This is a genomic window from Bacteroides sp. MSSM.1001136sp1_RTP21357st2_D2_RTP21359_211015, assembly GCF_040913205.1.
GTDB lineage: Bacteria > Bacteroidota > Bacteroidia > Bacteroidales > Bacteroidaceae > Bacteroides > Bacteroides ovatus.
Genome location: NZ_JBDFVF010000035.1, coordinates 1 through 57671, shown reverse-complemented (window position 1 = coordinate 57671; position 57671 = coordinate 1). Strand labels below are relative to the sequence as shown.

Annotated in this window: 38 protein-coding genes and 2 pseudogenes (1 of these 40 running past the window's edge); 20 read left to right on the top strand and 20 right to left on the bottom strand. The window is 42.1% G+C overall.

What is annotated here, in order from left to right:
- Positions 1–1205: the 5' portion of a nucleoside recognition domain-containing protein gene (locus AB5217_RS19845; RefSeq protein WP_032846997.1), read on the bottom strand. Its footprint begins 28 nt before the window's first position; only the first 1205 of its 1233 coding nucleotides appear in the window; it begins with the start codon at positions 1203–1205; its stop codon lies beyond the left edge, outside the window.
- Between the two features lie 126 nt (positions 1206–1331).
- Between AB5217_RS19845 and ruvB the strand changes: the two genes are divergently transcribed.
- The 5 genes from ruvB to AB5217_RS19820 all read left to right on the top strand — a co-directional run bounded on the left by ruvB (position 1332) and on the right by AB5217_RS19820 (position 8248).
- Positions 1332–2363: a Holliday junction branch migration DNA helicase RuvB gene (gene ruvB, locus AB5217_RS19840; RefSeq protein ID WP_004298040.1), complete on the top strand. Its 1032-nt coding sequence runs from the start codon at positions 1332–1334 to the stop codon at positions 2361–2363.
- 62 nt (positions 2364–2425) lie between these two features.
- Positions 2426–3202, top strand: coding sequence for a dienelactone hydrolase family protein (locus AB5217_RS19835; protein ID WP_004298042.1), 777 nt, complete (start codon positions 2426–2428; stop codon positions 3200–3202).
- Between the two features lie 30 nt (positions 3203–3232).
- On the top strand, positions 3233–4729 hold the full coding sequence (locus AB5217_RS19830; protein ID WP_117512371.1) for a polysaccharide biosynthesis C-terminal domain-containing protein: 1497 nt from the start codon (positions 3233–3235) through the stop codon (positions 4727–4729).
- 2 nt (positions 4730–4731) lie between these two features.
- A complete protein-coding gene (locus AB5217_RS19825; protein WP_004298044.1) occupies positions 4732–6087 on the top strand; it encodes a TIGR00341 family protein in 1356 nt (451 codons plus the stop codon).
- A gap of 19 nt (positions 6088–6106) precedes the next feature.
- A complete protein-coding gene (locus AB5217_RS19820) occupies positions 6107–8248 on the top strand; it encodes a S46 family peptidase (protein ID WP_004298045.1) in 2142 nt (713 codons plus the stop codon).
- 28 nt (positions 8249–8276) lie between these two features.
- Here AB5217_RS19820 and AB5217_RS19815 read toward each other — a convergent pair whose 3' ends face one another.
- On the bottom strand, positions 8277–9143 hold the full coding sequence (locus AB5217_RS19815) for a DMT family transporter (RefSeq protein WP_195647483.1): 867 nt from the start codon (positions 9141–9143) through the stop codon (positions 8277–8279).
- A 143-nt stretch (positions 9144–9286) separates the two neighbouring features.
- Between AB5217_RS19815 and AB5217_RS19810 the strand changes: the two are divergent.
- Positions 9287–11945: pseudogene (locus AB5217_RS19810) on the top strand (glycoside hydrolase family 78 protein).
- On the opposite strand, the gene AB5217_RS19805 reads toward AB5217_RS19810, so the two are convergent.
- From AB5217_RS19805 to AB5217_RS19765, 9 genes are all read right to left on the bottom strand, one after another.
- Positions 11939–12145 carry a sugar-binding domain-containing protein gene (locus AB5217_RS19805; protein ID WP_032846991.1) on the bottom strand — a complete coding sequence of 69 codons (207 nt, stop codon included), beginning with the start codon at positions 12143–12145 and terminating at the stop codon, positions 11939–11941. The pseudogene AB5217_RS19810 and the gene AB5217_RS19805 sit on opposite strands and share 7 nt — an antisense overlap.
- A 558-nt stretch (positions 12146–12703) precedes the next feature.
- The gene (locus AB5217_RS19800) at positions 12704–14638 is read right to left on the bottom strand and encodes a DEAD/DEAH box helicase (protein WP_004298052.1); all 1935 of its coding nucleotides are present in this window, start codon (positions 14636–14638) and stop codon (positions 12704–12706) included.
- Between the two features lie 115 nt (positions 14639–14753).
- Positions 14754–15821: a tyrosine-protein phosphatase gene (locus AB5217_RS19795; RefSeq protein WP_004322548.1), complete on the bottom strand. Its 1068-nt coding sequence runs from the start codon at positions 15819–15821 to the stop codon at positions 14754–14756.
- 165 nt (positions 15822–15986) lie between these two features.
- Complete coding sequence (locus AB5217_RS19790) at positions 15987–17453, bottom strand: glycoside hydrolase family 125 protein (RefSeq protein ID WP_004324228.1); 1467 nt, start codon at positions 17451–17453, stop codon at positions 15987–15989.
- Positions 17454–17487: 34 nt separating this feature from the next.
- Positions 17488–18651, bottom strand: coding sequence for a glycoside hydrolase family 76 protein (locus AB5217_RS19785; protein ID WP_032842848.1), 1164 nt, complete (start codon positions 18649–18651; stop codon positions 17488–17490).
- A gap of 214 nt (positions 18652–18865) precedes the next feature.
- Positions 18866–20482: a DUF6377 domain-containing protein gene (locus AB5217_RS19780; RefSeq protein ID WP_032842849.1), complete on the bottom strand. Its 1617-nt coding sequence runs from the start codon at positions 20480–20482 to the stop codon at positions 18866–18868.
- 152 nt (positions 20483–20634) lie between these two features.
- Positions 20635–21555 carry a carbohydrate kinase family protein gene (locus AB5217_RS19775; protein ID WP_032842850.1) on the bottom strand — a complete coding sequence of 307 codons (921 nt, stop codon included), beginning with the start codon at positions 21553–21555 and terminating at the stop codon, positions 20635–20637.
- Positions 21543–22148 carry an SIS domain-containing protein gene (locus tag AB5217_RS19770; RefSeq protein ID WP_004298060.1) on the bottom strand — a complete coding sequence of 202 codons (606 nt, stop codon included), beginning with the start codon at positions 22146–22148 and terminating at the stop codon, positions 21543–21545. Before AB5217_RS19770 ends, AB5217_RS19775 begins: the two co-directional genes overlap by 13 nt.
- A gap of 6 nt (positions 22149–22154) precedes the next feature.
- Positions 22155–22688, bottom strand: a complete 534-nt coding sequence (locus AB5217_RS19765; RefSeq protein WP_032842851.1) for a TIGR00730 family Rossman fold protein — start codon at positions 22686–22688, stop codon at positions 22155–22157.
- 105 nt (positions 22689–22793) lie between these two features.
- Between AB5217_RS19765 and AB5217_RS19760 the strand changes: the two genes are divergently transcribed.
- The 3 genes and pseudogenes from AB5217_RS19760 to AB5217_RS19750 all read left to right on the top strand — a co-directional run bounded on the left by AB5217_RS19760 (position 22794) and on the right by AB5217_RS19750 (position 26780).
- Positions 22794–24014, top strand: coding sequence for a M16 family metallopeptidase (locus AB5217_RS19760; protein WP_004298062.1), 1221 nt, complete (start codon positions 22794–22796; stop codon positions 24012–24014).
- Between the two features lie 85 nt (positions 24015–24099).
- A pseudogene (locus tag AB5217_RS19755) lies at positions 24100–25669 on the top strand (ATP-binding protein).
- Between the two features lie 13 nt (positions 25670–25682).
- Complete coding sequence (locus AB5217_RS19750) at positions 25683–26780, top strand: SGNH/GDSL hydrolase family protein (RefSeq protein WP_004324248.1); 1098 nt, start codon at positions 25683–25685, stop codon at positions 26778–26780.
- 106 nt (positions 26781–26886) lie between these two features.
- Here the strand turns inward: AB5217_RS19750 and AB5217_RS19745 are convergent, their stop codons facing one another.
- The 7 genes from AB5217_RS19745 to AB5217_RS19715 all read right to left on the bottom strand — a co-directional run bounded on the left by AB5217_RS19745 (position 26887) and on the right by AB5217_RS19715 (position 37191).
- Complete coding sequence (locus tag AB5217_RS19745; RefSeq protein ID WP_004298066.1) at positions 26887–27786, bottom strand: glycerophosphodiester phosphodiesterase family protein; 900 nt, start codon at positions 27784–27786, stop codon at positions 26887–26889.
- Positions 27787–27852: 66 nt separating this feature from the next.
- Entirely contained in the window at positions 27853–28818 is a 966-nt protein-coding gene (locus tag AB5217_RS19740) for a glycerophosphodiester phosphodiesterase family protein (RefSeq protein ID WP_032844544.1), read from the bottom strand.
- A 70-nt stretch (positions 28819–28888) separates the two neighbouring features.
- Positions 28889–30559 carry a PQQ-binding-like beta-propeller repeat protein gene (locus AB5217_RS19735; RefSeq protein ID WP_224440830.1) on the bottom strand — a complete coding sequence of 557 codons (1671 nt, stop codon included), beginning with the start codon at positions 30557–30559 and terminating at the stop codon, positions 28889–28891.
- 29 nt (positions 30560–30588) lie between these two features.
- Positions 30589–31983, bottom strand: coding sequence for a RagB/SusD family nutrient uptake outer membrane protein (locus tag AB5217_RS19730; protein WP_032844543.1), 1395 nt, complete (start codon positions 31981–31983; stop codon positions 30589–30591).
- A 10-nt stretch (positions 31984–31993) separates the two neighbouring features.
- Positions 31994–35239, bottom strand: a complete 3246-nt coding sequence (locus tag AB5217_RS19725) for a TonB-dependent receptor (protein WP_371260243.1) — start codon at positions 35237–35239, stop codon at positions 31994–31996.
- Between the two features lie 294 nt (positions 35240–35533).
- Positions 35534–36475: a FecR family protein gene (locus tag AB5217_RS19720; protein WP_004311897.1), complete on the bottom strand. Its 942-nt coding sequence runs from the start codon at positions 36473–36475 to the stop codon at positions 35534–35536.
- A 149-nt stretch (positions 36476–36624) separates the two neighbouring features.
- Positions 36625–37191 (bottom strand): RNA polymerase sigma factor, encoded by a 567-nt coding sequence (locus tag AB5217_RS19715; protein ID WP_004298079.1) that lies wholly within the window; start codon positions 37189–37191, stop codon positions 36625–36627.
- Between the two features lie 394 nt (positions 37192–37585).
- Here AB5217_RS19715 and AB5217_RS19710 point away from each other — a divergent pair, with 394 nt between their 5' ends.
- The 4 genes from AB5217_RS19710 to AB5217_RS19695 all read left to right on the top strand — a co-directional run bounded on the left by AB5217_RS19710 (position 37586) and on the right by AB5217_RS19695 (position 42853).
- Positions 37586–38209 (top strand): HU family DNA-binding protein, encoded by a 624-nt coding sequence (locus tag AB5217_RS19710; protein WP_008648950.1) that lies wholly within the window; start codon positions 37586–37588, stop codon positions 38207–38209.
- A 256-nt stretch (positions 38210–38465) separates the two neighbouring features.
- On the top strand, positions 38466–39566 hold the full coding sequence (locus AB5217_RS19705) for an AraC family transcriptional regulator (protein ID WP_032844547.1): 1101 nt from the start codon (positions 38466–38468) through the stop codon (positions 39564–39566).
- 208 nt (positions 39567–39774) lie between these two features.
- On the top strand, positions 39775–41460 hold the full coding sequence (locus tag AB5217_RS19700) for a leucine-rich repeat domain-containing protein (RefSeq protein ID WP_032844542.1): 1686 nt from the start codon (positions 39775–39777) through the stop codon (positions 41458–41460).
- A 508-nt stretch (positions 41461–41968) separates the two neighbouring features.
- Positions 41969–42853, top strand: a complete 885-nt coding sequence (locus AB5217_RS19695) for an NAD(P)-dependent oxidoreductase (RefSeq protein ID WP_032844540.1) — start codon at positions 41969–41971, stop codon at positions 42851–42853.
- On the opposite strand, the gene AB5217_RS19690 is transcribed toward AB5217_RS19695, so the two are convergent.
- Positions 42836–43624, bottom strand: coding sequence for an aspartate dehydrogenase domain-containing protein (locus tag AB5217_RS19690; RefSeq protein WP_032844539.1), 789 nt, complete (start codon positions 43622–43624; stop codon positions 42836–42838). The genes AB5217_RS19695 and AB5217_RS19690 overlap by 18 nt on opposite strands.
- Before the next feature lie 181 nt (positions 43625–43805).
- On the opposite strand from AB5217_RS19690, the gene AB5217_RS19685 reads away from it, so the two are divergent.
- From AB5217_RS19685 to AB5217_RS19655, 7 genes are all read left to right on the top strand, one after another.
- Positions 43806–45449: a DUF6377 domain-containing protein gene (locus tag AB5217_RS19685; RefSeq protein WP_004324256.1), complete on the top strand. Its 1644-nt coding sequence runs from the start codon at positions 43806–43808 to the stop codon at positions 45447–45449.
- Between the two features lie 210 nt (positions 45450–45659).
- Complete coding sequence (locus tag AB5217_RS19680) at positions 45660–48665, top strand: SusC/RagA family TonB-linked outer membrane protein (protein ID WP_004324257.1); 3006 nt, start codon at positions 45660–45662, stop codon at positions 48663–48665.
- On the top strand, positions 48665–50200 hold the full coding sequence (locus AB5217_RS19675) for a RagB/SusD family nutrient uptake outer membrane protein (RefSeq protein WP_080706914.1): 1536 nt from the start codon (positions 48665–48667) through the stop codon (positions 50198–50200). Before AB5217_RS19680 ends, AB5217_RS19675 begins: the two co-directional genes overlap by 1 nt.
- A 30-nt stretch (positions 50201–50230) precedes the next feature.
- A complete protein-coding gene (locus tag AB5217_RS19670) occupies positions 50231–51721 on the top strand; it encodes a glycoside hydrolase family 30 protein (protein WP_004309890.1) in 1491 nt (496 codons plus the stop codon).
- A gap of 22 nt (positions 51722–51743) precedes the next feature.
- Positions 51744–53741 (top strand): DUF5125 domain-containing protein, encoded by a 1998-nt coding sequence (locus AB5217_RS19665; RefSeq protein WP_032844537.1) that lies wholly within the window; start codon positions 51744–51746, stop codon positions 53739–53741.
- 185 nt (positions 53742–53926) lie between these two features.
- Complete coding sequence (locus AB5217_RS19660) at positions 53927–56179, top strand: glycoside hydrolase family 3 C-terminal domain-containing protein (RefSeq protein ID WP_115484367.1); 2253 nt, start codon at positions 53927–53929, stop codon at positions 56177–56179.
- Positions 56180–56391: 212 nt separating this feature from the next.
- Positions 56392–57201 (top strand): Fic family protein, encoded by an 810-nt coding sequence (locus AB5217_RS19655; protein ID WP_032844536.1) that lies wholly within the window; start codon positions 56392–56394, stop codon positions 57199–57201.
- Between the two features lie 182 nt (positions 57202–57383).
- Here AB5217_RS19655 and AB5217_RS19650 read toward each other — a convergent pair.
- A partial coding sequence (locus AB5217_RS19650) for an IS66 family transposase (RefSeq protein ID WP_368117379.1) occupies positions 57384–57671 on the bottom strand: 288 nt, incomplete at its 5' end.

Below are 57671 nucleotides of genomic sequence, written 5' to 3'. Positions count from 1 at the left end.
ATAGCGGCTATGATACCCGAGAAGTCTGCTATCAGACCGCAAGTCACTGCATTACGAGTCTTGGTTATACCCACACTGCCGAAGTAAACGGCCAGAATGTAGAATGTGGTATCTGAAGCTCCGCGTACTACGCAACTCATACGCCCTACAAATGAATCCGGTCCCAGTTCTTTCATCGTATCGATCATCAAGCCGTTGGCACCGCTACCGCTAAGCGATTTCATCAATGCAGTAGGCAGTGCCCCTACAAAGCTCGTGTCAACTCCGCATGAGCCTACTATGTAGCCAATGCCTCCCACTAGAAAATCCATAGCTCCCGAAGTGCGGAACACGGCGATTCCTACAAGGAAAGCAACCAGATAAGGTATGATACGTACAGCTGTCGTAAATCCTTCTTTAGCTCCCTCTACAAACGAATCGTATACATTGATTTTTTTCCTGACTCCCGTCAGAATAAACAGGATAATGACACTGAATAGCAGAATATTCGCTATCAATGTAGAATAAGTACCCATATCCTCTCGTGAAACGCTTAGGAACAGATAAATCAAACCGGAAAAGAAAAGGCAGATAACGCCCATTAAAATGAGAATAGGCTTATTGATTAAGTTTATCTTTTGAGCGATGCTGACTGCTATGACTCCTACTAAAGTTGAAATGAAAGTACTTAGCAGGATAGGGATAAATACATCTGTAGGCTGTGCAGCCCCCATTTGTGCACGATATACCATGATACTGATCGGAATGATGATAAGGCCGGATGTATTAATCACCAAAAACATAATCATCGGATTGGAAGCAGTGTCCTTTTTCGGATTCAGATCCTGTAGCTCTTTCATAGCTTTCAACCCCAGCGGGGTGGCGGCATTGTCGAGACCAAGCATATTGGCGGACATATTCATGAAGATGGAGCCTAACACCGGATGCCCTTTAGGAATGTCTGGAAACAGACGGCAAAGCACCGGACTAAGAAAGCGGGCCAGTGCATTAATCAATCCGCTGTTCTCGCCGATTTTCATGATACTTAACCAAAGGGCCAGTACACCCGTAAGTCCCAGCGATATCTCGAAAGCTGTCTTTGAAGAGTCGAATGTAGCGTTCATGATAGCCGTAAATATCTCCGTATCTCCCAAAACAATCACTTTTATAAGAGCGATGATAAAGGCAATGACGAAGAATCCTATCCAAATGTAATTTAGAACCATAGTTGATAACGTGTATATAGATAGTGCAAAAGTAGTTATTACGTTTCAAATAAACTAAATCTTCGTCTTTCTTATACTGAAAATGAATGTAAATCTCTATCTTTGTCTCCTACTTTCAAGAAATAAATGGAACAGGAAGATTTTAACATACGCGAACATCAGCTTACTTCAAAAGAACGGGATTTCGAGAATGCACTCCGTCCGTTAAGCTTTGAAGACTTTAGCGGGCAGGACAAGGTGGTGGAAAACCTTCGCATTTTTGTGAAGGCGGCACGTCTGCGTGGCGAAGCACTCGACCATGTGCTGTTGCACGGCCCTCCCGGATTAGGAAAAACAACTCTTTCGAATATTATCGCTAACGAATTAGGAGTTGGCTTTAAAGTAACTTCCGGTCCGGTACTTGATAAACCGGGTGACCTGGCAGGTGTATTGACCAGCCTCGAACCGAACGACGTGCTTTTTATTGATGAAATTCATCGGCTGTCGCCTGTGGTGGAGGAATATCTTTATTCGGCGATGGAAGATTACCGCATCGATATTATGATCGATAAGGGACCTTCGGCACGCAGCATCCAGATAGATTTGAATCCTTTCACGCTGGTTGGTGCAACCACACGTAGCGGTCTGCTGACGGCCCCGCTTCGTGCACGTTTCGGTATTAATCTTCATTTGGAGTACTATGATGATGATATTTTGAGCAATATCATTCGTCGTTCTGCGTCCATACTGGATGTGCCTTGTTCGGTACGTGCAGCATCGGAGATCGCTTCCCGTAGCCGCGGAACGCCCCGTATTGCCAATGCCTTGCTTCGTCGGGTACGTGATTTTGCGCAGGTGAAAGGCTCCGGTTCTATCGATACGGAGATCGCCCAGTTTGCATTGGAAGCACTGAATATTGATAAGTACGGCCTGGATGAGATAGACAACAAGATACTTTGCACCATTATAGACAAATTTAAAGGTGGTCCGGTAGGTATCACTACCATTGCCACGGCTTTGGGAGAAGATGCGGGAACCATTGAGGAAGTTTACGAACCTTTCCTGATAAAAGAAGGATTTATGAAGCGTACTCCCCGTGGACGTGAGGTGACCGAACTTGCCTATAAACATTTGGGAAGAAGTCTTTATAACAGTCAGAAAACGCTGTTTAATGACTAACATAAAGCGTCATGTGACAAGTGGTATTAACGGTATAAAAGAACTTTATAAAGCATAGTTGGATGATGAAGCAATGGACTACTTTACTTGTTTTTCTCTTTTTGAGCTTGTCTTTATCGGCTCAACAGGAATATGGGAGGGATATTTTTGTCTCTTCTAAAGGAGACTCTTTACCTTATCGGATGATTCATCCCGAATCGGTAAAGCCAGGTGAAAAGTATCCGCTCGTACTGTTTCTGCATGGAGCCGGCGAACGGGGAAATGATAATGAGAAACAGTTGACTCATGGTGGACAGATGTTTCTTAATCCGGTCAATCAAGAGAAGTATCCCGCTTTCGTTCTAATTCCACAGTGTCCGACAGACGGTTACTGGGCTTATACAGGACGTCCGAAGTCGCTTATCCCTACAGAAATGCCAGTGGGACAAGAGATCAGTCCTATATTGCAAACGCTTAAACAGTTGCTCGACTCTTATCTGGTAATGCCCGAAGTGGACACACAACGGGTTTATATTATCGGTCTTTCAATGGGAGCGATGGGAACGTATGATTTAGTCGTGCGTTATCCGGAGATTTTTGCAGCTGCAGTTCCTATTTGCGGTACAGTCAATCCAAGTCGGCTATCGGTTGCCAAGGATGTGAAATTTCGTATCTTTCACGGAGATGCGGACGATGTAGTTCCGGTGAAAGGTTCTCGCGAAGCGTATAAAGCACTGAAAGCTGCCGGTGCAGATGTGGAATATATTGAATTCCCCGGTTGCAATCATGGGAGCTGGAATCCGGCTTTCAATTATCCCGGATTTATGGATTGGTTGTTCAAACAAAAGAAGAAACGTTGAACCAATCTAAATGATAATTACTAATAAAACATGGCTGGACTAAAATCATTAGCTAAAGATACGGCAATTTATGGGTTGAGTAGTATTGTCGGACGGTTCCTTAACTACATGCTGGTGCCTTTGTACACAGCGGTATTGCCAGCTTCCACCGGAGGTTATGGAGTTGTTTCAAACGTATATGCGTTTACAGCCCTGATGCTTGTACTGCTTACGTTCGGTATGGAAACGGGATTCTTCCGTTTTGCCAACAAATCGGGAGAAGACCCGATGAAAGTATATGCCAACTCCTTGTTATCGGTAGGAGGGGTATCTTTGATTTTTGTTTTCCTTTGCTTGTTATTCCTGCAACCTATTTCCAATTTACTGGATTATGGCGATCATCCGGAGTTTATAGCGATGATGGCTGTTGTGGTAGCTTTAGACTCTTTCCAATGCATTCCTTTTGCCTATTTACGGTATAAAAAGCGGCCTATTAAGTTTGCTGCTATTAAACTGCTCTCTATCGTTGGTGGCATCGGTTTGAATTTATTTTTCCTATTGGTGTGCCCGTGGCTGAATGTACATTGTCCGTCAACGATCTCCTGGTTTTATGATCCGGATTATTTAGTGGGATATATCTTTATTAGCAACCTGATTATTTCGGTTGTCCAGATGTTCTTCTTTATTCCGGAACTGACAGGTTTTGCTTATAAGTTGGACAAGGTATTGCTGAAACGAATGGTCGTATATTCTTTCCCGGTATTAATCTTAGGTTTGGTAGGTATTCTAAATCAGACTGTGGATAAGATGATCTATCCGTTTCTTTTTGAAGACCGGCAGGAAGGGTTGGTGCAATTGGGTATCTATGCAGCAACCAGTAAGATTGCGATGGTGATGGCAATGTTTACGCAAGCTTTCCGTTATGCTTACGAACCGTTTGTCTTTGGCAAAGACCGAGAAGGAGACAACCGGAAGATGTATGCCGCTGCGATGAAGTATTTTCTTATATTTTCCTTGCTGGCTTTCCTTGCTGTCATGTTCTACCTCGACTTGCTGCGTTATCTGGTGGCAAGGGGTTACTGGGAAGGCCTGGGGGTAGTAGCTATTGTAATGCTTGCAGAGATCTGTAAAGGGATCTATTTCAACCTTTCCTTTTGGTATAAACTGACGGATAAGACCTATTGGGGAGCCTACTTCTCGGTGATTGGTTGTGTTATTATTGTCGTATTGAACATCCTGTTTGTGCCGGTTTACGGTTATCTTGCTTCGGCATGGGCTTCTGTTGCGGGCTATGCAGTCATCTTATTGCTATCCTACTGGATAGGACAGAAAGAATACCCGATTCATTATGACTTGAAGAGCCTCGGACTTTATGTTCTGCTGGCAGCGGTACTTTACATTATTGGAGAGCAGGTTCCTATTCCTAATATAGTGCTCCGTCTCGCTTTCCGTACTGTACTCTTATTGCTATTTATAGCCTATATTATCAAAAAGGATTTACCATTGAGTCAGATTCCTGTTATTAATCGATTTATAAAGAAGAAATAACTATGAAGACAGATGAACGTAATAAGTTTGCTATCAAGTCCTTTCTGGGAGAATATCTGGACTTGAGAAAAGATAAGGATAACGAACTGGCCACAGTGGATTCTATCCGTAAGGGGGTAGAGTTCAAAGGTGCCAATTTATGGATCCTGATTTTTGCCATCTTTATGGCATCACTCGGATTGAATGTAAACTCTACCGCCGTAATCATCGGTGCCATGTTGATTTCTCCGTTGATGGGACCTATTATGGGGGTGGGACTGTCTGTCGGACTGAATGACTTTGAATTAATGAAACGCTCTTTGAAGAGCTTTCTCATAACGACCGCTTTCAGTGTGACTACGGCAACAATCTTTTTCCTTCTTGCTCCTATTGCCGGTTCACAGTCAGAGTTGCTGGCACGTACATCGCCCACTATTTATGATGTATTCATCGCTCTTTTTGGTGGTTTGGCAGGTGTCGTGGCTCTCTCTACCAAGGAAAAAGGGAATGTGATTCCGGGTGTTGCCATTGCTACTGCATTGATGCCGCCGCTTTGTACGGCAGGTTACGGGCTGGCTTCCGGTAATCTCATTTATTTCCTGGGTGCTTTTTATCTTTACTTTATCAACTCTGTTTTTATCAGTCTGGCTACTTTCCTCGGTGTTCGTGTGATGCATTTCCAACGGAAAGAGTTTGTGGATAAAACCCGTGAGAAGACCGTACGTAAATACATCGTTCTGATTGTAGTGCTTACCATGTGCCCTGCAGTTTATCTGACATTTGGAATTATAAAGAGCACTTTCTATGAAGCAGCAGCCAATCGTTTTATAAACGATCAGTTGAGCTTTGAGAATACGCAGGTACTTGATAAGAAAATTAGCTATGACCATAAAGAAGTACGGGTTGTTTTGATTGGTCCTGAAGTGCCTGACGCTTCGATATCTATTGCTCGTAGCAAGTTGAAAGAGTATAAGCTGGAAGATACGAAACTGATTGTATTACAGGGGATGAACAATGAGGCGGTAGATGTATCTTCTATCCGTGCCATGGTCATGGAAGACTTCTATAAAAACAGTGAGCAACGGCTTCAACAACAGGCGGTGAAAATTTCCCAACTGGAGACAACACTGGAGCAATACAGAACGTACGATGCTATGAGTCGTACATTAGTACCCGAATTGAAGGTACTTTATCCTTCCATCACAACTCTTTCCATCGCTCACTCGCTCGAAGTGCGGGTCGATTCGATGAAGACGGATACGGTAACATTGGCTGTCCTTAAATTCGCCAGACATCCGTCTGTTGCTGAAAAAGAGAAAATCAGCGAATGGCTGAAAGCCCGCGTAGGAACGAAGAAGTTGAGGCTGATTACAGAATAATGAATCTAAAAATAATAATATGAAGTTCAGACTAACCGTCTTGATAGTCTTTTCTCTCTGTCTGTCGAATGTATTTGCCGATGAGGGAATGTGGTTGTTGGGAAATCTCCGAAAGAATAAACAGACTGACCGGGTAATGAAAGAACTTGGTTTGCAGATGCCTGTGAATAAAATATATGATCCGAAGAAACCATGTCTGGCAGATGCTGTTGTCAGTTTTGGAGGCTTCTGTTCAGGAGTGGTGGTTTCTGAAGACGGTCTGGTGTTTACTAATCATCATTGTGGCTTTAGCAGTATTCAGCAACATTCTTCAGTGGAACATGATTATCTGAAAGATGGCTTCTTTGCACGTAGTCTTGAGGAAGAACTGCCGAATCCGGAATTGTATGTTCGTTTCCTGCTTCGTACGGAAGATGTTACTAAACGCGTATTGTCTGCCGCCCGGCATGCTAAAACGGAAACAGAACGCCGTGTGGCTGTTGATTCGATTATGAATGTAATCAGTATGGAAGTCTCCGAAAAGGATTCTACATTGACTGGTATTGTAGATGCTTATTATGCAGGGAATGAATTCTGGCTATCTGTTTATCGTGATTATAATGATGTCCGCCTGGTTTTTGCACCTCCTTCTTCTGTCGGGAAGTTCGGATGGGATACGGATAATTGGATGTGGCCGCGTCATACGGGCGATTTCAGCGTATTTCGTATCTATGCTAATACCAAGAATGGTCCGGCGGATTATTCTCCTGAAAACGTCCCTTATCATCCCGAATATGTAGCACCCATTTCTTTGGATGGATACAAAGAAGGTTCTTTCTGCATGACGCTTGGCTATCCGGGCAGTACGGAACGTTACCTTTCCTCGTATGGTATCGAAGAGATGATGAATGGAATCAATCAGGCAATGATTGATGTACGGGGAGTGAAACAAACCATCTGGAAACGGGAGATGGACCGTCGTCCGGATATTCGCATTAAGTATGCTTCAAAATACGATGAAAGCTCCAATTATTGGAAGAATAGCATCGGAACGAATAAAGCCATCAAGCATTTGAAAGTGTTGGAAAAGAAGCGGGTGGCTGAAGCAGAGCTTCGTAACTGGATTCAGTCTCATCCGGAAGAGAGAGAGAAACTGATTCGTTTATTTTCTTCTTTAGAGTTGAGTTATAGTAATCGCCGTGAAACCAATCGTGCGTTGGCTTATTTCGGTGAATCGTTTATAAATGGTCCCGAGTTAGTGCAGCTCGCTCTTGAAATTCTCAATTTCGACTTTGAGGCGGAAGAGAAGTTGGTGATAACCCGCATGAAAAAGTTACTGGAGAAGTATGATAATCTCGATCTTTCCATTGATAAGGAGGTTTTTGCTGCCATGCTCAAAGAGTATCAGTCGAAAGTGGATAAAAAGTTTCTGCCTGCTATGTATGAGAAGATAGATACGCTCTACAACGGGAATATTCAGACCTATGTAGACTCTTTGTATGCAACTTCCAATATAACGTCTCCTAAAGGCTTAAAACGCTTTCTGGAGCGAGATACTACTTATAATCTCATAGAGGATCCGGCTGTTTCCTTAAGTCTGGATTTGATTGTGAAGTATTATGAGATGAATCAAAGCATTTCCGAGGCTTCCGAGCAGATAGAGGAGGGGGAGCGTTTGTTCAATGCAGCCATGCGCCGGATGTATGCTGATCGTAATTTTTATCCGGATGCCAACTCTACCATGCGGCTTAGTTTCGGAACGGTTGGAGGATATACTCCTTTTGATGGAGCCACTTATGATTACTACACAACCGTGAAAGGCATTTTTGAGAAAGTGAAGGAACATGCGGGTGATATTGACTTTGCCGTTCAGCCGGAGTTGTTGAGTTTGCTTTCTTCCGGTGATTTCGGAAGATATGCCAATGCGCAGGGAGATATGAATGTTTGTTTTATCTCCAACAATGACATTACAGGCGGTAATTCCGGCAGTGCCATGTTTAATGCCAAAGGAGAATTACTAGGCTTGGCTTTTGATGGCAACTGGGAAGCAATGAGCAGTGATATCGTATTCGAACCAGATTTGCAGCGTTGCATCGGGGTAGATGTGCGGTATATGCTCTTTATCATAGAGAAATACGGTAAGGCAGCCCATCTTATTCAGGAATTAAAAATGGGTCGATGAAGTAAATATTCCGATGAAACCGCATTTTTTATCGTTTTAATATAATAACGATTACGGCAGCGATAATCAGTGCAATACCTACACCAATGCTTGTGGTGAAGGCTTCCCCGAAAAGAAAGATACCTACACATACAGCAGTTACCGGCTCCATAGCTCCCAACACAGAGGCGAGTGTGGAGCCGATGCTTTTTACGGCTCTTACTAGAGCAAGATTAGAAACTACGGTAGGGATTAAAGCTAATAGAATCAAGTTGCCGGCAGTATGCCATTTGCTGATGGGTTGAAGCTGGCTGATGGTTTCCGTTCCGATAAAAAGGAGAATACCTCCGAAAAGGAATACGTAGAAAGTAAGCAGTAGCCCCTTCATCTGTCCAATTTTTAGTTGGCTCATTGTGACGAGATAAAGCGCATATCCGAGTGCCGACAGAAGAACAATGAAAAGTCCCAGGAAAGAAAAGCTTCCCGTTTTTGTATCTCCGTCGGATAAGAAATAAACTCCTGCCACTGCGGATGCAATGGCAGCGATCCGCCAGCCGGACTTCTTTTCTTTAAAGAAGAGCATCATGATTAACGTGGTAAGCACCGGATACATGAAATGAATAGTGGTGGCAACTCCGCTAGCCATAAACTTATATCCCCAGAACAGGAATACGGCAGACATTAAATAAAGAAGCGCAAGAAGAAACAGGGAAGGAATGTCCTGCCTCTTGATGCGAAATGATTGACCATTCACCAATAAGATTCCGCCTAACGCCAGACAGGCAAACAGGAAACGATAGAAAAGTATAGATTCAAATTGCATCCCTGCTTGCATGGCAGGAATGGTAAATAGAGGGATAAGTCCAAAAGAAGCCGATGAAAGCAGCCCATATAGTAAACCATTAACTTTATTCATAGTCAAGTATATATTCGGGCCGCAAAGATATAGCTTTTTTGAGGCAAGTAGATAAAGCGTCCATACAATATTTTTCGTAAATTAGCACGCGATGTAAATATGGCATCCGATTGAAAGAAAATACAAACTAATTTTTGGATAAAATGAAACGATTGACACTATTACCGGGATTACTATTTTTAATGCTGCAAGCAGCATTTTCACAAGAGTCAGGCAGCTGTAAACCAGTGAATCTGGTTTGTGATTATTTGGTGAATCCCTTGGGAATAGATAATCCTGCTCCCCGGTTATCATGGATGCTGAATGATGCTCGAAAAGGAGCACGGCAAACAGCCTGTCAAGTCATCGTAGACAAAGACTCTCTTGAATTGATTGCAGGGAAAGGAACTATCTGGGATTCGGGCAAAAAGGACTCCGAACAGATTCTGATTACCTATTCCGGACAGGAACTTCGTCCTTTTACCAAGTATTATTGGAGAGTGAATGTATGGGATAAGGATGGAGTGAAATCTTCTTCGGCTATTAATAGTTTCGAAACGGGCATGATGGGGATGGAACACTGGCAAGGGGCTTGGATTAGCGATAACAAAGATATTAATTACCGTCCTGCTCCCTATTTCCGGAAAGTGTTTGATGCACGAAAGAAGATATGGTCGGCAAGGGCATATATTGCCGTAGCAGGTTTGTATGAACTGTATATCAATGGTGAGAAGATTGGAAACCACCGGCTGGACCCGTTATATACCCGGTTTGACAGGCGTAATTTCTACGTTACTTATGATATTACTTCCCAAATACAGAAAGGGAAAAATGCGATTGGTGTGTTGCTGGGCAATGGATGGTATAATCATCAGTCAATGGCCGTGTGGGACTTTCATCGTGCACCTTGGCGTAACCGTCCTGCTTTCTGTATGGATGTGCGGATTACTTATGAGGATGGTTCTGTTGAAGTCGTTTCTACGGAGCGGGACTGGAAAACTTCATCCGGCGCATTGATCTTTAATAGCATTTATACAGCCGAGCATTACGACGCCCGTTTGGAACAGAAAGGCTGGAATACCGTGAACTTTGACGATTCTAAATGGAATGGAGTAGGATATAGGGCTGTTCCTTCACAGAATGTGGTGTCACAACAAGTGCAGCCGATTCGTGCAGTAGAAACGATCCCCGTAAAAACCTGGAAGAAACTTAATGACACAACGTATGTATTCGATTTTGCCCGCAATATGGCAGGAGTCACCCGCATTAAAGTGTCCGGGGAAGAGGGAACTGTAGTGAGACTGAAACATGGTGAGCGGTTGTATGACAACGGACGAGTGAATACGTCAAATATTGATGTGTATCACCGCCCGGTAGACAACTCTGATCCTTTTCAAACGGACATCCTCGTTTTGAGTGGAAAGGGAGAGGATGAATTTATGGCACGATTCAATTATAAAGGTTTCAGATACGTGGAAGTAACAAGCACTAACCCCCTTGTATTGAATGAGAATAGTCTGACTGCCTACTTTGTGCATAGTGATGTTCCGCAGAAAGGGACGATTCATACTTCGAACGCACTTATCAACCGTCTTTGGTGGGCAACAAATAATGCCTATTTGTCCAACTTGATGGGGTATCCTACCGACTGCCCCCAGCGTGAAAAGAACGGATGGACAGGCGACGGTCATTTTGCTATTGAAACGGCATTATACAATTATGACGGTATCACTGTTTATGAGAAATGGCTTGCCGACCATAGAGACGAGCAACAGCCCAATGGTGTACTTCCCGATATAATTCCTACAGGAGGCTGGGGATATGGCACGGATAATGGACTGGATTGGACAAGCACTATCGCTATTATTCCATGGAACATTTATATGTTTTATGGCGATCATAAACTGTTGGCAGATTGTTATGAAAATATAAGGCGGTATGTAGACTATGTGGATCGCACCAGTCCGACCGGATTGACCTCATGGGGGAAGAGGAGACTGGGTGCCTGTTAAATCACATTCTTCCAAGGAACTGACCTCTTCTGTCTATTTCTATGTGGACACCAAAATACTTGCCAATGCCGCAAAGATGTTTAATAAAACGGAAGACTATAAATATTATTCTGCTCTTGCCAATAAGATAAAGAACGTGATTAATGACAAGTTTCTGAATAGAGAAACGGGCATTTATGGTAGCGGCGTTCAGACGGAACAGAGCGTTCCTTTGCAATGGGGCATTGTTCCCGAAGAGTTGAAGAGAAAAGTAGCCCGGAATCTGGCAAAACAGGTGGAAGCAGCCGGCTTTCATTTGGATGTAGGTGTGTTGGGAGCAAAAGCTATATTGAATGCGTTAAGTGAGAACGGTGAAGCCGAAACGGCTTATAAATTAGCTGCACAAGACACTTATCCATCATGGGGTTGCTGGATTGCCAATGGTGCTACCACATTACTGGAGAACTGGGATTTGAATGCCACACGTGACATATCAGACAATCACATGATGTTCGGAGAAATTGGAGGGTGGTTTTATAAAGGATTGGGTGGAATCTTCCCTGACCCCGAAAATCCCGGATTCAAACATATTCTCCTTCGGCCTAATTTCCCCAGTGGATTAAATGAGCTCGAAGCCAGATATCAATCACCTTATGGGGAAATCTGCTCTAAATGGGAACGTAAAAAGAACCGTATTGTCTATCATGTAACTGTTCCGGCAAATAGCACTGCTACCTTTTATGCACCCGACAATGTGAAAGGAGAGCGTGCAGTAAATTTGGAAGCAGGAAAACATATCTTGGAATTACCTATAAAGAGAGCTGTTTATTGAATGTCTTTCGATTGGTAATCCCGGTTGCTGTTTACCCAGATGTAAAAAACAGCTTCTACACCATTGAAACGGATGAATATATCTCTCCCCTTCCATGAATCGGGCAGAGTGAAATCCCTCCGATAGCTACCTACCGGATTGGGCATGGAAGCGAAAGTGTAATCTGCCGGACGAGGCTGGATGACATTGGGCCACTGCACTCCTTTGCTATAATCTCAGAATGGATAGATCACGTTACAATAGAGAGGTTTGTCCCAATTTCGTGCTTTTGTATAGCTGCTTTATAACTAATAGATGGAGTGTTTTGAAATAAGAACTTGACAAACGACTTTTTATTTTGTATCTTTGTGATCAGAAAAGAAACTTATTGATTGGAAATTATGTGTATGAATAGTATAATATTAGAACAGAGTTGCCGACGATTTACCTCTCTTTAGAAGAAGAGGAAATTTATTATATACTAAAGGTTGCAGACTTTTGATGAGTTTGCAACCTTTTTTGTTGTATAAAATTGAATTGTTTGCAGTAGATATACTTCTTATCGTTTTTAATAAATAGGAATACCGTTTATTAAAAACGATAAGAAAGTTTATTAGAAACACAAAAGTAGATTCTGTATGAACAGTTGTCTTTTTTCAATAAGATAGAATAGGGATAATGTTGTTCCTTCTCATTAGAATGTCAAGATGGTAATTAGTTGTAACATAAAGATCTCTGACTAATAATGTACAAATCTACGGATTATGCTTGCTTCATATTTATTTCTTCTTAGGTTTTCTGCGAGCCCATCCTTCTTCACTGAAATCCGGCTCTTTATCTTTAAAAAACTCTTGCCAGTCATCTTTTTTTTTCGGACCGCGAGCATCAGAGTATCCTCGATCAGCACGGCTAGGCTTATCTTTTTTTGTTGACTTTGAGTCTTTTGCAGAAGCATCTTTCGGTTTTCTATCCTTATTCTCATAGCGCGGTGCACGTTCGTCGCTTTTGCCGCCGAATCGTTTATTTCCCTTGCGCTCATTTGAACCGTTTCCACGTCCTTTTCCGCTTTCTTCACCGGCGCCGGCAATCTCAACAACTACCTTGCGTCCGTTCCATTTAGCCCTATTCAGCGCCTTGATTACATTTGTCGCTTCCTTTTCCGGTACCTCAAAGAAAGAATAGTTCTGCATTAGGTCAATGCGTCCCAACTCGATACGTCCCCGTGTGTTGCTGTTCAATAAGCCGATAAGGTCGCTGGGGAAGAAACTGTCTGTTTTACCCAAATTGATAAACAGGCGGTTAAAGCCCGGTGCAGCTTGGCGGCTTCTTTTTTCGAAACCACCTTCTTTGCGGTCACCCCGTCCGGTACGTTCTCCTCTGATGTCAGTCGGTACTTCTATTTCTGCACGGTTGCGATAATACTCGGCGAAACGGTTGAATTCGTGAGAAACCATTCGTTTAATCAGGTCCTCTTTGCTCAACCATTCCAGTTTACGGTAGATTTCCGGCATAAAGTCAGCAATCTCTTCCTCGTTTACTTTTACTTTTTCGAGATCATCAATAACCTTAATCAGCTGCTTCTGACAGATTCCTGCTGCTGTTGGCATTTCTCCGACAATGAATTTTTTGCTGATAATCCGTTCGATATCTCTCATCTTTCCTTTTTCACGAAGATTGATGATGGCTATGGAAGTTCCTGTCTTTCCGGCACGTCCTGTACGTCCGCTGCGATGTGTATAACTCTCTGTATCGTCTGGTAATCCGTAATTGATAACATGTGTCAGATCGTCTACATCAAGTCCGCGGGCAGCCACGTCAGTTGCCACGAGCAGTTGCAAATTGCGGATGCGGAATTTCTGCATAACAGCATCCCGTTGTGCTTGAGAAAGTTCACCATGCAAAGAATCGGCATTGTAGCCTTCTTGCATTAATTTGTCGGCAATTTCTTGAGTTTCTTTACGGGTACGGCAGAAAATAATACCGTATATTTGTGGGTAGTAATCGACGATACGCTTTAAAGCTTCGTATTTGTCCTTAGCCTGTACGGTATAAACAACGTGTTTAACGTTGTTGGTGCTTTCATTCTTGCGGCCAATAGTGATTTCTTTCGCATTGCGTAGGTAATTTTTGGAAATGCGTGCGATTTCCGGACTCATTGTTGCGGAAAACAATAGGGTGTTGCGCTCCTGCGGTACATCAGCCAGAATGGCGTTGATGCTTTCTGTGAATCCCATATTAAGCATTTCGTCGGCTTCATCCATTACCACATTGTGGATGGTAGATAGAGATACGGTTTTGCGCTCCATCAGGTCCAGCAGGCGTCCGGGGGTAGCTACAATGATGTGTACCCCTCGTTTGAGGCTGCGTATCTGGCTGTCAATGGAAGAACCACCATATACAGGTAATACTTTTAGTCCGTCAATGTATTTGGAATAGTCATTCAAATCTCCTGCTATCTGGAGACAAAGCTCGCGGGTAGGGCAGAGGATAAGCGATTGTGGAATTCTGTTTTTTACGTCAATCTGTTGGAGCAAGGGCAAACCGAATGCGGCTGTTTTACCTGTTCCTGTCTGTGCAAGAGCTACTACATCATTATTTTCTCCTAAAAGGTACGGAATCACTTCTTCTTGTACCGGCATGGGATTCTCGTATCCCATTTCTTCAATTGCTCTACGTATCTCCGGAGAAACGCCAAGCTCTTCAAATGTCTTCATTAAATCTCTGTATATCTTTTATTTCGGCTGCAAAGATAGTTAATTTAGTTGATAATGAATGATTGATAGTAGATAATTATTATAGACGCCACCCTATTTTATCACTTATCAACTATTAATTATCAGTTAATAAGATGCTGCGTAACTGTTCAATTTCTTCTGCAGAAAGTCCGATTCCCTTTTTCAGATAGGTCTGTACGCTCCCGTATTCAGCCTCAATCTGTTCTTTGGCAGCGTTCAGGAAATCTTCTTTTGCAGAGTAGATGGTTGTAATGGCTTCTTGCGAATTGACCGATAACTTATATGCATATTGAGAAGCTTTGGGAATATTAAAATAGTCATTACTCAAACGATAGTCTTCCATAATGACGTCTTCGTTGACTCCAAGAGCGGCAAGCAATAAGGCGGAAACGACCCCTGTACGCCCTTTCCCGGATGTACAATGAATCACAACCGGATAATGAGTACGGTCGAGAAGGACGGTGAACAGCTTTTTGAATTCCTTTTGGTAGTTTATAACTAATTCCCGATTCATTTGTTCTACCAAACGATAAATAGTGTCACTTTTTATCTTCTCTTCCTGAATTCCTTGCAGAATTTCTTCCATGTTCCCTGTGAGAATAGGGATATGTATGATATTAAATTCATCATCATGCAATTGCGGGTAGTTGTGGCGTTCATTTTCAGAACGTAAGTCTATGATTGTCCGTATCCCCATATTCTTAAGTTCCTGGCGTGAGCAGGGAGGAATGCTGTCTATTTGTGCGGAACGGTATATCATTCCCCAGCGAAGAGATTTGCCAGTACCGGCAGATTCATATCCTCCTAAATCACGGAAATTCTGTATGCCGGGGATATTAATGTTGCGGGTAGCCACTTTGATTCGGTATTTGTTATTAAATACCATCAAGTAGTAATAGCGTTGGGACGGATCATTGGTTACGATGGTCATTTTACCACTGGAAATGTTGGTTATTGCAATGGGAGAATTTTCCGGAATAGTTTCAGGAGAAGTGGAAGTGTATACTTTTACCTGCCCTTTTAATATTGGTGCTGTTTCCCATTTGATAATACAGTTTCCTACGTTGTTTTCTTCACATACCACAGATATAGCAGGTGATGTGCCGGAACATGATGGGAGCACTAATAAAACAGTAAGCCAGCTTAACAGGTTTTTATACATAGTTTCTTTGCCTTGAATCGTATACTGCAAAGATAAGAATTACCCGAAGATGTGGTAATTCCTTTGCGATAATTAGCCAAAGTTAATAGTAATTTACGTGTTAAAAAAGGGCACATCTTCTGATGGAAGAGTGCCCTGAATGAAAAATTGTATAAATCAGCTTTATTAGATGCTGTTCAATAAATCAGTTTTTCCTTCATTTATTAACTTTAAAATTAGTTCGCCGAACAAGGTATTTTGCCATGCAAACCAAGCACGGGTGAAGTTATTGGGATCATCTTTGTGAAAAGATTCATGCATAAAGCCTGTCCCTGCGTCTGTGTTGATTAGCATTTTTACACACTCCTTGATCTCCTGGTCGTCCTGACTGGTAAATGCTTTCATCATGATACTCATAGGCCATACCATGTCATAGCCGATGTGAGGACCACCAATTCCTTCTCCTGCTTTTCCTTTGAAGAAATAAGGATTATCCTTGCTCCATACAAAACGGCGTGTATTCTGATAGATAGGATCGTTAATATCTACATCGCCAAGATAAGGCATTGCCAATAAACTTGGTACATTAGCATCATCCATTAAAAAATGATTTCCGAAACCATCTACCTCAAAAGCATAAATTGTACCATATTTAGGGTGATTGTAAGTTGCATATTTTTTTAGTGCAGTCTCTACTTCTTTTGCCAGATCTGTACATTGTTTTGCCATTTCTGCATTTTGATTTACAGTATTCAGAATTTCAGCAGCTTTCTTTAACGAAGAAACAGCAAAGAAATTAGACGGCACGAGAAATTGCAAGGTTGTAGCATCGTCAGATGGACGGAAGGCTGAAACAATTAGTCCGACAGGATTCACAGGAGCACCTAAACCGTTGTTGTTTAATGTATCGAGTGCACGTTCCGTTTTGCGTTGAAATTTATAAGGTCCTACTCCCTCCTTACGTTGTTGCTCCTTAAAAGTAGACAGGATGTTGGTGATGGCTTGTATCCATTCACTATCAAAAATACTGGCATCACCGGTCTCTTTCCAATATTGGTAGGCCAGACGTAGTGGGTAACATAGAGAATCTATTTCCCATTTTCTTTCATGTAATTCAGGTTTCATGTCGGTCAGGTCGGACATCCATTCTCCTCCCACAGCTCCGTCATTGAAAGCATTGGCGTACGGATCAATATTAATACATTTAAATTGTCTGCGGATCACTCCTTCGAGCATTTTCTTCAATTCCGGATCTTTACTGGCCAGTTGTATATAAGGCCAAACCTGTGCTCCGGAGTCACGTAGCCACATGGCATGAATATCACCTGTATAAACAAAAGTATCAGGTTTGCCATTTGTTGTGCGATAATGGACTGTCGTTTCGAGGGTATTTGGAAAACAATTCTCGAACATCCATGCCAATTTTTGATTAGTAAGTAACTTTTTCACCCTGATGATTTCTGCTTCCACGGCTTTTGATGTAAAAAGACGCTTGTTTACGGGTGGACGATTACTTTTATAAGCGGCAATTTCAGCTGCTTGATTAACCACATTGGTATGATCCTTAGCTAGGATAAGTTCTGTAGCTTTAGCATGGCCTCCCATTAATAGGGTAGTTGTGATAATGCATATTCCGATGTTTCTTTTCTTCATATCTCTATTGTTTTAAGAGGGTTATTAAAAGTGATTATTGCAAATCGATTCCGCCTAGTCTTCCATACATTTCTATGAAAGCAGCTTGTGTCAAGAGCCATTTTTTCTCGTTTTTATCCGTGCCACTCCAATCTGTATGGAACAGTCCCCGTTCATCTCTGGCATGATGCCATGCGTAATCAAGACTTTTCTGGAAATCGGTTAGATAGGTCTTGTTATGGTCTATTTGATAAAGTTCAATAAAGCCTCTAAGCATAACTGCTGTGAACCAGATATTTCCTTTTTTCAGTAATTGAAATGTTTGCCCGTTTGGAGAGGTAAAATGAGTGAAAAAGTGTTTATGACATGCTTCTGCTATATTTTGAGCATCTTCCAGATAATTTCTCTGTTTTGTAATTTGGTAGAGTAGGGCAGCTGCTTGCATCATTTGCCCGCTGTTGTAGGCAAATTTGGCACGACCGATTTTCTTATTGAGTGCGATGTTGTCAAAGTATAGATGATCCTTTGGATCTTCCAGGTTCTTTTTAGTCCACTCGTATAAGTCTTTTCCTTGTTTTAAATAGGCGTCATCTTGAGTAGCCTGAAATAGCTTGAGAGCGAATACGGCTCCCGGCGCATTAGAACAAGTATTTTTAGATTCCTTCTTTTGTTCGCACCAGTAGATTCCTCCGCCAAGTACGTCATCTTTACCACTAAGGATAAACTTCCATATTAGTTTAGCTTTCTCCAGATAAGCTTGTTTTCCTGTCATACGATAAGAATCGGTAAAATCGATACCTAACCAGACGTTGTCATCATAAAAACGATCGGAGAGAGGTTGACTGCTGATATAAGATGAGTAAGCGAATGGTTCTCTTCGTGTGTCGAAGTATTCTTCCAATCCTGGTAGTACTTTGTTTTCCAGAAGCTTTTTATACTTCTTATTTCCAGTGCTCTCCAGTAATGCATTTACTGCAGAGAATGTGCCCGAATACGGCCAAAGGTAGGAATATTCATTGCGTCTTTTTGCTTGTTCTTCTGATGCCAGATAAGTTGCCTTATTGTCTTGGTTAAAAGGATAGTTCTCACGTAACAGACACGTGTTGGGTGCTGCATAGTTTTGGTAAAGAGCATCCAAAGTTTGCTGTGCTTTTTCTATGTTAGGATTTGCGTTTGCAATGGTGAAAGCACAAATAACATTAAGTAATAGGCCGTTCATAATTTTTTATTTAAGTGGTGTTTATATAAATAGTAATTTGAATGAGTTCGCAGGTTTTATTGTGACTCTACAAAAATACCTTATTTCGGTTACTTTTTAAATGGGGAGTGAGCAGATTGTAAATGATTGTTTGGGGTATGTTGTTGATAATCAGAGAATTTTTGATAGGAGAGTCTCTGATAAATGTAAATGATGCTGTATGATTAATACACTGTTATTCCCGGATTTGTTGTCCGATTCGAGCTACTTTTTCTTCAAATTCATTCCGGTCTCCATTTGCTTTGATCCGCATTTTTGAGCGGTAATTATAGATGGTCGATAATGAGTACTGTAAGAAATGAGCTATTTTCACACTGTCTGTAATTCCCAGTCGGATAAGTGCGAAGATCCGTAACTCGGGTGTTAAGAGTTTGCCGGGTCCTGGAATGATTGCATTTTCCGGTAAAAGCAATGCGTTAAAATCTTCGACGAAATTCGGAAAGAGATTCAGGATTGCTTTGTCGAAGTTATTATAAAATTCAGCCAGATCTTCTTCTGTATTGAGAGAGGAGTGGAGGAAAGAGGTTACTTTCTTTATATCTTCACTTTTGGCTATTTTGAGTGCTCTTTTCTTAAAATTGGCAATTTTACTGATATAACTGGTATATTGTTCCATATACAGCCCTACATATTCTTCTTTGATTTTATTGTTATCTGCCAATATTGAGTTCATTTGTTGTATTTCGTAAAGATGATAAGACAAACTCTCATTAGCTTGTTCCACTTTACCTTTTTGTTTTTTCAGTTGTACGGACAGGATGAATAGCAGAATGCAGACAATGCATAATGCAATGAGCAATGCCGTTATGATGATAAATTTATGTTTCTCCTTTTCTTGAAATGCCTTATCTATGAAAAGATACATATCTGAGGCTTCGATGGTGTTAATTCTCGCATTGCATAGGATAGCGTCCTCCATTGCATTTTTCATATATTTAGATGCCCGGTCTATGTCCCCACTCTCAAAGATCAGCTTGGCTAATATTTTTAAAGAGAGGTTTTCTCTAGCTCCATTTAATACATCAGAAATGGCGGATATTGCGAAATACTTAATCGTATTCTCACGATCATTTTTACCTTGATAGGCAGATGCCAGAGAATATGCTATGATTCCGGCATTTCTTGAATAGGGTGTATAACTTTGATAAGTGCTGTCCAGTATATGAATAGCATCATCATACTTTTTATGGAAAAGAAGAGTTGGTGCGGTCATAAAAGCTCGTACATTCGTTGGGATTTCTTTGCATTGGAGCAGCGAATCGCGATAGATTTGTGCTATCAGATCATTTTCTTGTGAATCGTCCTCGTTGGAAGCAAAAGCTTTCTGGTGATTGTAGATCGTGACCTGTCCAAGAAAATATTCGGCTTTGAGTCTAGGAGATAGTTGCTCTTGTTGCATCGAATTGGTAATCGCCAGAGCTTCTTTGAAAAAGCCCATCGAAGATAATATTCTTGAATAATCCAGTTTAGCTTCAATTAAAAGTTCTTTGTCATTACTTTCTTGAGCGAACCTGTTCATGTGGATGGCATAGGCTAAAGCGGAATCTTTTTGGAAAGATGAATACTCAAAACAAAGAGACTGTGCTGTCCCAACTTTCTTTCGAATATCCCTGGATTGTCTTAATATTATTTTCAGGCTGTCTATCTGTCTTTGCTTTTGTTGGGTATAACTAGCTTTGTTTTGTAGAGATTTATCTAATACTTTTAACAATGTTTTTACTTCATCGTTTGCTTTTGCTGGTAAACTGATGAAGATAAAGATTATCAATAGAGGTAAAATAAATCTTTTCATATATTAAGTAAGATTGCTTATTGAATATGGTTGTTTGCAAAGATAAGGAAATCCATATTAAGTTAAGGTTGACAGATTAACTTAATATGGATTTTATGAAAATAGGGATTTCGCTGGATGAATTACTTATATCCAAATCCTTATTTGTAATATCACTTGTATTTTTGTGCAAACTCCACCGAAACCGAATTGCTGAAACTTCGGCAAACTTCAGCTGCGAAGTCTTTCCCGCATTGGATTATTTTATCCCAGATCTCTTCATTCAAGTTATTTAGATCGCGGTATCGGACATCGTATTTGAGTAATCCGTAGATCAGCCCTGCATTGAAGTTATCACCAGCTCCAATAGTACTGACTGCTTGTAATGGTTCTATCGGATAATCTTTATTGACCAGATTAGTGCGTAACGCTACCTTTTCCGCACCTGCAGTACAGATGAACCGGGGACAGTAGAATTTGATTTTATCCTTGTAAATCTTGTCTATATCCTGCATGCCATACATATATAGAAAATCCTCTAAAGAACCGCGTACAATATCCGCATATTCCAGATTTTCAATAATGGTCGGAGCCAGTTTCATGGCTTCATTCTTGTGTGAAGAACGGAAATTCGGGTCATAATAGATGATGGCTTTCTTTTCACGTGCCTGATCTAGTAATTCGAGAATCTTCTCCCTCAGAACCGGATTCAGTGCGTAATAAGAACCCACCATGACAATGTCGTCTTCCTCTAGTTTCGGAAACAGAACATCCAGACGTTGCTTCGGGTAGTCTTTGTAGAAGATATATTCAGCATCACTCTGCTCGTTCAGGAAAGCTAAGGATACGGGCGATTTTCCATCCGGGAATACATTTACATGATCGGTTGGGATATGATTCTCACGCATAAACTGCAGGATAATATTGCCTACACGGTCATTCCCGGTTTCACTGATGAAGCCGACATTTATTCCCATTCGTCCCAATGAGACAATACCGTTGAATACAGAGCCTCCCGGTACGGCTGCGGAAGGCTGGTCACCTCGAAAGATGATATCGAGGATGGTCTCTCCGATACCGATTACTTTTCGCATAGTGATCTTGATTTTTCTCCCAGATAACCGCCGTGGTGACGTTTTGAATATTCAGCGATAGTAAATCCTGTTTCCTTCATGGTTTGTACTACCAATATATCTCCGATCACTGTCATGGCAGTAGTGGATGTAGTAGGAGTCATCCCTAACACACAGACTTCTGCAGGCTTGCCGGTACTTAGACAGACATCCGATTCTTTTGCCAGCGGACTATCCGGATTTCCGGTGATAACGATAAACTTCAGATCCGGGTCCAGATTATGGGCTAAGCGGGTTAATTCCACAATCTCACGTGTCTTGCCAGAGTTAGAGATCAGCAGGAGTAGATCGTTTTTTTGTAAGATACCCAAATCCCCGTGTTGCGCCTCGCTGGGATGCAGAAAGACGGATGGAATACCGGTGGAACAGAAAGTAGTAGCAATGTTCATAGCAATCTGCCCGGCTTTTCCCATACCGGAAGTTACCAGTTTTCCCTTTTTCTGATGTATTTGTTCTACAATCAGTTTCACCGCTTTTTCATAAGCGTCTGTTACGGGGATGTTGAGCACAGCTTGTGCTTCCTGTTGCAAAAGTTGTTTGATGGAGTCTATCATATAGGATCAGTTTATTTTTTCTTTTAATTCATTTAATGTGTTTGCTACTTCGTAATAGGTTGAGAAAGGCTGTCGTGCAAAACCTTTGTCCTCCAGGGTGTGGAGCGCTTTTAATAGCTCGTCGTAAAAACCATGTTCATTGTAGAAAATGACCTTCTTTTGGTGATATCCGATAGAGGCAGCGGCTATTACGTGGAAAATCTCATCAAGAGTACCGACGCCTCCGGGGAGTGCAACCAATACCTCCGACTTCTCCGTTATGATATCTTTGCGGTCACTCAAGTTACGGGTATGAATTTCTTCATCTAACAGAGTGCTTACCTTGCCATTCTCTTCCAGTTTGGCAGGAACTACTCCAATAACCTTACCACCATTTTCTTTCACGGCACGAGCTATGCATTCCATTAATCCGAGGCTGGCTCCTCCATATATCAAGGTTTTGCCTGTCTGCCCCATCCATTTGCCTATTTGGCTGGTGCTTTCGAAGTACATTTTGTCAATGTTATCGGAGGCGGAACAGAATATTCCTATCTTTTCCATATACGTTGTTGCTGTTATAGTCCACAAATATCTGCAATTTTCTATAAACAGCAATAAGTTTTATTGTATTTTTGTGGCATTAATTCAATAAGGAAGTATAAAACGATGCAAGGTAACGAATATACATTGCCAAATGGCCTGCGTATTATCCATGAACCAACCCTCTCAAAAGTAGCTTATTGTGGTTTTGCGATTGATGCCGGAACTCGTGATGAAGCGGAGAATGAGCAGGGAATGGCCCATTTTGTAGAACATCTGATTTTTAAGGGAACGGAGAAGCGGAAAGCCTGGCATATCCTCAACCGGATGGAGAATGTAGGTGGTGACCTGAATGCCTACACAAATAAGGAAGAAACTGTCGTCTATGCCGCTTTCCTGAAAGAACATCTGGAACGTGCGCTTGAGTTGTTGGGGGATATTGTATTTCATTCAACCTTTCCGCAGCATGAGATAGAAAAAGAAACAGAGGTCATTATCGATGAAATCCAGTCGTATGAAGATACTCCGTCGGAACTGATATTTGACGATTTTGAAGACATGATCTTCCGCAATCATCCATTGGGAAGAAACATTCTTGGTAAGCCGGAACTTCTGCGAAGTTTTCGCACGGAAGATGTTCTATCGTTTACCCGCCGTTTTTACCAACCGGGAAATATGGTGTTTTTTGTTCAGGGGCAGTACGAGTTCAAGAGAATCATCCGCCTGGTAGAAAAATACCTGTTGGATATTCCTGATGTGAAGGTAGAGAATCGGCGTACACCTCCGCCTCTGTATGTGCCGGAACATTTGACGGTGGCTAGAGATACGCACCAGGCACATGTTATGATCGGTAGCCGTGGCTATAATGCGTATGATGACAAGCGTACTGCACTCTATCTGCTGAATAATGTCCTTGGAGGTCCCGGAATGAATAGTAAACTGAATGTGTCCCTTCGCGAACGCAGAGGACTGGTCTATAATGTCGAATCCAATCTGACTTCCTATACGGATACGGGAGCTTTCTGTATTTATTTCGGGACGGATGTGGATGACATGGATACTTGCCTGAAATTGACCTATAAGGAATTGAAGCGGATGCGCGATACAAAGATGACTTCTTCCCAGTTGGCGGCAGCGAAAAAGCAGTTGATCGGGCAAATCGGAGTAGCGTCCGATAACTTTGAGAATAATGCGTTAGGGATGGCGAAAACATTCCTTCATTATCATAAGTATGAATCATCCGAGCTTGTTTTTAAGCGTATAGAAGAGCTAACAGCAGAGATGTTGTTGGAAGTTGCCAATGAGATGTTTGCAGAGGAATACTTATCTACGTTGATTTACAAATAATTGATTGACAGATTTGCTTTCATTGCCAGAATTCGTATTTTTGTAGCAGATACGTATGTGATAACAATCTAATAGTAGAAATTGTATGTTGGTGACGGGCAGAAAACTCCCTATCGGGATTCAGACTTTCGAAGATATCCGCAATGACGGATACTTGTATGTAGATAAGACCGCATTGATGTGGACTATGGCAAACATCGGTAAACCTTTTTTTTTAAGCCGTCCGCGCCGATTCGGAAAGAGTTTGTTAATTTCTACGTTTGAAGCCTATTTCAAGGGACGGCGTGACCTTTTCACGGGACTTGCCGTGGAACAATTAGAAAAGAAGTGGGAAGAATATCCCGTACTGCATCTGGATTTGAATGCCGAGAAATATGATTCACCGGACAGATTGGATGCTATTTTAAGTAACCAGTTAACTCAATGGGAAGCTATATATGGCAGGGGAGAAGATGAAACCACTTTGTCTTCCCGCTTCTTGGGTGTCATTCGTCGTGCCTCCGAACAAGCAGGCAGGGGTGTTGTAGTCCTGGTGGATGAGTATGATAAGCCCTTACTACAGGCTATTCAGAATGAACCGCTTCTCAATTCTTACCGTTCTACTTTGAAAGCTTTCTACGGTGTGTTGAAGAGTGCAGACCGCTATCTTCGTTTTGCTTTTCTGACAGGTGTCACCAAATTCTCGCAAGTAAGTGTGTTTAGTGATCTGAACCAATTGAATGACATCAGTCTGAATTATGACTTCTCTACTCTTTGTGGAATCACCCGCGAAGAACTTCTTGCTAATTTTGAACCGGAGATTGCAGCTTTATCGCAAGCAAATGACATCAATACGAAAGAAGTTGTGGAAACAATGACCCGGCAGTATGACGGTTATCATTTTCATCCTAATGGAGAAGGAGTGTTCAATCCATTCAGTGTTCTGAATGCATTTTTCAGTAAAGAGTTCGGTAATTACTGGTTTCAGACCGGAACTCCTACTTTCCTTGTGGAGTTATTGAAAGAGAGCGATTATGATCTTCGCTTGCTGATGGATGGTATAGAGACAGCTGCTTCCGCTTTCACTGAATATCGTGCTGATAGGAAAAATCCTATTCCATTGATTTATCAGAGTGGTTATCTGACTATTAAAGATTATGACAGAGAGTTTAGACTTTATCGTTTAGGCTTTCCTAACGACGAAGTACGTTATGGCTTTCTTAACTTTTTTACTCCCATTTTATACGGCAGTCACGGATGAAGAACGAAGCTTTTATATAGGTAAGTTTGTTCAAGAACTACGTACAGGCAATGTTGACGCTTTCATGCACCGCTTTGAAGCTTTCTTTGCAGATTTTCCTTACGAGTTGAATGACCAGACTGAACGTCATTATCAAGTCATCATATATTTAATATTCAAACTGATGGGACAATTCACGCAGGCAGAAGTACATAGCTCACGGGGACGTGCAGATGCGGTTGTACGAACCCCGAAGTTCATCTATATTTTCGAATTCAAGCTGAATGGGACTGTTGAGCAGGCCATGGAGCAGATTGAAGAAAAAGGTTATGCTTTTCCTTATATGGCAGAGGATCAACAAGTGATAAAAGTTGGTGTAGAGTTTAGCGCAGAGAAACGAAATGTAGAGCGCTGGATGGTAGCGAAAGAAATTTAATATAAAATTGATTATGAAAAACTTAATACGAAATGTCTGGGTTTGCTTGGGGCTGATGGTGCTTCCCTTCACAGCCTCCGGACAACAAAAGGATAACATTACCTATGTGCCGGCTCAAGAGCTTTTATTGGTAGGCAAAGCAACTACCGAAGGCGAATACTTCCATCGGGTAGATACAGCCAAGTATCGTACAATGCCTCCCACAGTGAAGAAACTATTCACAAACTCTGCCGGTCTGGCTATCTCTTTTACAACGAATAGCCCCGTCATAAAAGCCAAATGGATGGTTCCTGATAATTACCAGTTACCCAATCTGACCAGAGTTGCTCAGAAAGGTCTGGATTTATATATCAAACGGGATGGAAAATGGCAATTTGCCGGAGTAGGGATACCGGGTGGTGTGACTACGGAAAAAGTGCTTGTTGATAATATGGGTACGGAAGAGAAAGAATGTTTGTTATATCTGCCTTTATATGATGAACTGAAAAGTCTGGAAATAGGTGTTTCTTCTGATGCACACATACGTAAAGGAGAAAATCCGTTCAAAGAAAAGATAGTGGTATACGGGTCCAGTATTTTGCAGGGAGCATCTGCCAGTCGTCCCGGGATGGCTTATCCGGCTCGTTTGTCCCGTAGCAGCGGATATAATTTTATCAATTTAGGATTGAGCGGAAACGGCAAGATGGAGAAAGAAGTTGCCGAGATGTTGGCGGATATTGATGCGGATGCTTTCATTCTCGATTGTATTCCTAATCCTTCTCCCAAAGAGATAACCGACCGGACTGTTGATTTTGTAATGACGTTGCACCAGAAGCATCCGGATACGCCTATTATTGTGATACAGACATTGATACGTGAAACAGGTAATTTCAACCGGAAAGCTCGTGAGAATGTAAAACGACAGAACGAGGCCATCGCTGAACAGGTAGAAGTATTGCGAAAGAAGAATGTCAAGAACCTGTATTTCATAAAAGAAGATCAATTCTTGGGAACAGACCATGAGGGGACTGTAGATGGGACCCATCCGAATGACTTGGGATTCGACCGAATGTTGAAGAAATATAAACCGGCTATCAGTAAGATTCTGAAGATCAAATTCAAGGCTGAATAACAGGAATGAAAGATTATAACAGAGACAGATAGAAAAAATAAAGGTCAATTCATGGGGGTGAATTGGCCTTTTTCTTTTGCAAATGTGTTAAGTTGCTGTTGGTATTTTATAGTTTCCTTAAACCTTTATCTTCTAAGTATTTGATTAATTCTTGGGGACGATCAGTTTGTATCATAGTTGCCTTATGTTCCAGTATCCATCCCCAATGCTTATCTTTACCTTCTAATAGGGCGTTTTCGTCATCATGTCCACCGCATAGACTATCCCATAGAGTATTCATCCATACCCGGCTACCAGATTGTACAATTTTATCAATAACCTTTAAATTTGAAGTCTGTTCGTCTTTGAAGCAGAGTTCATAGGCTATTGGCGTAAAGTCTTTAATAAAACTTTCGGTCGCTTTTATATCTTCTTCTTTCCATAAATGAATGATAGGCATATAGAGCATACTGGTATTGGTTCCATATTCCTCTTGAACTTTCTCGACAGGATACCTTCCTTTTATAATCACTTGTTTTTCCATTCCACATTTTCGAATGATGGGAAGAATCTCCTTTATATATGTTCCGCCTTTATCTATATTGACCAGAATACGATCTTTACATGTCATTAACGCTTCTTCTAAAGTGGGTATGGATCGGCGGGTCTTTATACCGTTTCCACTTTTCAGCACAAATTGTTTTAGTTCTGTTGTCGTATAGTTTTTAATGGCGCCTTTTCCTGTTGAAGTGCGGTCTAGCGTTGCGTCATGCATACAAATAAAGTTGTTGTCTTTGGTTTGCTGAATGTCAAGTTCCACCATGTCTGCTCCCATAGCGATGGCATTCTCTATACATTGTATGGAGTTCTCCGGAGCATTCCTCCAGTCGCCACGGTGAGCTATAACAAATACATATTGAGAATTCTTGTCGTGAAGATTCCTCAATAGTTTATCAATTCTGGATTCTGCTTCAGCAGATAATGAAACCAGAAGAACTGATAATAGAAATATAATTTTCCTTGTCATACGTGCTTTTCTTAAATAAAATGTTTTGATCTATATTGGGTACCTATGAAAAACTATCCTATAAAGTTATCTTAATCCTTTTTCTTTTAAATAAGAGTTGACAAGATCAGAGTAATCAGTTTGCACAACTTCTATTTTGTTATCTATAAAAGTTTGAAGGTGCGAATATTTACTATTCAGTAGATCGCTATCCCAATCTAAATGATTGGCATAACCTACTAACTTGGCATCTTTAATAGCTCCCATTAGTTCAGTGAGAGATGCATTGTCTATTCCGAATTGTACCATTTGTACTTTACTGTAATATTTGGCGAGGACTTTTACTTCTGCCGCAGTGGATACCCATGGAAAAGGAATGGCTCCAGGGTTAATAGTATTCATTTCTTCAATATATGATGTACTGGAACCAGTATAATAGCAAACCTGGTCGATCATCCCTTTTTCTGCAACCGTTTTAATGATTTTACCTAAAAGCCCCTTCTCTTTTACATCGACACAAACATAGATTTTGTCTTTTGCAGCATCCAATACTTCCTCAAGTGTAGGCACTTTGTATTCAGTGATACCTTTAGAACCTTTTAAAAAATATTGATAAAGAGTTTGATAAGTCATATTGGCTACAGCACCAGTTCCGTTTGTTGTAGCATTAATGGTTGTATTGTGCATATTTACGATTACTCCGTCAGAAGTAGCTCTAGGGTCTATTTCAATCATATCGGCACCGACTTCTATTGCATATTGGATAGCGGGAATAGAATTTTCAGGAATTCCGTCACGTATTCCCTTATAGGTGTTGCTACGATGAGCGCAAGTCCACATTTTCAGACTTGTGTTGCTGGAAAGATTCTTTAAGTCGGTTGTTAAACTTTTAGTGTCAGGTTCTTCACCTGGGTCCTCCGGGTCTTCATTATCATCCGGAGGAGTCGGCTGATTTTTGTTTTCATATTCATCATTGGAAGAGCCGCAACTGGTACACATCACTTGCCCGGATACAAGTAAGATGATTGCCAAAAGAAAAAATACTTTCTTCATAGTCTTTTTATTTTATTTATTAGATAATGTAGGATAGGCTATCGAAATAACCTATCCTGTTTGATTTGAATTATTTTACTGTAGCAGTGTGTTGAGCGTCTTTTGCACGCATCGGCCAGCCTGTTGTTGGTAATCCTTTCACATATTTGGATGACAGGGCCACTAATAAACTTTTCGATTCATCTTGAGTGTTAGTAATGGCCACATAGATAGTCCCGTCTGCATCCACTACCGGTGAACTCCAGAATTTGCCTTGTGTTGCAGCCCATTCGGATGCATAAGCACTTTCGCTGTTAGCAATTGCTCCGGCCACATCAAGTACGGCAATAGCGTCAGTACCATTTGCGTCAAGGATATAGAAATTACCACGTTCCGTACCGAACAAGATATGTCCATCCTTATCAATAACAGGAGTACTGCTGACACTTTCTGATATCTCATATTGCCATTTGATAGTTCCACCTGCTGACAATGCAACAATTCCGCCAGGCATATCTCCCTGACTTTTCAATGAGGCATATACAGTGCCATCTGTGCCGATAACGACTCCTCCCTGATCTTGTTTGCCAGTATTCTCAATAGGGGTAGTCCAACGTACACTACCGTCACTGGCAACGGAATAGATGGTAGTAGTCAGATCAGATGTATAAATCATGCCATATACATTTCCTTCATTGTCTATGGCCATTGATGCATGACAGCCGCTGTTCAAACCACTGTCAAATGCTCTCCATGCCCATGGGCTGAAAGTATTGTCGTCTTTAGCCATAGTAGCTTTTGCTACACCAAACATTCCGTAGTTGGTACACATGATATACATCATTCCTTGTTTGGAGATAACAGGACCTGCATAAACACCTCCGGCAGGACCGCTGGTACCATCTGCGTTAGTTAAATAGCTAACACGGTTTCCTGTTGTTTTGTCTACTGCGATCATTGAACCGGTGCTTCCCCCATTACCACAGTATACATATTTATCATCAAATGCTGGTGACACGCTACGCATTTTGGCATTGGCGGCGTTACCTTTATTCCAGAAACCGGTAGTCGGATCATTGAAAGTAATCCATTTCTTATTTCCATCAGGATTGATAGCAAATAGTTTACCATTGCTTCCGTCACCTGTGCCAATGTAGATTGTACCATCCGTATCTACAGACGGTGTCATGTTTGAGCCTCCTGTTGCCTGCGCTCCCCAAGATGGATCAGTCATGTCGAATGACCATTTTTCAATACCTGAAGTTACATCATAACTATGTAATATGTGGTCATTACTATTGATGTAAACCGTTTTTTCATCAGGAGAAAGAGCGGCGGAATTGGAAACTAACTTGGCTAAATGAGTGGAGGAGGTCCATAGTAATGTAAGGTCTCCTTTTTCTACTACTTTATCGGTAATTTCAATTGTTTTCCGGTAGAGGTTCGATCTTCCACTGCTGTCGGTTATGGTCAAACTAACAACAAATATACCTTTCTCATTGTACACGTGCTTCGGGCTTTCTTCGGTAGAAGTCGTTCCGTCCCCGAAATCCCATACATAAGTAAAGTTGCCACTACCTCCATAAGATGCGTTAGTGAATTGTATTTCACCTTCTATTTGCCCTCTTTCGGGAGCGATTGAGAAAGTTGCGGAAGGAATATCTTTCCCGGCATTGTCTTCGTTGCTGCATGCGGCAAATAATAAAAGACAAACAATATATATGAACGGACATATCCGTACTTTATTTTTAATAGTTGTCATACACATAATAATCATTTAAGGTTTTGTTATTAATTTCCTGTATATCCCGCATATCCGGGATTTTGTGGGTAGGCTGCCGTACCGGCCATGTCAATCTCATCTTGAGGGATCGGATAATACATCAGATAAGTACGACCATCGAGTGTTTCTAGCAATTCTAAGCGATTTGTACGTTTGATGTCCTGCCAGCGCATGCCTTCAGCATAAAATTCACGACGGCGTTCGTCCAAGATCAATGTCTGATATTCTTTGTCCGATAGAGCTTTGATTGCTGCTTCACTTGGAGCGGTAGTATATCTTTTTTTCATATATTCCACTAATGCGGCGGCTCCGTTCGTTTTTCCGAGAGCTTCGGCTTTTATCAGATACATTTCTGAAATACGGGAGATTACTACCGGTGTGCAGGTATAATCTGACGTTTCCGCCAATTGATAAGTTCCATTCGGATATTTGATTACGCGGTTGGCATCTTGGCTGGTGAATGTGGCTTTTAACCGTACGTCTCCTTTGCGTGAAAGAGTATTATCATCAGCAAAAAGACTATTATAACACCAATCAGATGGAGCATAATTCCATGAACCGTCCGTGTCATTAACGTATAATGTGAAGTTTAGAGGACTGGATGCTCTTGAATTATTAACATAGGCAAATATAATTTCCGGACTTGAACTTCCTGCAACCCAATTTTTAGAGAAATCCATAGCGGTGGATGCGAGCGAGAAACTGGAATTAGCTAATACTGCTTCTGCATAGTTTGCAGCATCCGTCATCTTGTTCTGGAAAAGAGCTACACGTGCAGCAAGTGCATTTGCTGCGTCAGAAGATACGTACCATTTGGAATCTGCTTTTGACAGTAAGCGGATAGCTTTACCCAAATCCTCTTCGATGAATGTCCATACTTCAGCTTCCGGAGAGATAGGAACCACCTCTTTTGAACGTTTACGCAGGATAGGGACATTTCCATAATGAGAGGCCAGACGATAATAAATAAATGCACGGAAATAGTAAGAGACACCACCTACTTTTTTCATGAGAGCACTTTCTTTATTTTCGGAAGCTTCATAAGTTTCTACGAGAAAATTGACCTGGTGCAATGTTGTAAATGAGTTTCTCCAAAAGGAGAGAATGTTAATTGCCTGATTGGTATACGAGGGAGACATTTCGCATGGGTCTGTAATTTGACCTCCTCCAGGACCTGCTTTGAAATTTTCCCCTTGTATATCATCCAACCACCAGAAAGTGAATGTATAATTTTCCATAGTGGCGTATACTCCATTTAATAGCTTTTCGAGATCATCATCCGTCAAGGCTGATTGAGGAATTGCATGTCGGGGGCTGATGTCGTCCAGCCAGTCAGAACAGCTCGTGGCGAGTACAGTTATGGTCATTAAAACCAGAGTGAATAATAGTTTTATATTTTTCATATCGTTAGTTTTAGAAGTTAATGCTTGCACCTATGATAAAACTCTTTAATGTGGCTTGTTCTCCGAAATCTGCTCCGTAGCTGTTGCCTGTCGGATTACTTTCGTATGAGAATTCCGGATCATATCCGGAATATTTGGTCAGTGTAAAAAAGTTGTCGAGAGAAACAAAGATGCGAGCTCCCGTTACGTGTATTTTTGACAACAGAGAATGAGGAAGGCTATATCCCAATGTGATGGTTTTGAATTTGAAATAAGAAGCATCTTCCAGATAGCGGGTAGAAACAAGATTGTTTCCGAAACCGCCGGTGAACGTGCCTGCCAAAGTAGGGCGTGGAACAGTGTTGCTAGTTCCTTCTCCCCTCCAGTAATGGTTGGCGGCATATTTTGATATGTTATAGAATTGTTCCGAATCGACCAGTGTGCCATTTTTGTAACCTTTGATACTGCTGGACGCCAAGCCGAGATGTTCCGTACCTTCTGTTCCCCCGCAGCCTTTCCATGCTGACAGGATTTTACCTCCGGCTGCAAATTGGCAGAAAATGGATAAGTCGAAGTTTTTCCAGTTCATAGTCGAAGTGATACCACCATAAATGTCAGGTGTAACCTTTCCTACATACATGCGGTCATCGTCTGTGATGTCTCCGTCATTGTTGTAGTCAAAGTACTTACAATCACCGGCACGTACTCCTTTTGCGTAGAGTTTGCTTGGTACTTCCTGGTCGGTTTGATAAATACCATCCTGACGCAACATATAGAAAGCACTAACCGGTTTACCTACCATTAAAGCATGCATTACTTTACCGGTATTGGCACCACCACCGTTGATTTTCATATCAAGTACTCCATCCAATGACAATAGTTTGTTTTTTGTATAGGAGAGGTTAGTAGCAAGCTCCCATTTAAAAGGACCATCGAATATTTTACCGCTCACCATCACTTCCAATCCTTTGTTCTCCAGCGAGCCGATATTGGCTGTCCGGGTAGTATATCCTGTTGTAGCAAGTGTACTGATATTATAAAGTAATCCGCTTGTCTTTTGATAGTATCCGTCTACAGATAGCGCCAGTCGTCCGTTGAATAGCTCTGCGTTGATTCCGACATTCACCTGATTAGCTTTCTCCCAGATAAGATCCGCAGCATCTGCTCCGATTTTAAAACCGGATGAACCATTATAGGAATTTCCTCCCGAAGTTACTAATGACATAGCTGCCCAGTTACTGATACCATCCATACTGCCAGTCTTACCCCAACTGGCTCGTAGCTTTAAGTCATTCAGTGGCGTACCTTTAGGGAAAAATGGTTCGTTGATAATCCGCCACGCGAAAGAAGCAGAAGGAAATGTTCCATAACGTTTATCTTTTGAAAAACGTGAAGAACCGTCACGACGCATCGTTACATTTAAGATATAGCGATTATCCCAATTCAGGGCGGCACGTCCGAAATAAGATTCGAGTGCATATGCATTATATCCGATACTACCTGCGTAGATGTTAGAACCGGAATTTATCAGACCGAAGCTGGAAGAAGGATAAGCACCGTTTGCGTAATTATCACTATAAGCCCCAAAAGTTTCATAGTTATACTCTTCGTATGAGTGACCAAGCATGGCTGAATAAGTTAGTTTATCCCAACTATTTTCATACGAAATTACGTTGTCTATAACATATCGGTAACTTACATTTTTCTGTTCGCTAAGTGCACCCCATCCTGCATTTTTGGAACGTGCGTCATGTTTCTCTGAAATTGTTTTCTTTTCTTCATCAAGAATACCGTATATGCTGAATGAGGGGGTGTATTTGAGTCCTTTGATAGGAGTTATATCAAAACTAAGGGCAGCTACTCCTTGTTTCTTATGTACAGTCCAGTCTTCTTCATTAATCAGCATAACGGGATTATGACGACATAATTCTGTTGACATCACTGTATAGCCTCCATCTTCCCGATAAGCTCCAATCCATGGTTGTTCTTCACGGGCAGTACGAATCACTTTCAAACTGGTAGATGACTCTTCCACTTTATCGAAACGGCTGTAAGATCCTGTGAGATTCAGATTCAGTTTAAACCATTTGTTCAGCTGATGAGTAAATTTTGCCCGTAGGTTGGTTTGCTGGAATCCGCTGGTGCGGATGATACCTTGTTGGTCGTTAAATCCCACAGAGGTGAAAAAGGTAGTTTTCTCATTACCTCCCGAGAGATTGATAGATGCCGTAGTAGAGTGTGCTATATCACGTTGAATGAGTCCGAGCCAGTCTGTTTCGGTAATCCGGTCGGGGATGAAGAATGATTTTGTGTCCTTCTTCTGCACATTCCAATTATCTACGGCTGCTTGCATAGTACGAGTATATTCTGCTACATTTGCCATTGGTATATCGTTGGCAATCCATCCAAGGCTGTGGCGTACACTGGCATTTACGCGTGTTTTACTGTTGGTGTTCCCCGATTTTGTGGTGATGATGACAACACCGTTGTTAGCTCGCGAACCATAGATGGCAGCAGCTGAAGCATCTTTCAATACGTCCATGCGTTCGATGTCGTTGGGGTTTAGCATAGGCATTGATTCACTGGGAACTCCATCGACCACATACAATGGGGTGCTGTTACCTGTGATGGATGCAATACCGCGTACCCGTACACTCGGTTGTTCACCGGGGGTACCGCTGGCAGAGGCTACATTTACACCAGGAGTACGACCTTGCAGCATCTTGGCTACATTGTAGTCACTGCCTTGATCCAGATCATCCACTTTCAGGCTACTGATAGAAGTGGTTACTAGTTTTTCGGACTGGGAGCCATAGCCGACTACAACTATCTCATTTAATGCAATGCTGCTTTCTTTCAAATATATTTTCAGATTGTTTTTATTGCCGGCTTTCACTTGTTGTGAGTCAAATCCAATATAAGATACTGTTAGTGGTTGGTTAGGATCTGCTACAATGGTAAAGTTTCCGTTAATATCTGTAATGACTCCGGTTCCTTTTCCTTGCATGACATTGGCGCCAATAATAGGAATTCCACTTTCATCTAGTACGGTTCCTTTAATCGCTCTCTTTTCATTACTTCTTTGTTCTGTCTCCTGCTTTACCAATACGATGGTGTTGTTAGTAAATGAATAAGATATATTCAAAGGAGTAAATACCTGTGAGAGCACTTCGCTGATAGGTTTCTTTGTGCAGCTAATTGTCACTTTAGTCTGATCGTTAAGAACATGATTCCGGTATACAAAAGTATATCTCGTTTGCTGTTCTACTTGTTTCATGAAAGTTTTTACCGTGCCATTTTTGATATGAATGGACACATTTCCTTCTTGGGCAAACACTCCCGAAGGGAATAAAATTATAGCAGCGGATAAAATGGTAAAGTTTCTAAAAATAAGGCTGTTCCGCAGTTTCCTTCTCAATAAAAATGTTAACTTTGTGATATTCATAGTTGATAATGTTTTGATGTATAAAATTTTATCGACTTCCATACAACCAAAGGATTGGGCGATTCTTTGGTTGTTCTTTTTTGATTTTAACTACTGTGTGTTTTCCATAAGCTCCTTTCTTTTAAATTAGTAAATAGTTATTATATCTTTATGTATCTCGTACTTAAATCCGTATTGTATGCTTAAGGATCTTATGACATTCTGTATACTTTCGTTTCGGAAAGATCCCGATAGTAAATCTTGTGCGATTTGCTTATGATGCAATCTGATTTCCACCCCATACCATCGTTCTATCTGGGCTATTACATCAATTAATGGTGTGGATTCAAAGATGAGGTAATTATCTCTCCATCCGGCTTCAACATGGGCATCCGCTTTGCTTATTCGTAGTGTTCTGTCCATAGCGGAATAGGTTGCCTTTTGTCCGGGTGAAAGCGTATATTCATGGGGAAGTGAACCACCTGATATTCTGATTCGTCCGCTAAGTAAAGATGTTTCTACAATGTCTTTTTTATAGGTCTTTACATTGAATGAAGTTCCTACTACTTCAATTTGCAGATCGTTGATTATTACCTTGAATGGGCAATCGGGATTCTTGGCAACATCGAAAAAGGCTTCTCCTGATAGTTTGACGAGGCGTTGCTTGGAGTTGTTTACATCATATTCCAGGTTTGTAGCCGCATTTAGATGTACAAATGTACCATCAGGGAGAGCCATTTCTGCTTTACTGCCAGCTCTAACTGTTACAGCAACCATTTGACTTTCCGGGTTATTCATCCATGTATAAAGTCCAAAAGAGGATGATAGGATGATAGCGATAATGGCAGCATATTTCATATATTGCAGCCAACGGCGTCTCCAAATGATTTGTTGTAGTTCCTTTCGAATTTGCTTTTTCATCATAGGAGGCATCTTTATCTCTACTGTGTCGTTTTCCATATCTATCATGGTATTCCATAACTCTTCGTCAGGTATGTTGTTGAGTTCATTTCTGAACTTTCCAATATCGGAAGAGGTGATTCCTTTTTCGATGTACTGGCAATATAACTTTTTAAATTGTGGACTCATATTATTGGTGTTTCTATAGGTTATACGTAAATACATAAAGGGAGTACTAGACTTTTTTTATGTTGTAGAGCATAGAAAAAGTTAGGAATAGTAGGTGTTTGTAGAGTTTTGTGGAGTTTTAATTATTCCTACTGAAAGTGTTATTCTTGTTACAGGAAGAAAATAAAGAGAATATTATATTTCATCATTTCGCTGCGAAGAATCTTCAGGGCGGAAGTCAGATAGTTTTTCACCGTTTGTTCGGAGAGATCCAGTTGTTCGGCTATTTGCTTGATGGGGATATGTTTCTCCCTGCTTAATTCATAAATCTCGTGTTCCCGTTGTGACAGAACTTTCTTCGATTGTTGAAGTTGTTGCAGGAATTCGTCGTACAATAAGATATCTTCCGGCGATACGTCAGTTGCCTGGTTCTCGCAATACTCCATAAAGTCTTCGAATTGCAGTTCGTTGACTTGTTTGCGGAAATAATCGATTACCTGATGTTTGGCAATAGTGAAAATAAAGGCTTGCAGATTGCCGAAGCTATTCAACTGGTTACGGTTGTCCCATAGGCGTAAAAAGGTATCCTGAACAATATCCTGTGTCAGGGAACGATTTTTTAGTTGTTTAAGAACAAAGCTGTAAAGTCGGTCGGCATAGGCTTCATAAATCTGTGTAAAAGCCTGGTAGGAGCCGTTGCGTAGTTCTTTTATGCACTGTATTTCGTCTATTTTCATCCTTTCTGCAATAGAAGTAGGTCGGGCAAATGTACTGAAATAATTTAGAAATCAACAAATCTATGTGAATAAATAAAGAGAAACCGATGTCCGGTAGTTGGCAGATGAATTTTATTTTGCAATCATATTACAATCATATATTGAGCTTTATTGTGCCGTCTCTTGCTTTCCGCTAATTAATTTTGTATCTTTACTGTTTTTTGCCCTTGTAAAGACAGGTGGTCACCTTATGCAGTGATAAATATCACCTTATAAGGTGACATTAGGCTGTTTACAAAGTGACTATTGTCCTGTTACAATCGGACAACTACCCGAGTGCATAAACAATGATAAATCTCTGCACTGAAAATCTTTATTCTCTGCACTGAAAAATCTTAAATATAACAATAAGATTATGGCCTTTTACAATTTAAAGAAGAAGCCTGCCTTGACTACTAAGGAAGGAGAAACGGAAACAATGTATGCCGACATTGTCTACAGTGGAACGATTCCGGCAGAACGATTGATCCGTGGCGTTGCTAAGAGAACCGGATTTAAGGAAGGAGTGATAGAAGGTATCCTGATGGAACTGAAAGACGATGTATTGCAATATCTGGGTGAAGGATACCGCGTCGAATTGGGAGAGTTCGGCTTCTTTTCAGCCAAAGTGAAAGCTTCCCGATTGGTAGCAAATAAGAATGATATTCGTTCTGAATCCGTAGCTTTCAACGGGGTGAATTTCCGTGCTTCCAAGAGTATGCGTGTAGGTATTCGCGGAGATTTGGAGCGTAGAAAGTGTGTCGATTTCAACACTTCGCGTAAGTGGGACAGAGACAATCTGAAGAAACTCGTCCTGCAATATATCGGAGAGCATGGCTTCATCACAAGAGCCACTTATACGCAACTTACAGGACGCCTGAAGAATACTGCATTGGACGATCTTAAATCTTTTGCAGCCGAAGGCATTATCAAGCGAGAGGGACGGGGTAATCAGATGCATTTCATTGCACCGCCACGAAAGGAACCGGATGGTGAGTAGTGAAATCTAACGGAATATCGATGGAAACCTTGTCGTACAAGATTGGAGATTGAGAACAGAACAGAGAAATGAAGAGGTAGTATCTACCCGAATGGATTGAATCAGTGCAAAATGTGGTATAAGTATGATGTATGGCTAAAAAAATACAGTACCTTTGGCTGTGAATACAGGTAAAACGGTGATGAGGTGTCTATGAAACAGCCTTACAGTGGATTTCTCGTCCGAATGTTGTTTGACCGATAACACAGACTATAATATGTTGGATATCATATACTACTTCAATATCTTCGGTTGTCTGACGATGGAGATGGCTCTGCTGTTGATTCAAACAGCCCCACAGCTGATAAACCCGCACTACCGCAATGCCAAACGATTCCTGGGTATTGCATCGATTATCGTGGCTCTGTGCAATGCGCTTATCCTTTACAACAGGGTACAGGAGAGCGTTGCCGAAATATTTGCAATGCCTGTGCTCGTTGCGGCACAGTTGCAGGCGGCGCTTTTTACTTTTATCGTGCTGATACTTTTTCATTCACCATACGTTTGCCGGCAAAATATTTTGCGACACCTCTGCCCGACATTGTTTTTTGTGGGACTCTATCTATTAACGATACTTCTATTTCCTGATGTGAGGATCTATTCGGTGGATGAGTATATAGCGAATATCACGAATCCGGTTCTTTTGTTAAGAACTGTATTTGCGGCTACTTATCTGACACAGATCGTGATTTACGTCCGTTTATTCCGGCGTGAGCAACGGAATTATATGGCCAAGATTGAGAACTATTTCTCCGACACCGACAAATATGAATTCCGGTGGGCTTCGAGACTGTTCTACGAGGCTGCCTGCATCGGTATTGCCGTTCTGGTGTTCAGTATATTTCCTGCCCCGTTATTCGACGGAATAATCACGGTGGTGATTACAGTGTACTACTTTGACTTTGGAGTGAGGTATATCAACTACCAATACAAACTTTACTATGAGGCTTTGCCCGCGATAGAGGAGAAGGAAGAGTCGCAGCCGGCAAAGGAGAGTGAAGGAGACAAGGAACTGGAAGATGAAATGGCAAAACTATTATTGTATCTCCAGCAGGGTGTTGTGCTGGGCGACTATGCCGAGGCTCTGCATATCCCGGAACGGAAACTATCTGTATTCATCAATTCGACTTACGGGGTGAGTTTCAAACGTTGGGTGAACAATAAACGGGTAGAATACGCCACAGAGCAAATGGCGAAACATCCGGATTATACAATGGAGAGGATTGCCGAGCTTTCGGGTTTTGCCCACAAAAGTCATTTCTGTAAAATCTTCCGGGAGATAACAGGGGGATCCTTTACCGAGTACAAAAATAGATAACACCTCCAAACTGTTGTATATTTGGCGATACAGCTTGTTCCAACATACAATAAATCCACAAAAAACACTTGTGTTGCACGTTTCGACGTCAGATATGCGTAAACGTGCACCAATCATCCAAAATTTTCATTATATTTTTGCTGCGTAGGGCATAAACCGCTCTGCGCTTTTTTGTTTTCCCATGAATATTAATCAAATATAAAACAACATGAAAAAGATTTGTTCTTTGTTAGTGCTATGTGCAACAGTAGTCTTTGCTTCGTGCAGCAAGGACGATCCGGTAACGGAGCCCGTGCCGGAAGGTATCACCGTCACCACCTACGACGCCCTGCTCGACGCCCTGCAGACGGGCGGCACCTCGGCCGACGCTCCGACACTCGTCACGCTGGGCGGCAACATCACGATACCCGCGGGAGGTGACTATACCACCCCTCCCATGAACGGCAGAGGCCACTTCAAGATAGACGGCGGCGGCCACACCATGACTTGGGAAGACGGCAACAACTACCACTTCCTCGGCAATTTCAGCCCCGATGCCGATGCCGTTTATATCGAACTCACCAATATCAATCTGGTCCAGCAAGATATAAAATCTGCGGTATGTGTTATCAACGGCAGGATTACGCTGGGCAAAGACGTGGCATTGACAATGAATGGGCAATATGGAGACATGATTGTGGCTGTCGGCGAGAAAGCGGTATTGGAACTGGGTGAGGGCTTCGAATTGTCTTGCACGGCAGTCAGCAGTTCGTGCTGTGTAATCGTCCAGGAGGGCGCCACCCTCGTGCTGAACGGGGGAAAGACCGCTGCCGGGGCTTACATAGACCTAAACTGCGATTTTTACTCGGCCGCCTCCCATCCCCTTATCTCCGTTCCGAAAGCCCTCACGGGTGATGTGCATCTCCTTTTCACCATGACCGGTGTAACCTCCATCGCCCAAGGTGCCGGCGGTTACCAACTGACGCAGGCGGACTGCGACCGTCTGAAAGTGAATCCGGAGTCAATGGTCAGCCTCTATGGAGAGCCGTTTCAGAAGTACGCCGACAACTTCGAGCTTTACCTCGACCCGGCGGCGGAACATCAAATCAAGCTGCGCCGGAAGAATTTCACACCCCCCACTTCCGGCAACATCGACATGACCTCCATGACTGCCGACGAAGCGCAGCTAACCATCCGTGCCGCCGTCGCCGCAGGCTTCACCGACCTCAAGCTGACGGGCGAACTTTCCAAAACAGGAATTGGCGGTAACTGGGGTACATTTATCAATAATAAAAAAATTACGAAATGCGACCTCACCGGAGTGACGGACTGGGGTACAACGCCAACTCTGCCCGAACTCGCCTTTGCGAATTGCACCGCCTTGCAGGAGGTGACGCTGCCCGATGATATGAAGGTAATCGGAACTGGTGCTTTTTCAGGTTGCGCTGCGCTGACTACGGTGAATCTTTCGCAGGTTACCTGGATTAATCTAAACGCATTCTGGGGATGCACTTCATTGGAGACGCTCGCTTTGGATAATGTGACTGCGATAGGCCAGGAGGCTTTCTACGGATGCACGGGCCTCGAAACGCTCAAAATACCGAAGTGTACCCAGTTCGGCAATTATATCGTAACGGGCTGCAAAGCTCTCACCCGGATAGAAGCCACCGCAGCCGGAGATTTCGTTAGCATAAGTGATGGTACCACCAGTATAGAGCACACCGCCGTTTTTCACAACAGAGACGGTCATACCGGAGATAACGCATTCGATCCCGCCAAGTGCGACCTCGTGCTGAACGCCGACAAGCAGTATGGTGGCACTGCCGTCCCCACAGCCACAGCCTACAACGAATGGACTGTGGGGGAAAACGGTTCCCCCATGAAATGGAAGAGCGTCAGCATCACGCCACCGTAATCCGCGCCTTTCCCGAAGTTGAACTTCGAGGCGGTCTGATTTATTTTGGGAAATCCAATTTTATGCCTGATGCGGTAGACGACATATGTTGTCGTAAAAAGATTATATCTTAATTAGTAGTCGATTAAAAACGCTCTGCCATTGGCAGATTACAAAATATATCTCCGCCCAACTTGCAAAAAGGGTCCCTACTGTCAAATTGCAGGGATCCTTTTGCTTTATACAATTTACTCCGCATGACTTAGGAAAGCTGTCCTCTGTCAAAAGGAAGATTATCGAATAACGGAGTTTTTTTTACTGTCGAATTGTATAAAAACCGGTCGTGAGTTTGTTTCCTGAGAGAATTTTGTTACTTTTGTATTCGAAAGAGTTACTTGAAGATACAACTCTGCAAATCGCTAAAATGCGCACAGTTACCAAATTGTTATCTCTCAATTCCCCAAATTATGCAAAGTGTTTATTCTTCAATTGGTTATCTTAACCGCGAATAATCTAAAATAAAAAAACGATGTTTCAGAAACTTGTAGCTATAGAGCCGGTCAGTCTGGTTCCGTCGGCCGAAAAAGCGTTGTATTCATTTGCCGGTCAGGTGGTGATGTATCCTGATATACCCGCGAATGATGATGAAATCATTGCCCGTATCGGAGATGCTGATGCGGTGCTTTTGAGTTATACCTCCCGTATCAACCGGTATGTACTTGAATGTTGTCCGAATGTGAAATACATTGGAATGTGTTGTTCACTCTATTCTCCCGAGAGTGCCAATGTCGATATTCGTTATGCCAATGAACGAGGTATCACGGTAACAGGTATTCGGGATTATGGTGACGAGGGAGTAGTGGAATATGTAGTCAGTGAGTTGGTGCGCTGTTTGCACGGCTTTGGACAGGAATCGTGGGAGCAGTTGCCTCGTGAGATTACCGGATTGAAAGTCGGAATAGTCGGACTGGGTAAGTCTGGCGGCATGATAGCGGATGCCTTGAAATTCTTTGGTGCTGATATTTCATATTATGCCCGCAGTGAGAAAGAAGCAGCTACTGCCAAAGGATATCGCTTTTTGTCATTGGGGAAACTCCTTGTAGAGAGTGAAGTCATTTGTTGTTGCCTTAATAAAAATACGATTCTGTTGCACGAAGAGGAATTTAAGCAGATGGGTAACCGGAAGATCTTATTCAATACCGGTTTGTCGCCGGCATGGGATGAGGCTGCTTTTACTGAATGGCTGGAAGGTGATAACCTTTGCTTTTGTGACACGATAGGCGCATTGGGGGGTGAGCAACTGCTCAATCATCCGCATGTACGTTGTATGCAGGTGTCTACTGGCCGCACGCGTCAGGCGTTTGACCGCCTGAGCGCAAAAGTGTTGGCCAATTTGTCAGAATACAATGGGTGATGCGATATTAATCAGGGTGCTCACTACTGACCACCCTGCAATATCCGATGTAGCACTATAAATGTCTACTACGGCATGCACCTGATCGTTTTTGATTTCTACTCTTTGCGTATCTCCCACAAATCCGGGAGTAGACTGTATGGATACCTGCATGTTCTCCGGACCGACAGAAGCCCGTGAGGCGGCAACTGTAACATTCACTTTGGTTGGAAAGAGGCGAATAGCTTCCGCAGCACTTCCGGAGAAAACAGTACGTTGCTCCGTTTGCAAAGAATCATCATAAACGGGAGTTCCTTTGAGTGCGTTAGGACCTTTTTCATTGAAGAAGCGGGCCGTCGTATTTCCCATCAGAGAGGCAGTTCTTAAAACATCGAATCCACCGGTAGCTCCGGATGCGATATAGATTCGTGTGCCATTTACCTTGGCGGTTTCTGCCACTTCCCGATAGAATGTCTCGTCTGCCAAAGCACCGATAGACAAGGTAATGACAGACGTTCCGTTTTTCAATGCCGGCAAAGCCAATTCCCGCATAGCGGCAGGAGAGGCCGATTCCACCAGATAATCTGGTTTTAATGCCAATAACTCTTCCAATGTGGCGCAAGCAATGCAAGGCTTGCCATGTTGCTGCATTTTATGAACGATGTGCGCTGCTTTTGATGCCGTACGCGAATAGACACCTACCAGATTATAATCTGGCAATAAGCCTTTGACAACTGCATCCGCAACGATTTCTGCAAGTCGTCCACATCCTACAATGACTAACTTTTTCATGCAACAAAGATAATACTTTTATTGGTAAGAGCTTCGGTTGGTAATATGGTATTTATTTTCATCAGGTATGTATCCGGGGTTGTTCCTTTAATTTATGAACTATTTGTAATAAGATTACGAAGATTTTCTCTACATTTGTCTTTATTAATCTTGTAATCTTCTATTAAAGTTTAATACTCCGATGAAAAAAAAGTACCTGATATTTCTTTTACTTCTCTCTTTTCCATTATATACCCGGGCCGATAAGACCCTGGACTCACTGTTGAATGTGCTTGATTTGACGATTCAAGAACATGAGACGTATGTGGTTCAACGTGAATCACGTATCAAGCATCTTAAAGAACTGACACACGGAATAGAATCTAATTCTGCGGAACAGTACAATCTGAACAGTCAGATATACAAAGAATATAAAGCCTTTATCTGCGACTCTGCAATTCACTATTTGAATGAAAATATCCGGATTGCAGAGCGCTTGCGTGATACGGACCGGAAGATAGAAAGTCAGTTGCAGCTTTCGCTATTATTATCATCAACTGGAATGTATAAAGAGTCTCTTGATGTGCTGGAATCGGTAGACCGTCGGAAAATCATTCCTCGTTTAATAGCCGATTATTACACCTGCTTTGACCATGTGTATGGCGAGTTGGGCGTTTATACACAGGATAAAACCCTTTCGGGACGTTATTGGAGTATTTCACAGGCATATAGAGATTCATTATATGCTATATTGCCTCCGGAATCGGAAGAATACCTGCTGATGCGTGAAGCATCATTTCGCGATCAACGCCAGTATGAGGATGCCCTGAAAGTGAATGATCTCCGGTTGACGAAAATAGAACCATATACTCCCCAATATGCGATGGCTACTTATCATCGTTCTTTGATTTACAAGTACAGTAATGATAGTCTGGGAGAGAAACGGAATCTTTGTCTTTCTGCTATATCGGATATTCGTTCTGCCATTAAGGACCATGCTTCGTTGTGGATGCTTGCCCAATTACTTTATGAAGATGGTGATATGGAACGTGCATACCAATATATGCGCTTTTCCTGGAATGCGACAAAGTTTTATAATGCCCGTTTGCGTAGTTGGCAGAGTGCTGACGTGCTTTCATTGATTGATAAAACCTATCAGGCAATGATTGAAAAGCAGAACGACCGTCTTCAACAGAACCTGCTGCTTATCACTGCACTGTTGGTGTTGTTGATTGTAGCTTTGGGATATATCTACCGTCAGATGAAAAAGCTGGCAGATGCAAGAAATCATCTTCAGGTAGCTAATAAGCAGTTAAACGGATTGAATGAGGAGTTGAGGCAGATGAATAGTTGCTTGTCTTCTACCAATATCGAACTCTCGGAGTCCAATCAGATCAAGGAAGAGTATATTGCCCGTTTCATCAAGTTGTGTTCTACTTATATCAACCGTTTAGACGCTTACCGGCGGATGGTGAATAAGAAAGTGTCTGCCGGACAAATTGCGGAATTATTAAAGATAACGCGTTCCCAAGATGCTCTTGACGAAGAGCTGGAAGAATTGTATGCAAACTTTGATACAGCCTTTTTGCATCTCTTCCCTAACTTTGTGGGAAAATTCAATGACTTATTACAGGAAAATGAACAGATTTTACCGAAGAAAGGCGAGTTATTGAATACTGAACTGCGCATCTTTGCTTTGATACGTCTGGGTATTGAAGATAGTTCACAAATTGCGGAGTTTCTTCGTTATTCAGTGAATACAATTTATAATTATCGGGCGAAAGTAAGGAATAAAGCCCGTGGATCGAGAGAGGATTTTGACGATTTAGTGCGAAAAATTCGCTAATTCGGACTGTAAAACAACCACTTTTTTAGGTATACGTTCTGAATGTAAATAGATGAAAATAAGTGGATTATCGTTTTGTATGATCCACTTATTGCCCCCTCCTTGTTAGCTCACTTTAATTTCTTTATACTTTTGACCTGTGCTTCGAAAGTAATGAGAGTAGCCCATTGCTGACGAGCGTCTTATTATTAACTTTAAAACTTAGTACGCATGAAAAAAAACAGGCGAAAAATCCTTTCGGGGAGTCGCAAGATTTTCTTTGCTATCTTGGCAATGTTTTTATCTTTGAGTGCATCCGCACAGCAAATTACTGCATCCGGTCAGATCCTGGATGCTCAAAAAGAACCGCTAATCGGTGTTAGTGTACAAGAGAAAGGTACGTCTAACGGAGCAATAACCGATTTAGATGGCAACTTCACATTAAACGTTAAGCAAAACGCCATTTTGATATTCTCTTATGTGGGTTATAAGTCGCAGGAGGTAAAGGCAGCCCACCAGATGAAGATTACACTTCAGGAAGATAATGAAGTGCTTGATGAAGTGGTGGTCATCGGTTATGGTTCGGTGAAACGGAAAGATGTGACTACCGCTATCTCTTCCGTATCTACCAAGGATTTGGATATGCGGCCTATTGTTTCGGCAGGACAGGCCATTCAAGGTAAGGCAGCCGGTGTCTCGGTGATTCAGCCTAACGGTACGCCGGGCGGTGAAATGTCTATCCGTGTTCGTGGTACTACTTCAATGAATGGTAGTAATGATCCGCTGTATGTAGTAGATGGAGTGCCTGTAGACAATATCAAGTTCCTTTCTCCGAATGATATTGAGAGTATGCAGATATTGAAAGATGCTTCATCGGCATCTATCTACGGTTCGCGTGCTGCTAACGGAGTCATTCTAATTACTACGAAGGCCGGTGCAGCCGGTAATGCCAAAGTTTCTTTGACAGCCCAGTTCGGTTTGAACAAAGTAGCCGATAAAGTAGAATCCCTGAATGCAGCACAATATAAAGAATTGCAGGATGAAATCGGACTAGTGTCTTTGCCGGACGGATTACCCGACCGCACCGACTGGTTTGATGAAACGTATACGACCGGAAAGACTCAAAATTATCAGGTAGCTGTATCCAATGGTAATGAGAAAATGAAATATTACCTTTCTGCGGGTTACCTCAAAGAACAGGGAGTGTTGGACATCTCTTATTACAAGCGTTACAATTTCCGGGTAAATTTGGAAAATCAGGTTCGTAAATGGCTGACAGTAAGTGCCAATATCTCTTATTCAGATTATACAAGCAATGGAGGCGGAGCAATGGGAACAGGCTCGAATCGGGGTGGTGTTATTCTGGCTGTTATCAATACACCGACTTATGCGCCGGTGTGGGATGCTTTGAACCCTAATCAGTATTACAATAACTTCTATGGAGTGGGTAATATCACCAATCCATTAGAAAATATGGCCCGCGCGAAAAATAACAAAGACAAAGAAAACCGCTTGTTGGCATCGGGTAATATATTGCTGACTCCATTTCCGGAACTGAAGTTCAAGTCTACTCTTACTCTTGACCGTCGCAACGCCGTTAATACCACTTTTCTTGATCCGATTTCTACTGCTTGGGGCCGCAATCAGTACGGTGAGGCTTCGGACAATCGGAATATGAACACAGTGCTGACATTTGATAATGTATTGACTTATAATAAAAATTTCAAGAAACATGGCTTGGAAGTAATGGCCGGTTCGTCATGGACGGATTCAGACTATTCAAATAGCTGGATCAACGGCTCTCACTATCGTAGCGATCAGATTCAAACATTGAATGCTGCCAATAAAATATCTTGGGATAATACAGGTACGGGTGCATCTCAATGGGGAATTATGTCATTCTTCGGACGTGTAGCTTATAACTTCGACAGTAAATACTTGGTAACAGCTAATCTTCGTGCCGATGGTTCTTCTAAATTACATCCCGATCATCGTTGGGGCGTATTTCCTTCATTCTCTGCAGCCTGGCGTATTTCTTCGGAAAAGTTCATGGAGAACCTGACATGGATTGACGATTTAAAATTGCGCGGTGGCTGGGGACAAACCGGTAACCAGTCGGGTATTGGTGACTATGCATATTTGCAGCGTTACAATATCGGCCGTATCGAATGGTTTAAGAAAGGCGGCGAAGGTGATTCGACTGATTATGCAAATGCTGTTCCTACCATTAGCCAGGCCAACTTGCGTACATCTGATTTAACATGGGAAACCACGACACAGACCAATATAGGTCTGGATCTGACCCTATTGAATGGACGGTTGACGTTTAATGCCGACTATTATTATAAGAAGACCAAAAACATGTTGATGAATGTGTCATTACCTGCCGGTGCCGCAGCCGCTACGTCTATTGCCCGTAACGAGGGTGAAATGGTAAATAAGGGTTTTGAGCTTTCTATTAGTTCGAAAAATCTTCGTGGAGGAGCATTTACATGGGATACAGACTTCAATATCTCTTTTAACCGGAATAAATTGACAAAGCTGGAATTACAGAAAGTTTATTACGATGCTAAAACTGCGGATGTGGTGAATGACTATGTTGTACGTAATGAGCCGGGCCGTGCTTTGGGAGGTTTCTACGGTTATATAAGTGATGGGGTAGATCCTGAAACCGGTGAATTGATGTATCGTGATTTGAACAATGACGGTAAAATATCATCTTCCGACCGTACCTATATCGGTGATCCGAATCCCGATTTTACCTATGGTATGACTAATACCTTTTCATGGAAAGGCTTTAATTTGAGTATCTTTATCCAAGGTTCTTATGGAAACGATATTTATAATGCTTCACGTATTGAAACGGAAGGTATGTATGATGGTAAGAATCAGTCGGCCCGTGTACTGAATCGTTGGAAAATACCCGGACAGATAACAGACGTGCCTAAGGCTAATTTCAAATTACTCAATTCTACCTATTTTGTAGAAGATGGCAGTTATCTAAGATTGAAGGATGTTTCCTTGTCCTACAACGTTAAAGGTAAACTGTTGAAGAAATGGGGAATTACCCGTTTGCAACCTTACTTCACGGCTACTAACCTGCTGACATGGACCAACTATTCGGGAATGGACCCGGAAGTAAACCAATGGGGTAACAGCGGTACGGTACAAGGTATTGATTGGGGTACTTACCCGCATTGCAGATCATACGTGTTTGGTATTAATGTTGAATTCTAATGAAAGGAAAGATTATGAAACTAAGAACTATATTTTACGGATTAACCTCCGGCTTGCTATTGGGACTTTCTTCCTGCTCGCTGAATTATGAGCCATTAGACACCTATTCGGATGTGACGGAAGGGGTGACAAGTGATGGTACAAAAATCGTATTCAAGGATAAAGCTGCAGTTGAAAGTCATCTGACAACGCTTTATAATCAAATGCGTGACCGTCAGGAACATTGGTATGTGGATTTACTTTTGATTTCAGACTCCCATTCGGATAATGCTTATGCCGGTACTACCGGAGCGGAAGTTGTCCCGTTTGAGAATAATTCGATTGAAGGTTCCAATTCTGTGTTGGAACGTGACTGGAACCGTTATTTGGAGGATGTGGCCCGTGCCAATAAACTCATTTGTAACATTGACCTGGTGACAGATAATTCGTTGACTACTGCCGAACGGGCGCAATACAAAGCAGAAGCGAAGATGTTCCGTGCCATGGTAATGTTTGACATGGTACGTCTGTGGGGTGATTTTCCGGTGATTACAACGGTGGCTGATGATATTACTTCTGAAAACATTGATGAGGTATATCCGCAATATTTCCCCAAACAAAATACGGAACTTGAAGCTTATCAGCAGATTGAAAAGGATTTGTTGGATGCAGTATTGTATGCTCCGGACAATACGCCGGGGAATAAAACGTTGTTTACCAAATCTGTAGCTCGTACCTTATTGGCTAAAATATATGCCGAGAAACCTTTGCGTGATTATACGAAAGTTATTCAATATTGTGATGAGGTGAAAGCAGACGGTTTTGATCTGGTAGATGATTTCAGTGATTTGTTTGGAATGAATGCTGCGGGAACAGATGCAAAGATGCGTAATACAAAAGAATCGATTCTTGAAGCACAATTTACATCCGGAGCAGGTAACTGGTGTACATGGATGTTCGGGCGTGATCTCGTGAATTGGAATAACAATTTCACGTGGGCGAAATGGGTGACTCCGTCACGTGACCTGATTAGTGCTTTCAAACAGGAAGGGGATGAAGTCCGTTTCAAAGAATCAATAGTCTATTACGATTGTAATTGGAGCAACTATTATCCGTCTGATAATTATCCGTTCATGTATAAATGCCGCTCTGCCAACAGCAGTATCATCAAGTACCGTTATGCCGATGTCCTGTTGCTGAAAGCAGAAGCGCTGATTATGCAGGATACGCCGGATTTGGAAGGAGCCGCCGATATAATAGATAAAGTTCGCGACCGTGCCAAATTGGGAGCACTTCCCACCTCTGTCCGTTCAAACAAAAATGCCATGCTGAATGCTTTGCTTAAAGAACGTCGGTTAGAACTGGCTTTTGAGGGACAACGATGGTTTGATCTGGTCCGTCTGGACAAGGTAGAAGAGGTGATGAATGCAGTGTATGCTAAGGATTCAGGTCGCAAAGCGCAGATTTACACTTTTGATAAGAACTCTTATCGTTTGCCAATTCCGCAGTCGGTAATCGACGCGAATGATAAGATTCACCAGAATCCGGGTTATTAATTCAACTAAAAACATAGAAAACTTAAGATTATGATAGACATGAGAAATATAGCATTGACCTTTTTAGGATGCTTCACCATATTAGCTGCATGCAGCAACAGTGACGATGCGGAGAAACCGGTTACACCTGTTCCGACTGGAGATGTGACTATTTATGCGACCACTAGCAGCCTGACTCGCGATTTGACCCGTGATGCCGTTAATTTCAGCTCGAAAGATAATTTGGCACCTACTTCAATCACATTGAATCCGACTGAACAATATCAGACAATGGACGGCTTCGGAGCTGCTATCACAGGCGCCACTTGTTTTAATCTTCTGCAAATGAAACCGGAAGATCGTCACGCCTTCCTTACGGAAACATTCTCTGACGACAAAGGCTTCGGATTTAGCTATATCCGTATCTCTATCGGCTGCTCGGACTTTTCATTGAGCGAATATACCTGCTGTGATACGAAAGGTATTGAGCATTTTGCTTTGCAAAGTGAAGAGAAAGACTATATCCTTCCGATTCTGAAAGAGATTTTGAGCATCAATCCTTCTATTAAAGTCATTGCCGCCCCTTGGACTTGTCCAAAATGGATGAAAGTAAAGAGTCTCACAGATCTTACTCCGCTGGATTCATGGACAAACGGTCAGCTGAATCCAGCCTATTATCAGGACTATGCCACTTATTTTGTGAAATGGGTACAAGCCTTCAACGCCGAAGGCATTGATATTTATGCTGTAACTCCCCAGAACGAACCGTTGAACCGTGGTAATTCCGCTTCGCTTTATATGAGTTGGGAAGAACAGAGGGACTTTGTGAAAACAGCACTCGGACCTAAATTCAAAACAGCCGGACTGGCTACGAAAATTTATGCATACGATCATAACTATGATTATAGTGATATTGCAACGGAAAAGAACTACCCCGGTAAGATGTATGAGGACGCAGCTGCTTCCCAATACCTGGCCGGAGCTGCTTATCACAACTATGGCGGGAATCGCGAAGAGCTTTTAAATATACATAAAGCCTATCCTGAAAAGGAACTTCTTTTCACGGAGACTTCTATCGGAACATGGAATAGCGGACGTGATTTGTCGAAACGATTGCTGGAAGATATGAAAGAAGTAGCATTGGGTACGATCAACAACTGGTGTAGGGGAGTTATAGTGTGGAACCTGATGCTTGATAATGACCGTGCTCCTAACCGTGAAGGCGGTTGCCAGACTTGCTACGGAGCGGTGGATATCAGTAATAGCGACTATAAGACAATTATCCGCAACTCGCATTACTATATCATCGCCCATCTCTCAAGTGTGGTGAAACCGGGAGCGGTACGTATCGGTGCATCCGGCTATGCTGATAGCAATATCATGTATTCCGCTTTCGAGAATCCGGATGGAACATACGCTTTTGTACTGATGAATAATAATGAAAAGACTAAAAAGATAACCTTAAGTGATGGTAAGCGTCATTTTGCTTATGATGTTCCGGGCAAATCTGTGACTTCCTATCGTTGGGCAAAGTCGGAATAAGAACCTTAAAACGATCAAGACAATGAAAAAAAACAGTTATATTATATTGGCTTTGGCAGGAATGTTATCCATGAATTCCTGTAATGATGACGAATTCTTGCCCGGTAATCCGAGTATGGAAATCAAAGCAGAGAATGCAGATGCTCTTTTTGGTGACAGTCTTCCGTTTACGATTAAAGCCTCGGATGTGGATGTGCCTCTTTCTACGTTGAAAGCACAGCTTTTTTATGGAGAAGAACAAGTGTCTGAAACGGTCATCCGTACAAAGACAAGCGGAAATGACTATACTGGTAAAATTTTTGTTCCTTATTATGCTAATATTCCTAATGGAAAGGCAACTTTGAAATATATTCTTCAGAACATTCATTTTACTACTACAGAAATGACGAAAGAACTCGCTCTGGCACGACCGGACTTCCCCTATCTGACATTAGTGGATGAGGAAGGAAAAGAGTACCGGATGGAACGTCAATCCATGTACAAGTATAGTGTGACAGGAGACTTCTCGCAAAAGATGAAAGCGTATATCAAGACTCCGAAAGTGGGAGAGAATGGGAACGAATTGACTTTCGGCTGGGAGAATGGAACGATTGAAGCCGGTTCTACGAATGCTATCTCATTTTCTAATACGGAACCGGGAAATTATGCTATCAAGTTTAATACGTTGACTTACGAGGCAGAACCATTTGCCAAGTTAAAGGTGAACGGTGAAGATATGGAATTGGTAGAGAATGATATCTATGCAATCAAGTTGACTTTGAAGAAGAATGACATTCTAGCGTTTGAAGGGGTGCCTGATTATGATAATTGGTGGATAGACCAGGATTATTTTGAAAAGCAGGAAGATGGAACATTGAAATTCCTGCCGATTGACGGAAGTTACCAAATAACAGCCAATGGTAAAATGAAGTATTTCTCTGTCATTGCTTTGAAGAATGGTGAGGCTGCCAAGTTGCAGGATGATGGAACAGGTGCTATCTGGGCTATTGGAACAGGAATCGGTAAACCGTCGGTGGCACTTTCTGAAGTAGGGTGGACTCCGGAAAATGGTCTGTGTATGCCACAGCTTACTGCGAAGAAGTATCAACTGACATTTATAGCTGGCGTTACCATGAAAGTGGATGATATTAACTTTAAGTTCTTCCATATCAATAAATGGGACAACGGCGAGTTTAAGGGTGATGCTATTTCTACAACGAGTGAATTGGTTAAAATCTCATCGGACGGAAACTTGGGACTGGAAGAAGGTCAGAAGTTCGAAAGAGGAGGTATTTACAGGTTTACAGTTGATGTGACGAAAGGCAATACCAAGGCTGTGTTGACAGTGGAGAAAGTAGGGAAGGTAGATTTACCTGCACCGGATATTTTCTTTGGTAATGATAAGATGGAGGTGACAGATACTGATATATATAAGTCGGATCAGGCGTTTACACAAGGACAAATGATAACTGTTACAGGCATTGATAATTTGAATGAATGGTGGATCGATCCTGACTTCTTTGAGAAACAAAGTGATGGTGCATTGAAGTTCCTGCCGATTAACGGAGATTATCGGGTGACAGCTAATGCTGTTTTGAAGTATTTTTCTGTAATGGCTTTGAAAGATGGTAAACCGGCCAAATTGCAAGATGACGGAACGGGTGCAATCTGGGCTATCGGAAAAGGAATCGGTAAGCCTTCTGTTATGTCTTCCGAAGTAGGTTGGGAGCCAAGTAAAGCGCTCTGTCTGGCGCAAGTTGCTTCTAAAAAGTATCAGCTAACCTTGAAAGCCGGGGAAACGTTGAAGACTAGTGGTGACCCGGAAGTGATTAGTTTTAAGTTCTTCCATCAAAATGATTGGGGAGGAGAATTCGGCAATTATGCAAGCTCTATTTTAGTGGAACAGCTTAAACTTGCAGATTCCGGAAATTTGGAAATGCAGGATAATAAAGCATTTGAAGAAGGAGCTGTCTATCGATTTACCATTGATGTAACGAATGGCAATGCAAATGCTGATCTGAAGGTTGAGAAAATAAATTGATCTGAAGATTAATGCCGGATTTTTATTGAAACTATCCTGAAAGGGTATGATGAATTGTACCCTTTCAGGATTCATCTTTGGTCGGAATAATGTAAAAAACATTAATAAACTCGTCCGCAACTAGGAAATATCCCCTGTTTGGGAGTCTATATAAATAAAGTATGAACTTATTTCTTATATCATAAATGAACATGAAATTCAAAGCAATGTTACTTGGCTTGTCTGTGATAACTGCGTTGCCTGCCTTTGCGCAGAAGCCCGTGTATCTGGACACTGGTAAGCCTATCGAAGAGAGAGTGAAAGATGCATTGAACCGGATGACCCTTGAAGAAAAGGTGAAGATGATTCATGCACAGTCTAAATTTAGTTCGGCAGGCGTTCCCCGCCTCGGAATTCCCGAAGTATGGGCTACCGACGGTCCTCACGGTATCCGTCCGGAAGTGTTGTGGGATGAATGGGATCAGGCAGGATGGACAAACGATTCCTGTATTGCCTATCCGGCACTGACGTGCCTTGCTGCTACATGGAATCCCGAAATGTCTCATCTTTACGGAAAAAGTATCGGTGAAGAGGCTCGTTATCGCAAAAAAGATATTCTGTTGGGCCCCGGTGTGAATATCTACCGTACACCCTTGAACGGACGTAACTTCGAATATATGGGAGAAGATCCGTACCTCTCTGCCACAATGGTGGTTCCTTACATCAAAGGTGTGCAAGAGAATGGAGTGGCTGCTTGCGTGAAGCATTATGCATTGAACAATCAGGAATTCAACCGTCATACCACCAATGTACAATTAAGTGATCGTGCTCTTTATGAGATATATCTGCCTGCTTTTAAAGCGGCTGTCCAGGAAGGTGGAACATGGTCGATTATGGGCTCCTATAATCTCTATCAGGGAGAGCATGCTTGTCACAACAAACGCCTGCTTAAAGATATACTTCGCGATGAATGGGGCTTTGACGGCGTCGTAGTGTCCGACTGGGGAGGTGTGCACCATACCGAACAGGCGATCCACAATGGCATGGACCTCGAGTTTGGTTCATGGACGAACGGACTGTCTGCCGGAACGAGGAATGCCTATGATAATTATTTCCTTGCTTTCCCTTACCTGAAATTAATCAAGGAAGGTAAAGTAGGAACAAAAGAATTGGATGAAAAGGTTAGTAATGTTCTTCGTCTGATTTTCCGTACTTCAATGGACCCGCACAAACCATTTGGCTCTTTAGGTTCTCCCGAACACGGGCAAGCCGGACGTCAGATTGGAGAAGAAGGGATTGTACTGTTGCAGAACAACGGTAACGTACTGCCTATCGATTTGAATAAAGCTAAAAAAATAGCCGTTATCGGTGAAAATGCCATTAAGATGATGACTGTGGGCGGTGGTAGTTCTTCTTTGAAAGTGAAATATGAGATTTCTCCGTTGGATGGACTGAAAAGTCGTGTGGGCTCAAAAGCAGAAGTGGTATATGCCCGTGGGTATGTAGGCGACCCGACAGGAGAGTATAACGGTGTGAAAACCGGTCAGGACTTGAAAGATAACCGTTCGGAAGATGAATTGCTTGCAGAAGCTTTGCAAGTGGCTAAAGATGCCGACTATGTAGTCTTCTTCGGTGGCTTGAACAAGAGCAATCATCAGGATTGTGAAGATTCGGACCGTGCTTCTTTAGGTTTGCCATACGCACAGGATAGAGTGATTAGTGAACTCGCAAAGGTGAATAAAAACCTGATCGTGGTCAATATCTCCGGCAATGCTGTGGCTATGCCTTGGGTAAATGAAGTGCCGGCCATTGTACAAGGCTGGTTCCTGGGTTCGGAAGCCGGAACAGCTCTTGCTTCCGTATTGGTAGGAGACGCCAATCCTTCGGGAAAACTTCCTTTCACCTTCCCGGCAAAACTGGAAGATGTAGGGGCTCATAAATTGGGCGAATATCCGGGCAATAAGGAAGAACTGGCACAGTCTAAACATAGAGGAGATACGATTAATGAAATCTATCGGGAAGATATTTTTGTAGGTTACCGTTGGGCGGATAAAGAAAAAATCAAACCGCTGTTCCCGTTCGGACATGGATTGAGCTACACTACTTTCGCTTATGGAAAACCCTCGGCCGACAAGAAAACTATGACTGCAGATGATACCATTTCTTTCACAGTCAATGTGAAGAATACAGGCACTCGTGAAGGTCAGGAAGTTGTTCAGCTTTATATCAGTGATAAGAAATCCTCTCTCCCTCGTCCGGTAAAAGAGTTGAAAGGTTTCCAAAAAGTGAAACTGGCTCCGGGAGAAGAGAAAGCGGTAACGCTGACGATTGATAAGAAAGCATTGAGCTTCTTCGATGATGCTAAACACGAATGGGTGGCCGAACCGGGTAAGTTTGAGGCAATCATCGGTAGTTCATCCAGAGATATTAAAGGTACTGTACCATTTGAGTTGAAATAGGTAGATGTTTGGTTAGAGATTTTTTAAGGAGATGACAGAGAGTCTGGGTACTCGGAAAACGCTAAGTGATTGCAACAAATTGACTTAGCGTTTTTTTATTGCCTAATTTTCCCTGCGTTTGCAAAAAAATAGTAAGAAAGTAGTCGTTTCGCTTGGTAAAGTGTTGTATCAGAAGTAATTTTGGGAAAAATAACAATTAAGGTAACCTAATTATGGAAAAAGGTATTTGGCTGGAAATAGAGGAACTGTATAAGGAGTTTCAGCAACTCGGTATCAGTCAGTCGGTGGACTATGAGAAGTACTACCTCTATTCTCTTATTACCCATTCTACAGCCATTGAGGGTTCTACACTAACCGAAATGGATGCACAGCTTCTTTTCGATGAAGGTGTAACAGCTAAAGGAAAGCCGTTGGTATATCATCTGATGAATGAGGACTTGAAGAAAGCATACGAGCTTGCTAAAAAGGAAGCGCAACGCAATACTGTTATAACTCCTGCTTTTTTGCAGAAGTTAAACGCTACTTTGATGCGGACAACAGGGGGAAGGCATAATACAATAGGCGGCTCTTTCGATTCTTCCAGAGGTGAGTTCCGTTTGTGTGGCGTTACGCCTGGTGTAGGTGGGCGTTCTTATATGGATTATCAAAAAGTACCTGTTAAAGTAGAAGAACTTTGTTTCTTGTTGCAGGAACGGCAAAAGAATGTGGAAACGTTCCGTGAACAATACGAATTAAGTTTTAATGCTCACCTCAATTTAGTGACTATTCATCCTTGGGTGGATGGCAACGGGAGAGCAGCTCGCTTATTGATGAACTATATTCAATTCTGCTATCATCTTTTCCCCGCTAAGATTTTTAAGGAGGATAGGGCAGATTATATCCTTTCTTTACAACAGGCGCAAGATGATGAAACCAACCAGCCTTTTTTGGATTTCATGGCGGTGCAATTGAAAAAATCACTGTCTTTGGAAATTCAAAAATATAAAGCTTCTCACAATAAAGGATTTAGTTTTATGTTTTAATCTTGTAGGGCTTCTTTTGATAAGACTTCCACCCATTGTATATTGTGTTGTTTTTCATTAACGAAATCACCATTACAGTAACGGCGGTTGCATTTATTAATATCGAACTTATGTAATTCTCTAAGTAAGCGTCTCCGCGATTCTATATAGTGTATTAAAATAAAAAGGCTAATGATCCCTTTTTAGTCATTAGCCTTTTCCCATCTGTCAGGAAGCAGTTCCCTGTATTTCTCAATTGGTGTGTTCGGTTGCCATTCGGCTGTTCTGTTTATCACATCCGTGAGATACTCAAATAGATTCACTTTATGCATCCTACAAGTGAGTGCTATCGTGTAGAGTATGGCGCCTCGTTCGGCCCCCTTATGGCTGCCGAAGAACAATGAGTTTTTTCTTGATAAGGATATGTACCGGTTCATCCGTTCAACCATATTGTTGTCCAGATAAGTGTCACCATAATTAAAGATGTCCAC

Bases quoted from the DNA above. Each gene is read 5' to 3' on its own strand.
- ruvB (WP_004298040.1), top strand. From the start codon at position 1,332: ATGGAACAGGAAGATTTTAACATACGCGAACATCAGCTTACTTCAAAA.
- AB5217_RS19835 (WP_004298042.1), top strand. From the start codon at position 2,426: ATGATGAAGCAATGGACTACTTTACTTGTTTTTCTCTTTTTGAGCTTG.
- AB5217_RS19830 (WP_117512371.1), top strand. From the start codon at position 3,233: ATGGCTGGACTAAAATCATTAGCTAAAGATACGGCAATTTATGGGTTG.
- AB5217_RS19825 (WP_004298044.1), top strand. From the start codon at position 4,732: ATGAAGACAGATGAACGTAATAAGTTTGCTATCAAGTCCTTTCTGGGA.
- AB5217_RS19820 (WP_004298045.1), top strand. From the start codon at position 6,107: ATGAAGTTCAGACTAACCGTCTTGATAGTCTTTTCTCTCTGTCTGTCG.
- AB5217_RS19815 (WP_195647483.1), bottom strand. From the start codon at position 9,143: ATGAATAAAGTTAATGGTTTACTATATGGGCTGCTTTCATCGGCTTCT.
- AB5217_RS19800 (WP_004298052.1), bottom strand. From the start codon at position 14,638: ATGAAGACATTTGAAGAGCTTGGCGTTTCTCCGGAGATACGTAGAGCA.
- AB5217_RS19795 (WP_004322548.1), bottom strand. From the start codon at position 15,821: ATGTATAAAAACCTGTTAAGCTGGCTTACTGTTTTATTAGTGCTCCCA.
- AB5217_RS19790 (WP_004324228.1), bottom strand. From the start codon at position 17,453: ATGAAGAAAAGAAACATCGGAATATGCATTATCACAACTACCCTATTA.
- AB5217_RS19785 (WP_032842848.1), bottom strand. From the start codon at position 18,651: ATGAACGGCCTATTACTTAATGTTATTTGTGCTTTCACCATTGCAAAC.
- AB5217_RS19780 (WP_032842849.1), bottom strand. From the start codon at position 20,482: ATGAAAAGATTTATTTTACCTCTATTGATAATCTTTATCTTCATCAGT.
- AB5217_RS19775 (WP_032842850.1), bottom strand. From the start codon at position 21,555: ATGCGAAAAGTAATCGGTATCGGAGAGACCATCCTCGATATCATCTTT.
- AB5217_RS19770 (WP_004298060.1), bottom strand. From the start codon at position 22,148: ATGATAGACTCCATCAAACAACTTTTGCAACAGGAAGCACAAGCTGTG.
- AB5217_RS19765 (WP_032842851.1), bottom strand. From the start codon at position 22,688: ATGGAAAAGATAGGAATATTCTGTTCCGCCTCCGATAACATTGACAAA.
- AB5217_RS19760 (WP_004298062.1), top strand. From the start codon at position 22,794: ATGCAAGGTAACGAATATACATTGCCAAATGGCCTGCGTATTATCCAT.
- AB5217_RS19750 (WP_004324248.1), top strand. From the start codon at position 25,683: ATGAAAAACTTAATACGAAATGTCTGGGTTTGCTTGGGGCTGATGGTG.
- AB5217_RS19745 (WP_004298066.1), bottom strand. From the start codon at position 27,786: ATGACAAGGAAAATTATATTTCTATTATCAGTTCTTCTGGTTTCATTA.
- AB5217_RS19740 (WP_032844544.1), bottom strand. From the start codon at position 28,818: ATGAAGAAAGTATTTTTTCTTTTGGCAATCATCTTACTTGTATCCGGG.
- AB5217_RS19735 (WP_224440830.1), bottom strand. From the start codon at position 30,559: ATGACAACTATTAAAAATAAAGTACGGATATGTCCGTTCATATATATT.
- AB5217_RS19730 (WP_032844543.1), bottom strand. From the start codon at position 31,983: ATGAAAAATATAAAACTATTATTCACTCTGGTTTTAATGACCATAACT.
- AB5217_RS19725 (WP_371260243.1), bottom strand. From the start codon at position 35,239: ATGAAACAAGTAGAACAGCAAACGAGATATACTTTTGTATACCGGAAT.
- AB5217_RS19720 (WP_004311897.1), bottom strand. From the start codon at position 36,475: ATGAGTCCACAATTTAAAAAGTTATATTGCCAGTACATCGAAAAAGGA.
- AB5217_RS19715 (WP_004298079.1), bottom strand. From the start codon at position 37,191: ATGAAAATAGACGAAATACAGTGCATAAAAGAACTACGCAACGGCTCC.
- AB5217_RS19710 (WP_008648950.1), top strand. From the start codon at position 37,586: ATGGCCTTTTACAATTTAAAGAAGAAGCCTGCCTTGACTACTAAGGAA.
- AB5217_RS19705 (WP_032844547.1), top strand. From the start codon at position 38,466: ATGTTGGATATCATATACTACTTCAATATCTTCGGTTGTCTGACGATG.
- AB5217_RS19700 (WP_032844542.1), top strand. From the start codon at position 39,775: ATGAAAAAGATTTGTTCTTTGTTAGTGCTATGTGCAACAGTAGTCTTT.
- AB5217_RS19695 (WP_032844540.1), top strand. From the start codon at position 41,969: ATGTTTCAGAAACTTGTAGCTATAGAGCCGGTCAGTCTGGTTCCGTCG.
- AB5217_RS19690 (WP_032844539.1), bottom strand. From the start codon at position 43,624: ATGAAAAAGTTAGTCATTGTAGGATGTGGACGACTTGCAGAAATCGTT.
- AB5217_RS19685 (WP_004324256.1), top strand. From the start codon at position 43,806: ATGAAAAAAAAGTACCTGATATTTCTTTTACTTCTCTCTTTTCCATTA.
- AB5217_RS19680 (WP_004324257.1), top strand. From the start codon at position 45,660: ATGAAAAAAAACAGGCGAAAAATCCTTTCGGGGAGTCGCAAGATTTTC.
- AB5217_RS19675 (WP_080706914.1), top strand. From the start codon at position 48,665: ATGAAAGGAAAGATTATGAAACTAAGAACTATATTTTACGGATTAACC.
- AB5217_RS19670 (WP_004309890.1), top strand. From the start codon at position 50,231: ATGATAGACATGAGAAATATAGCATTGACCTTTTTAGGATGCTTCACC.
- AB5217_RS19665 (WP_032844537.1), top strand. From the start codon at position 51,744: ATGAAAAAAAACAGTTATATTATATTGGCTTTGGCAGGAATGTTATCC.
- AB5217_RS19660 (WP_115484367.1), top strand. From the start codon at position 53,927: ATGAACATGAAATTCAAAGCAATGTTACTTGGCTTGTCTGTGATAACT.
- AB5217_RS19655 (WP_032844536.1), top strand. From the start codon at position 56,392: ATGGAAAAAGGTATTTGGCTGGAAATAGAGGAACTGTATAAGGAGTTT.